This is a genomic window from Paenibacillus chitinolyticus NBRC 15660, from assembly GCF_000739915.1.
Taxonomy (GTDB): Bacteria; Bacillota; Bacilli; order Paenibacillales; family NBRC-103111; genus Paenibacillus_F; species Paenibacillus_F chitinolyticus.
In genome coordinates, this window is record NZ_BBJT01000006.1 from 1 (window position 1) to 57,671 (window position 57,671).

A 57,671-nucleotide genomic window follows, 5' to 3' on the forward strand; every position below is an offset into this window, starting at 1 on the left:
ATTACTCGAGACGCTTCAATCACTCGTTGTTCAGTTTTCAAAGGACAATCTCATAAGACCTTGTGGTCTTCGTCGTTAGCGTTTGTCTCAGCGACAACTTTTATACTATAACATAGTCACGCTCAGTTGTGCAAGCTTTTTTTTGAATTTCTTTTTTCGCGGCGTGTTTCATTGTTGCCGGCAAGAAGTAACTTTACCAGCAACCGACGTCTTTTGCAACAACCATTTTGTGGAAGTGGAAAAGAGCCATGAATCCAGACTCTTTTCTCTTCCTCTGTTGGCAATTGTCTAAGATGATCCCCCCCTTTACGAGACAGAACCAAAATGGAAGGAATGCCTGAAGGCTCTATCCGTGGAATAGCAGTTTCGACTGTGTGACGCAACATATCAACATATCTATGTTAAAACAAAGTATGAAGAGAGTCGGGAGTAAAAGCACGGATTTCAACCACCCGTCCTTCGTGTATTCTCCGGGCCCATGCGGGGTCGGCCAAAAGCGCTCTTCTAACGACAATCGATTCAACTTCATTGTTGTCCAGCCACTTCAGACGCTCATCAATATTTTGGATGCCTTCCCAATCATACCGTAACGGCCCGTTCGCTGCTTTGTTTTCTCCCAGAAGAATTGATAACCAGATTTCCTTGAGCCCTTGAATTCCATTCCCGTCAAAGTCAATTCGTTTCGCTTTCACGGCAATGTCGACAAATCTCCAATTACTCTGGCGATCTCATTATCCCCCCATTGGATCGGCTGCCACTTTTAAAGATTATTTAATTTTCGTTGCAGAAGGAGATCTGCGTGCACAACTAGAACTTATGCTACCGAGTAAACCCGGCTGTATATAGTTGGAAATTTTTCAGCAGGTAAAAGAAAATGATGTTTTAATTACTGGAGGGAATTATTTGAAGAAGAAAACTAGGTTTGTCATTTTCTCATTTAGTATGGTAGTTGCATTGGTTTTACTTTTGCCAACAAAAACTTTTGCAGAATCCTCTAAAGTAAAGATTGAGGATTCTGCCTTGAAAAAGTCATTAGAAATGAACTCAATAAAAATGAAGGCCCAATAACCGTTGGAGACATGGAAAGCCTCAAAAAAATAGGCCCTGCGGATTGGCAGGGGATTACGACGTTAAATGGCTTAGAATATGCCAAAAATTTGGTGGAAATCAAATTAGCACAGAATAAAATTGAAAACATCGATGCTTTAAGCGGATTAACCGATTTGAAAACGATTAACTTGTGGCAAAATCAAATCAGTGATATTCACGCTCTCAGTAATCTTCGCTCTATAGTTAATCTGAATCTTAGTCAAAACCATATTTCCGACATAAGCTCTCTTAGAAATCTTAACAGCTTAAAAGTACTTAACCTATCTGAAAATGAGATACAAAACATGATACCTTTAGAGAATCTTGAAAACTTATCCGCCTTTAACGCTTATAAGAATCAAATTCAGGATGTATCTCCCATGCGCAATTTTAAAAATTTAGCTTCTACTAATTTACAAGAAAATCAAATCTCGGATATTTCGCCTTTAAGCAATCTGTCCAAACTTGATTTCATTGGTCTTAAATACAACCGGGTTAAAGACATTAACCCTCTAAAAAGCTTAACGCATTTGACTGGCCTCGAATTGACCGGAAATCCGGTTCAAGATTTAAGTGTCATCAAACATTTTCCCAAGCTTACTTTGTTGAGTATCGGTTCACTTCATATTTCCAATATAGACTTTCTTGAAAATCACCCGGATCTCAAGTGGCTGCAGCTTGAAAACAATCAAATAACCGATATAAGCAGCCTTCAGAAACTTGGCAAGTTACAGGATCTTGATCTTTCGAATAATCGGATTTCAGATGTTTCTCCCTTATCTCATGCGAATAAACTGGAGTTATTAAAACTCAATCATAATCGGATTTCAGATATTAAACCTATTGTTCAATTACCAAATTTATGGTTGTTATCGCTTAATGGCAACTCCATATCCGATCCGGAATCTTTGGGGAGCTTACCCCAATTACGTTCACTATATTTAGGATCAAACGGAATAGCTTCGCTCCAGTTTCTAAAGAGCCTGCCTCGACTCAACTTGCTTTCTCTGGACGGAAACTTAATTAGTGATCTGCGTGGAATAGAAGCTCAGAATGGGATCTATGAACTTGATTTAAGCAATAACCGACTTACTGATCTTAGTCCGATTAAATCGCTGAAGATGTTAGATGTCTTGTTTTTGGATGGCAATGCTCTTTCGGATATATCCGCGCTATCTCAATTAACTCCAAGAAAGATTTCGTTGGTCAATAATCAAATCCTAGATATAAGTCCTCTGGATAATCAAACCGATATTTGGGAAATTTATTTCGCCAACAACCCGTTAAATGAAGAATCCGTCAGCAAACTCAAAGTCAGGGCATTAAATGGAGCGGCTGTGTCTTACGGTGAGCGGATTTTTGTAAAGATCAATAATGAAGTTCAAAATTTTTCAGAGGACGAATCTCCGCAAAACATATCTGGCTCTATCCATGTTCCAATGAGAAAAATATTCGAAGCACTGGGCGCTAATGTAACCTGGGACAGTAACTCGGAAACCGTGACGGCTCAAAAATTAGATATCTCTTTAAAATTAATAATAGGCTCGAATAAAGCCATAGTAAACGGCAAAGATATATTCCTGGAATCTGCCATAGGGCTCGTTAACGGATCTGTTTTTGTGCCTGCAAGAATGGTAAGTGAGACATTTGGAGCAAAAGTAAATTGGGACTCGCATACAAAAACAGTTGATATCAGACAAGATTCTGATTAAGGGACTAAATATAATAGAAAGAACAAGAAAAGATCTGACTAAATGAAAAAAAAAAAAAAAAACCGAGAGTGTGAGCAATAAACTCACGCTTTCGGTTTTTTTGTTCTTCTTTATTATTTAACGTTGATTGGTAGTGGTGCATTGGGTGCCACAAGTTGTTGCTCGCGCATTTCCTCCCAAAATGCTGCCGGGATCACGGTGTTCAATGCGGCTTTGTCCTCTGCAATTCGCTCAGGACGAGTAGCACTAGGAACAACGGCAGCAACTGCCGGGTTGGCCAGTGAAAATTGTAATGCAGCGGCCTTGATGCTGATTTGATGACGATCTGCAATATTTTTGATTTTCTCCACTTTAGCAATAATTTCTGGTGACGCTTTTTGATATTCGAAGTGGGTACCTCCAGCAAGAACACCTGAGCTATATGGACCACCGGCGACAATGTCCATGTTATGTTTTACTGCTGCAGGCATCACGCGTTGTAACGCACGTTCATGGTCTAACAATGAATAACGGCCAGCTAGCAAGGATACATCTGGCTTCGCCTCTTCCAAGTCCAGCATGAGTTCAATGGGTTCTACCCGGTTCACTCCGAGTCCCCATCCTTTAATGACTCCTTCTTCACGTAAACGTGTGAGCACACGGAATGCCCCAGTTCGGGCCGTTTCAAATTGCGAAAGCCACTCGTCGCCATAAAAGTCCTGTGCTACATCATGAATATAGACAATGTCCAGACGATCCGTTTTTAAACGTTTCAAGCTCTGTTCGATCGAGCGAAGGGTCGCATCCGCGCTGTAGTCGTTGATGATTTTATTTTTACAGCCGAATTCGAAAAGCCCCGTTTTTTCACCGAAATCACGTGCAGATGGGTCTTCTAGTTCATCCGAAATGATTCGACCTACTTTCGTACTTATAACGTAATCATTACGATTTTTAGTCGACAGTGCTTCACCAAGCCGAATCTCTGCCAAGCCAGCTCCATAGGATGGGGCTGTGTCAAAGTAACGAATGCCGCTTTCCCAAGCAGCATCTACCGTTGCCGCAGCTTCTTCTTCTGAGATCGTACGGTACATATTCCCTAACGGTGCAGTACCGAAACCTAGTTTTCCTTGCAGTATATTTTTCAATAGGATTCCCTCCTAAAATTTGTTATAAATCTATTTTGAATATTGATTAGTCAGTATGAATGGATATAGAAATCAACGACTGATTAAATCAACAAATGTTTTCACCGTCTGACAAAATTGATTATGATGCATCCATACAGATAAAAAAAGTACGCACTTTGAAGTAATATGGGAACTAAAAAGTACCCGCTAAATGCTTCACGGTCACTTTATGAAGATCCCTGGAAACAATCCGCAGAAAACAACACCTATAAAAACCGCAGCTCGTGCAGCTTCTATAAGTGTTGTTCTTGTCGTTTCTATTAAAAATCAAAATTGTCAGGGTCTGGACCTACACGGTGATTTTCATTCAATTCATCAATGAGCTTCATATCTTCGGCGGTTAGTTCAAAGTCAAAAATAGCAGCATTTTCTACAATACGATGCTCTTTGGTCGATTTTGGAATCGTAATAATGCCGTTCTGAACATCCCAGCGCAAAATCACTTGGGCTACGGATTTTTTATATTTCGCAGCAATGGCAGTCAAAACTTCATTGTCTAAGAGTTCGCCTTGCATTAATGGAGACCAAGCTTCCAATTGGATGCCATGTTTTTCACCAAATGCTTGAAGTTCTTTTTGAGTTAAACGCGGATGACATTCCACCTGGTTGATTACCGGTTTAATTTCTGCGTCCTTCAACAAGTTCTCAAGATGGTGAATTTGGAAATTACTTACGCCAATCGCTTTTACTCGCCCTTCTTTATATAGGGTTTCTAATGCACGCCATGCTTCTTTATATTTACCTTCAACAGGCCAATGAATGAGATATAGATCCAGATACTCCAACCCAAGTTTTTTTAGGCTTGTTTCATAAGCCGCGATTGTCGATTCATATCCTAGGTCAGCATTCCATACTTTTGAAGTGACAAATACCTCTTCTCTTGAGATACCTGCCTCTTGTAGTCCTTCACGGATGCCTTGGCCTACTCCTTCTTCATTACCATAAATCGCTGCTGTATCAATACTCCGGTAACCATGCTTGATGGCTACTTTAACGGCATTTATGAGCTCCGGACCCTCTTCTACTTTAAATACTCCGAGGCCGAAACCCGGCATTTTTACACCATTGTGTAGAGTCACTGTATCCTGCAAATTCTTTATCATTGAAAATTCCTCCTAAACCGAGTTGTCTACCCAAAATTTTGTCTAACCGTGCCGGCAAAAACTATTATGTAATAGGTCAAATCAAAATAAAAGTACGTACTTATATGTGCTATAGGTACTTAAAAGTACCCTTGTCTTTTCCAATCCGGCTTCCACTGAAAAACGTATAAGTGATGATTTTCACATGTAATCAGTTGTTTAAATGAAAGATGCTCCATGTATGTCCTGTATCCTTTTGAGGTTTACGACACCTCGTCCTCTTTTGTAGGCACTTTTGAGTACCTATATACCTTAAAAGTACGTACTTATCAGATCGATTTAACAGTCTTATACTAGCATTCATGACTGAAGAAGAGTTCAGCTTACTTCCATTCAGAATAAATTGTTGCATTCGGTAACTCCATTGGAGGGAAGCTTGCCAACAAAAATCCAATTCGTGCGTTATTCTGGATGTTTGTTATCCAAGCGGCAGTTCTAATCCTATTGTCATTTCTTGCACCATTTAAAGTGGCCGGTGTCATTGGTGTTATCTTAATGGGTCTGCTTGCCTTCATGAACGTACCCGGTTTGCAGTTATATATTGTTCAACTTGCCGAAAAATATGTACCTTCAGCTGTAGACGTTGCTTCTGCGCTTAATATTGCAGCATTCAACATCGGTATTGCATTGGGTTCGGTCATCGGCGGGATTGTCATCGGCTCCATGGGGCTGGTGCATACACCTTGGATTGGTGCGCTAATGGTAATTCTGGCAATCCTACTCACAGGCATTTCCGCCAAACTGGAAAAAAAATAATGGAAGGAGAGTTCACATGTTTGAGCATCATCAAACTTACCAAAGAACCTTCAAAGAAGGTGATTTAACGCTTGGCCTCCATATTCCATTAGAAAACTATGGGATGGAAACGCCGACGATGGCCCGTCAAATTGAGTTAGCTCAAGCTGCTGAGACCTACGGATTTACAACACTATGGCTCAGAGATGTGATATTGGAGGATCCCAATTTCGGGGATCCTGCTGTCGGTCAAATTTATGATAGTTTGATTTACGGAACACATTTGCTTAGCCAGACGAAACAAATCGCTCTTGGGACATCTGCGTTGGTACTCCCTCTTCGCCATCCCTTAAGACTGGCGAAAGAAGTTGCCACCATCGAAGCGCTTTTTCCCGAAAGGCTGATCATGGGGGTTTCTTCAGGAGACAGGCGGGCTGATTTCAAAGGACTTGGAGTCGACCATCCGAGTCGAGGCGTTCAGTTCCGAGAAGCACTATCCTATCTTGAAAAGGCACTTTACGAGTCTTTTCCTTCTATTAACTCGCGTTACGGGGATATCGAACAAGCGACTCTCGTACCGAATCTAAACCGCAGAATCCCTACAATGATTACCGGATTTGCCCAGCAAGATATGGATTGGATTGGCATGAACGGTGACGGATGGATGTATTACCCACAGGCACCCGGAAGACAGGTAGACGCTATCCATGCATGGCGAGAATCAGCTGCCCGCCAAAATCAATCCGCATTTCGGCCTTTCAGTATGCCTATGCATCTTGATTTGGCGGAGAACCCTGATGAACATGCAACCCCCATTCGGCTCGGTTTTCATATCGGACGCAATAAATTGATTGAGCTTCTTAATTTATATAAAAGTATTGGAGTGAATCATCTCTTTTTTGCTTTATTTGACAGCCTTCGACCAGCTGATGAGGTCATTCATGAACTGGGAGAATACGTATTGCCGCATTTCCCGCCCCATGAAATCCGTGTCTGAAAAGGAGGCATTCAATATGATTAAATATAATATTCCTGTAGAAGCTACTTTGGAGGTAATCGGTGGAAAATGGAAGGTCGTTATTTTGTGTTATTTGACTAAGGGAACAAGACGAACGGGGCAACTAAAGCGCTTGATGCCTGGGATCACACAAAAAATGCTCACACAACAATTAAGGGAACTCGAGAATGACGGCATCATTCGCAGAGTAATTTATAACCAAGTTCCACCTAGAGTCGAATACTCGCTAACGGAGTATGGACAGACCCTATCAGGTACTTTAGACGCATTGTGCAAATGGGGAGAGAGACACATCGATAATAATTATCCATGTAGAGATGAGGTGTTACTAAATACAGAAGAATTAGAAAGAAAATTCTCTGACAAGAAAATTTCTGAAGTCGGTCCAGCCGCTTCTTTGACTAATAGAGAGAAAATTTCATCCTAATACAGTTTATTGGGTTAAGTAAACGGGATGATAGCCATGAGTATCGAATTTTTTGATCAAAAATTGGAGATAACAAAACAGGAAGAGGAAACGTTGCAAGACTTCCTTTCAAAAAGTCGAGTCTATGAATACTATTACGGTTAATTATTCCTATTAAAATTTTGGAGGAATACGCGTGCAACTTCATTTGCAAGGAAAAATAGCACTTGTTACGGGGTCTACAGCAGGAATCGGAAAAGCGATCGCCACATCATTAGCGGCGGAAGGCGCCACCGTGCTTATTAATGGACGCAGTGAGGAAAAAGTAACGAACACGGTCCATGAAATTCAAGACCGGCATGCGGGCGCTAAACTAGAATCCGTAGTCGCGGATTTGGGTACAGAGCAAGGATGTCAACAGGTGATTGAGAAATTCGCAGACGTTGACATTTTGATTAATAACCTCGGCATATTCGAGGCTGCCGAATACTTCGATATTCCGGATGAAGATTGGTTTAGATTCTTCGAGGTCAACATTATGAGTGGTGTCAGGCTCTCCCGTCACTATCTAAACCGAATGATTGAGAAAAAAGAAGGTCGAGTCATCTTTATTGCCAGCGAGGCAGCCATCATGCCTTCACAAGAAATGGCTCATTATAGTGCAACCAAGACTATGCAGCTCTCGATTTCCCGGAGCTTAGCCGAACTGACCGAAGGAACGAATGTAACGGTCAATACCGTTATGCCGGGTTCCACTTTAACTGAAGGAGTGGAGTCTTGGTTAAATACTCTCTATCCTAATGAAAAGATGACAGCAGAAGAAGCTGAGAAACGATTTATGAGAGAGAATCGGCCAACATCGATCATCCAAAGGCTTATTCGGCCAGAAGAAATAGCCAACCTTGTTACTTTCTTAAGCAGCCCTCTTTCCTCGGCCATTAACGGATCTGCTTACCGGATTGACGGGGGACTGGTACGCAGCGTGTTTTAGGATTCGCTTTTAAAAATGGATGGAGGAAATTCCTCAATCCATTTTTGTCTTTGCTTTGATTGGAGCGAAGCATGCGCCACCACTCAATATCACTTTTCTAACGAGTTGGCTTTTTCCATCGTCTCATACACGTTTAATTTATAATTGATATAATCGAACGCTTGACTCAGTTCCGACTGCCGTTTGTGAAGTGCAAGTTTGTGCTGCTCCAGAATCGCTTTCTTTCACCAATGGTGGAATTACCTTGTTGGACAAGTCAATCGTGACAAACGAACTACGGCTCCTGCTTGAGCAGCACGGCTTAATCCGAATGGGCTCCGGATTGATCCACTTTGGCTGCGGCCTCCTCCAATTTCATACCGAGGCTCGCAAAGGCGGCAATCAGAATAATCGCTGCGGACAGGCCATAGACGGGAACAAGCGTAATCGACTTCATGAGCGGACCCGCCAGAGCGGACCCGGTCAGCGTCCCGGCCATGAGCAGTGGCGTAATCGTACCGTTCACACGCCCGATGTAGGCTTCCTCAACCAGTTTCATCATAATAGCTCCGAGCACGATTTGCATGAACGCCGTCATGACGCCGACCATGAAGCGCATGGAAGCCGTTAGATACACCCAGACGGATAGAGCCTCGACGATGATGGAGAACGAGAGGAACGCGATGCCTGCGAAGATGACGACACGCGGATTTATCTTCGGACCGAGGATCGCTGCCGCCGCACCCCCAACCAGCATTCCGGCGCCGGACAGTGCATAGAACCATTGGACGCTTTCCTTGTCGAGCTGAAGACGTTCGGTCACGATATAGATGTCCAACGGCTGGATCAAGCCAGACCCAAGCCCGATACAGGCAAACGTAAGCGCGATAACAATCAAATTCCGATGGCTGCGGATATAGCGGAACCCCTCCTTCACATCCTCGAGAATCGGCACGGCGCCCCGTTCGGGCGAGCGCGGCGAGGGAGGTAGGGAGAACTGGACGGCTGCCGCCGTAAGGAACAACCCGATCATCACGGCCAGCGAGTAGGCCAGGCCGAGCGACGAATAGATGAGCGTCCCTACGACCGGTCCTACAATAATGAACAAGGACATGATCCCCTGAGAAATACCGATTGCCGGCGCCAGCAGCTCCTCGGGCACATGCCGCTTGAACATGACGGCCGAGGAAGGCTGTGAGAATTGGCTGACGATGGCCGACACGACCGTCGCGGCGAATACGGCCTGCCAAGAACCCCCGAGCACGAACAATAGAATGGCTCCTATCGACAGTGCACTGAGCAGATCGCCGGCGATCATCGTCCGCTTCGGATTCCACCGGTCGGCGAAGGCGCCGCCGATGAAAGAGAACAGAAATATCGGCGCGTATTCCATCACGTTCAGCAGGGAAACGGCGACTGGATCGCTGCCGGTCTGCTCCATCACGTAGAACAGCAGGGAGATATTTCGGATCCAGATCGCCAACTGCTGCAGAAGGTCAGCGAACGTCACGATCCGGAATACCCGGTTGGCGAACAATGCTTTCATAACATATCCCCTTAAGGACGGTACTAAACCGACCGTCCGGTCTAATTGTTGGGCAAAAAAAATTAGTGCTTCTCTATCCCTTGAAGCAAGACGTCGATCGCATTCCGATATAAGCCAATAATCCGATCGGTGTCGTAGTTGTAATACGAAACACTTAGGCCTCCAAATAGCCCGAATAGGATAAAAGTTAGATCTTCAAGCGGTAACGGTCGAAACTCGCCGCTTTGCATTCCTTCCTCCAACAGCTGTTGAAAGATCGGGTAGTGCATTCGTGTCAGCTCCAGCAGCTTGTTCCGAATCTCGTGATCCCCGTTTTCGCTTCCTGAAAACTCTTCCGCAGCCCGCAGTAGCGGATTCCGAAAATCCTCGGCGTAATGCTCTGCAAGCCGGTACAACTTCTCGCGTGCCGTACCGAGCGGCTTCTCCATCTCGCGCCACTTGCCGATCCACTCAAGCATTGACAGCTCAAGGATGTACAAAAAAAGCACTTCCTTGTTCTTAAAGTGATGGTAAATGCTCCCTTTGCTCGATCCCGATAACTGCCGAATCTCGTCCATCGTGGTTGCCGCATAGCCCTTCAGCTCAAACAGCTCCTTCGCCTTGGCCGCAATGTTGCGCTTTGTCTGTTCACCATGGTCCGTAGATTTAGTCATACCCGTCACCCCCTTTTTCAAACCGACCGTCCGGTCTAATCAAAATATAAGGGATTTATTTTCGCTTGTCAAGACTAGTCCGCTTACGTTCATGTCATCCCACCCAAGTTGGTTTATATCAGGACGTCTAATACTCATTCAAGAGAATTGATGCTTTTTTAAAACTCACCTATCAAAAAATGGTCCAGGTCTTATTAACCTATGTTCTGGAGAGTAGGACCCATTTTAACCTCCAAAAAAAAGATGAGGATGTAAGATCCTCATCTTTTTTATATTTATACAAAAAATGTATAGAGCTTTTCAGTCTACAACTTTATTTTCTTCTGCTTTCAAAAATAAAAGGCTGGCCGAGCGGCTTCCGGTTGCATCGGAATAACGCTACCTTAGCCTGTCTCTTGCAGGGGCCGGTAGAGGCCAATGAACAATGAACGGGATATTCAATTGGGACTTGGGCAGCATTTCTTGTCTGAATGATATACGTCATGTCCGATTGGCCTCCTTTCTGAATAATATAGTTCCTTTATAACGGGCTTCAGGCAATACTTGTCAACCCTAACCTTCATTGTTTCCGAGCGGAATCCAAAACAGCGATACGGTTGGATTTTTGTCATTTTTGCTGTACTGGTTGACTGTAATTTTCCATTTGTATCCTTGCGGCACAGGCAGCGTAATGCTGTTCGGACTATACCAATTGACCGTTGTCCATGCGGAGTTGTATGCGGTCGCCACGCCACCTGTTGCAGACACTTCATATGGAATCCCCCCTGCTATTGAGGCCTGCAAAGTAACGATGCAAGTCGAAATCGTCGAGGAAACATCCCCGGCCGGAGGGGTGATGGTCGCTATTGCATAGCCGTCTGTATGAGCGATATAAGCGACATTATCACTCGACAGAGACATAGGAACGCCGAATATATTGCTGCCGCCCCTCAAGCCGAGCAGGCCTGAAACGATAACGGACTGAAAGGCCGCCGTATTGGTCGCCGATAGTGTTCCGTTTATAGACGTATCACCGAGTAGGGCATTCCCGTTGCATTGGATACCCCCCTCTACGTTCAAGGGGCCGTTCAGATGCGCGGGACCCGTCATAGTCAAATTGCCGTTCACGTCTATTTGGCCTTCCAAGCTGGCTCCCCCGCTGCCGGTAAACTTGCCTTGAGCGAACATTTCCCCTGTCGATTCCACTAATGCACCCGATACTGTACCGGCTGCCGTAACGGAATGAGGGGTTGAATCTTCATTCGAAATGACAACGGTAACGCTATCGTAAATATACTGCGTTTCGGCTCGGAGATCGGTTTGGCTGGCAGCCAAAATGAAGGTCGTCGTCTTCGCGAGTCCCGAAGACAGCTTGAAGGAATTATCCGTACCGGTATACAGCGGACCGGAGCCGGCAGCCTCAAAAATTTGGAATTCGGTTCCGTTGCTTTCCCAGCTTAGCTGGATCGGCTGACCGTTCGTAAAAACGCCCGCCGGGGAGGCTCCTCCGTCAGCTGCGCTTGCCGTGAAGTTGCGCGCAAACAACAGAGCCGCGCCAACCGAAACCCCAAATGTCATCGACCGCAAAATGTAGGGCTGGCTCGAATCGTTTGTCGACATTTCGGTCAGGCCGAGACTTCCGATCCATCCCGGCTGCTGCGTCAATTGCTGTATCCCTACGGTCAGATTGACCGGACTGGTAAACAAATAGAACTCCGGCGATTTGCACATAAATTTAACTTGCACATAGCTGAGACGGGGATTAAGCCCGACCCGATCTCCCGGAACCTCCTTCCCCACATGCGTCTGCCAATTACTGCTGTCGGCGGAAGCGACGAATTGATCCGTCTGGCTGACGATGCCGGATGGAATATAAATATCTATTTCTTTGCAATAAACGCTCGCTGCGGCGGGAGATACCGTCACCGTAATCGTGCCGTAAGAATTGTAGGTCGGCGTGCTCGCCGACAGCGGCGCCGGGTCGGTCATAATCGTATAGGTCAGCAATACCGGAGCGTCCGTGACTGCCCCATATTCATTTTCGTTCATGCTTCTCTTCCTCCTTTTTCAATTGAACGACCATCTGTCCTTCTCTCAAGGAGCGATCGCTGCCGTCTATAACCGCTCTCCCATCCGTATCAGTCACTGCAAGCCTCTGTATCGTTACCTCGTCCGCCGCCGCAAGCTCCATCCAGGTCCACGAACTCCCCCGTTCTACCGGAACCGGAATCTTGACGGCGCTGGCGGGCATTGACGGAGCCGATATGGGCTGAGGATTGGGCCCCACCGCCGTCAGCATCGGCCCTACCGGTAATCGGACGGAAAGCCGGTCTAAAGCCGTATCGAAGAAACGCCGGTCCAATTTGACCGGCTGGGCGGGAAGAATGCCGGTAAAAGCGTGGACGGCCGACATCGGATCGACGAGCATGAGCAGGTCTGCGCTTGTCTTGCCGTCGAAACGAAGCGGGATATACTGCCCTTGCCCGATTGCAATCAAATACCCGTCCGCCTCGGCAGGCGGCTGCACGCAATAGAACGAATCAAACGATCCGTTCAAAAAGTAACCGACGAGTCCATCTTCGCGAAGGGCCGAATCGCCCAGCCTCACCTCGAACGGCTGGACGACGAAATCCGGTACCGGCGGATAGAACGTAGCCGCCCAGCTAGTATCGCCAAGAGGCTGATCCGCCAAAGAAAGCTGCATGCCTGCGCGGACAAGGGCAAGCGGCTTGCCGGACAAAATGCCCAAACTTTCGTCCAAGCCGACCGAGGCGGGATCGACCGTCCAGAGCGTATTGTCGATCGCTTCCAGAAAATCTTCAAAGGCGGCTGCGCTCTGCGCAAGCAACCCCTGCAGCATCGCGGCCAGCTGCGGAGAAGCCTCCGTCAGTTCGGCAAGCGACTGATAGCCGCCATCCGGAGCAAATGCCAAACTCAGAATCGGCGCACCATGCGCACCAATTTTTTGGCTGACTGCGCCGATCGCATCCCCATTCGCGCCATAAATAGCTACCGATCCGTCCAAATGGTTCGCAATCAGCCAGCCGGCAACCGGATTGGCACCAGAATCCAGATCGGTCGGCTGGTCTGGATTGTTCGCATCGACCATGCGGAAATCAAGACGCGACGGCTGAAGCAGCCGAGGCGGCAATTGGAGAAAACGCTGCGGATTGGCCTGCACGACCGGAGTGTCTGGCTTCAGACCTTCTGCCACAACAGGCGCGAACAGCGACGAGCTCGTCAGGCCGGAATCGCCCACGACTTCTAGCACCTGACCGAAAGCGTCGTACAACGCTAAATAAGAAAAACAGAACTGTCCTTGCCGGACGGCCTGAAACGGTGTCGTGCCGCCTGTATCCAGAATAAGCGGCAGACTGTCGAATTGATTGCCGGTCAGCTCGGCGAGCGTGTGTGTCGTGCCGTCGTCGAACGTAAAGGCAACATCGGCAGCCGGCGCTTGATTCGTTCGCGAATCGCGCAGCGACAGCTGATCCCCGAAGCCGCTAAGGCGCTGGGAGATGAAATCCCACTGTTCCGCTTCCCCGATCAAATCGGCAAGCTGCCCTAGCGACGCATCGGCGGGATCGCCGCTCGCGGCGGCCGCTTGCATTAGCCGGTTCTTGAACAAGAACGCCGTTTGAGGCGTAAGCAGACAATCCCCGCCTATCGCCTGGGGAGTCAGCTTCTGGCTTCCTCCTGTATAAGCGTAATCCGTCCCTTGAAAGGTCCAGTTGCTGCCGCCGGAAGGAAGCGGATACCATTGCGCGACCCATTTCAGCATGAACGGATTCCATGGCTGCGACCATTGTTCCGGCAGCAGCGCTGGAAGCCCTCCTTCAAAATCGGATGGGTTGTGCTCGGCCAGCCTTTCTCTTGTAAACGCCGGATAGGTGACGGAAATGGATGCCGCATTGTCGGGATCGCACAAAAGCCACTCGGTAAACAAGGCCCCTGCTGCTGCCGACACCGCCGCGGCAAAATCAGCCGAACTATAAGCGCCTTGCAGCATCTCCGCCAAATTTCCAGCCGAAGCCGGAAAAGCCGGCAATCCGGCAATTGACGAGGCCGGAATAACGGTCCCGCCATTCTGAAGCCCGGCAATCGTTTGTGCAGTCATTCGGCACGGGAGTTGGCTGCCGGCCTGCGGAATCTCCGCCGTATTGCCGGCTCCCGAAATCAGAACGACGGGATCTTGCGCTTGCCAAAATCTCGGCTCTGCCGCAGCTTTAAGCCCGCGATTTTGCGCCAGCAGGCCCTGCGCTCTCAATTGCTGCTCAAAAACGGCGATACCGGCCTGAAACGCGTCATCAGGCGTAGTGGCAGCATCCGCATATACCGGTTGAGGCACCTTTGGAGCAAGTGTGCCGCTAAGAAGATTCGCCAAATCCAGCACTTTTTTCGGCACGCTGTATATATTGGCCGGCCCGGGCGGCTGATCCGGATTGTACGAAGGATCGTTTTCCGCTGCGAGCGCCATCGCAAATTGGTCCTGAGTAACGCCGGAAGGCTGCGCAAAACCGGGATAAGTAGCAAAACGCCCCTCCTTCCACCATGTCGCGTACAGCTCCCACTGTGCATCGTGCAATTGAAGACGAGCCGCGTCGAAAGCGGCTTGATCCGCATTCAGCCCGGTCAGCCAGCTCTCGTCGTGCACGCCTTCGCCCGTTCCGGAATCCGACGCGGCAATATCAACGATTGTCCAACGGTAACCCCCGGCTTTTGAGCCGAACCACTCCTGCCGAATCCGGTAATCAAGCCCGGCCCAATCTCCGCTGTCGGCCAAGTGCAGCAAGTTATACTGGAACGCTTCAAGCAGTGCGGCTGCATTCGGCTGCTCCGCTAATATTTGCGCCGCCTCCGCATTGCCCTCTGCGGACAGCGACTGAAGCTGCTGCCCGATCATAGCGGCAAAAGCGTCGATGGACGTATTTCCCACCGCAACGCTGATCGACCCGCCTGCGGCCGTAAAGCGGTCTTTTACCGTCTGCATCGTGCCTTGAGGCTGCCAATCCACCCCGTATACCATGCCATGGCAGACCGTTCCCGTCGGAAGCGGATCGCCCTCGGCTCTATCAAGCGACCAGCCATAGTCGGACAACAGCGCCGACAGAAGCTGCTCCGCTTCATCCCCCGTTTGCCCATTCAAACAAGAAGCGACCGGGTCCGAGGCTGAATTGGAATACCATCCGGCTACCAAGTAGCTGAGCGTACTGTCAGGCTCCGTGACGTCTGCAAGCGCATCGTAAAATGAAAAAACTTGGCGGCAATGGCTTTGATAAGCGTTAAACAGATGGTTGCCCGGAGCAACGGCTGTCACGAACAATTGCTCAATTCCCTGCTCCTTCCAGTCCGCCAATTGAAAGGACCTTCCAAGCATGCCCGTTATAAAAGGTCCCGCACCGCTCAAAGCGCTGCCTGCCTGCTGACGCAGCGGATCGGCGCTACCCTCCCATGCGGACACAATGTCGGGATCGAACAGCCAGACACTGGAATCGGCCGTTCCGGGGGCGTCGCTTTCCACAACGAAAGCGGATGCCGTTCTTGCGGCCAGCGGGCCGCTTAGCCGTACGATAAGCCAGCGGTTCGGAGTTAGCGGATACTCCACCTGTTGCGAATCGGGCTGCTGGCACCCGTGCGTCCAAGCATCCGGCAGCTTCCAATGCAAATAAACACCCGTGCTGGAGCTTCCGAATCCGCCCGTCACGTCGGTTGGTCCCGGCTCCGCGCTGTCAAATTGAGCAATATTGCCGTATGTCTCCTCCCATCGGCGGAACGGCTGATTTTGCAGCACATATGCGTTCGCCGACAAGGCGCTTACTTCCATTGGCACAAGCACAATCGGATCGGCCATTAATCGTTCCCTCCTTGGTTACGGCCTGTCTCCCGCTCCTGCTTGCCGTTTTCCGGCAAGGCGAAAGCCGAGCTATCAGGCACAAATATTTGCCGCTCCGGCGCCTTAACCAGCTGCAGCGCCAGATCGGACGGGCTTATAGCAAGCGCCCCTTCCGCCAGCTTCTGAGATATCAGCCCGGCGACGGACTGGACAAGTCCATTCGAATCGTCCGGATTCATATTCAAATACTCCCCGTTCCGCAAATAATCCCCGGACAACGGCAAATGGATGCCAAGTTCGCTGCCGAACGGATATTGCGCGTTAGTAGTTGAAAGGCTGCGCAAATCAAGGGAGCCGGCATCGTCTATACCGAAGCGTAAACCTTCCTGAGGCTCACTGAACGCCAGACTGGACGGCACCCCCCAGAACAATGCGAGCATTATGCCGGAAGAAAGCCGGGAGAGACGAAGAAGCTTTAACGGATTGCCCTGGGCATCGAATGCGCGCACCGACATTCCGGGCCAGCCCGATACTAGGGCGGATCGGAGTAGAAAGCCCGCTACACGCGTCTCCCCGTCTGGACCCGGATCGGCTCCGTCCCCCTGAAGCCCGATCCCGTAGCTTTCCAAATTGCTCTTAACAGCCGCTACGATTGCTTCTTTGTCAAGCTGATAAGCGAGCGTATCTAGACGGGATTGCATCGCAACGGACATCATCCCGTCAAGCATCGCATCCATCCAATTCATATCCATATAAAAGAAGCGAATGGATTCCGGCGGCAGCATCGATTCTATAGGAACCAAATGACCGAACGGCACATTCTCCAGCAGCACTTTGCGGGCAATCCAAGCCGCTGCCGCTTGCAGCGGCTCCGATGCGCCGTCACGCGCCATTTGACGAATATCCTCCTGCTGCATGAACCGGCGCAATGAGGCTGTCCGGTCCGAAGACGGAGATTCCGCCCGCTTGCGGACAGCGCCGGATGCCGCCGGAGCGGATGCTTGCTCAGATTCCGCGGATTCCGCAGAATGCTTCCTTCCTATCAGCCGTCCAAGATCTTTTGCAAGCGTGTCCAGCCACGAATGCTTGACAGCTCCGGGATGTGCAAGCTTTTGCAAATCGCCGGCTTCCGTTAGCCCGTGAGCCTCCGCATGCGCATACAGCTTTTGCGTAAGTCCCGTGCTCTGCTGCCGGTACTGGAGGAGCGTGCGTCCGAAGCTTTCGTCGGCAAGCGCCATAAATCGGCCGATCTCCCAAGCGGAAGCAAGCGAGCAATCGAACAGGCCGTTGCCTGCATCATAGATCAAAGCGGCGTCCGACGACAGAAACGGTGTGCTTTTGGCAAGCGTTGCCGGCACCGCCGGAGCCAATGGCCCCCGATACCATGCAAAAGTATCCTCGCCGGTGCGGGTATGGTACGGCAGCGCCACGTAGCCGTTCATCAGCCGGTTTGCCGCTTCGGTATGGGCGGCATCGCCGGCCGTCACTTGACCGGCTTGCGGATGGCGCAGCCAGAGCAGATCCGGATTGTACTCTCCGCCGGACATGCCGCCCTGCGTAATTCCCGCCGCAAGCCCTCCAAAGTTTTCGCCGTCTGACGACAGGCAGCGGAACGACCAGGAAGTCATCGATAACAGCGCCACGGCTGGCTGTGCAATAGTGGCTTCCGCCGCCATCATGCTTTCCATCCCCTCGAACGACACGAGATGAACGGTATAATTCCCGCCGTCCTGATCGGACGCCACGAGTCGGTTCGCAACGACGACGCCATACCAGCCGTCATCCCCCGCTGAAGCCTTATCCCCGGCGTTGATCTCCCTCACATGCGCCAAGTAGGGAAGCTCGGCAGCGTAAGGCGTCATCGCCTGAAATTGCTCTTTGCTCATCTGGATATACCGGCAAGGAAGACTGTCCGGAACAGCCGGATCTTTTACAAGACCAGGGGGTATCAGAATATCTCCGCTTCCCTGCAAGGCCATAAAATCGCCTGCAGTCGTCCGGATGGCGCAGGTCGCGGCATCCGTCGCGTCGGGATCGCCCGGAAGCAATTCCCCCTCTTTGAAAACAAGCAAGCCGAGCCACGGCGTTCCGACCGCGCTCATGCTCCTCTCCCACGGAAGAATAGGCTCGTTCAGCACAATATGCGGCAACTCGCCACCGAAATCACCCGATGCGGTCGCGGGCGGCACGACGCTGTGGATTTCCGATGCGTCAAGCGCAAATTGCGGACCAGACACCGTGAACGACTGCACAGCCGTTAACTGCTGCTGCTCCGCTGCCGACAATCCCAGCCCTTCGATTTGGTGGCTTACCGTCACCATATAGGTGCCGGCTTCCAGCCCCGGTATCTTATTGTCGTAAAATCGAATATCTCCAATCGGCAAACTGTCAGCCATCTCGCCTGCTCCTTCCTGCGGCGGCAACCTGCAGCGGGGAATCGCAGTACAAGCTGTCCGCCTGCGAAGCGAGCCCTGCAAGCGAACCGTTGCTGCCCGTATAAATCTGCAATCCGCTTAACACTTCATAAATGCTGTTCCTATTTTGCATCGCAGTTCCCATAATGGCTGCTATTGAATCCGGCGTATCCTCGGCGAATACCGGAACATAGAGCGGCTCCGCCTCAACAGACAAAGCAAGCGGCATTTCACCCTGCGGCGATAAATCCTCAAAAGCGAGCAGTTCGCCGGATAGCGCCGAGCGGGAAGCTCCGAGCTCCGTCTGCGGAGGAGAAACCGCTAACCCGGAAGGCACATTCGCCACCGTATCGGCGTTCGGCACCTGCGGGTTAAGCACAAACTGTCCGGCCGCATCTTTAAGCGGCTCTCCCCATAGCGCCGACGGCAAGTTCGAGCCGTATGGCGCAAGCGTCCAGCCTGACAAGTCGATCTCGCTGCCGCCCTGTTCAATGACAATTTGATGTAAAGCCGACACGTCCGTCGTATTCATCGGCCGGACCTGAACGGAATATCCGTTCGGATAGGCAGGGTCCGGGATAGCCGCAAGGCTCGAACCGGCCGCATAATGGCTTGCCGGAAACGCAGTTTGCGTAGTAAAGCTAAATGTTCCGGCCCGTACGAGCCAGCCAAGGTCCGAATCGTCCAGCTTCGAGCCGCTTCCGTTCGTTCCGGCAGCCGGGCTCTGCGCAAGCCCTCCCGCCGCTTTTATGGTCACAACGCTGTCGAGCGCCGGAAGAAGCGGCTTGAACTGCTCCCAAGCAAGCGGGTCGTTCTGAGCGGCATTGGCATCCGCTCCGAAATCGATCGTAAATGAGATAATCCACCAGTGAACACGGGCTTTCCCCCCGGTCGGCGGCCCCCACAGCTCCAGCGACGCTCCAAGCTCCGCACTGATCGTTTTGCTCGTAAACAACAGATTAATCCGGTAAAACGCTCCTATGCTTACGCTAATATCCGCTTGAAAGCTGAATGGATTGAATGTAATCAGCATATCGGCATTGGCGGTGAACCATGCCTTCAGATTGCCGTCATGATACAGCGCTTTGAGCGCTCCCCCCGTCATAATCGCCCCCGGCGTTATGGCAAAATAAGCATCCCCCTCGATTTGAAACTGATCGCTGAGCGCCCAATTGATACCAAGCCGCGGGACTGACGGGTAATAGGATGGCGGCTGAAACGCCGGATGATAGCCTCCTAATGTCGCTACAAATTGCCCGGCGTTCGGTCCGTCATACCATAAGTAAAAGGCAAAGCCCCCTGTCAAATGACAGCTCGGATCCAGCACGAACGAATCCGGGGTCAGCAAGGCAGTAAGGCCGAAAAATCCGCTCGACGGCTTCCATATCGCTTGCAGCTCAAGTTCCGCCTGAGCGTACACCGTATCGCCGGATTTTGGAAGACGCAACATGGATGTTCCGAGCAGCGCAAATTCCAGATCGCTACCGAATTTCCCCAGCAAAAGCGCTTGGCTCTGAATAAGCCCAAAGGATTGAAAAGAGATGCCGGCGGCGAGCCAGGAGTCGCCGCTACTTGGAACGATCCAAGCTTGCCGCTTACCCGGCGCGTAATCCGCAGTTCCGTCAAGCTCAGCCAACAGCCCAAGGAGCGGCGGCGGCGTCCCTCCCCCTGCCAGAGCCATCAAAGGAAAATCCGCCACCTGCTCCGGCGCAGGCATCGTCATGGAGCTGTTATATCCAAAACCGGCAGACAAGCCCGTCACAAACAGCGCCGGCGGTCCGCCAAGCGGCGCGCTGGCCGTGGCAAATACAAACATGGAAGGCTGTCCGTCCGTCAGTTGGGCATAGGAGCCGATCCCCTCTATAGAGAAACGTTCCGTTTCTATTACGACGCCGCCTTCATAGGAAAAAGCGGTGCCGTCCGGCGCAGGCGATACCTCGGAAAAAGCACCGCCGATCTCCAGCGGTCCTTCCTTCAAATCAAATCCGAGCCCGAGAAGCGAGAATTGCGGCTCGAACGCCGATAACGGAGAACCAAAGCCCATTCCGCTTAGCGTAATGGTCAGCCCGAACGCCGACAGCGAACCGTCAAGCAAAAACCAGAGCAGGCCATTCTGATAGCTGACTCCAATCCGGTTCAAAGCAACCGGACCGAACGAGCGCTGGATGCTTAACCATTGCGCGGATGCCGATGTCGTTGAATCGGATACGCTGCCCACTGCGCCATAACTTCTCATCGCGGGCGTGCGGGTGGCGGAGGTTGATCCCATAGCCAGCATGAACGTCTGTGTTTGCCCGCCCCATTGCAGTTCGGTTCCGACGGTCATACCGGAGCCAAAGCCGGCGGACGGCAGCGGATAAACTCCTTGCGGGAGCAGTGCGTTCACCGCTCCGGCTTCTGCGGCCGCGAACGGCTGGGACGCATATAGAAACTGAAGATCGTTCACCTTGAACGCATCCGTTCCGCTCATATCGCTGCCGATAAGCGGCAAATCGCTCAAGCTGAAGGAAGCAGACAAATCAAGGCCCAGCGCATATTTTGATCCGCTAGCATCCTTGTAGTAGATAAACTTCACGTCCTTCAGTTCCACTTCCAAATCTTGCGGAACGACAGAAGCCGCTTCAGGCGAAAGAGCATAAACAAGCTCATAAATAGAAATAGATGAAGGCAAATCGCCGCTGGCGCTGAAGGTAGCGGTGAAAATGTCCGACTGCATATTGTCGGTATCAAAGATCAAAGCGAACGTTAGCGAGCCGATCGTTATCGTTCCGCCGAATGTCGAGTGATAGCCGTTCCCGGTCGCATCCGGCTCCATGTCGATCGTGACGGCGACAGATACCGGAGCGGTATCGATTGTAAAGGTTCCCTCGCAGCTGAACGAGAAACTGCCCTGCGCAGCTCCGGCCGTCTTCGCATAAGTAAACGCAACATTTTGCAGCTCGAGACTGGATACCGGATTCGGGAATGTAAGTCCATACCGATTTCCGAAATCTTCTATGAGCGTCCCGATAGGGATTGGCGTATCCATACCCGTCTGCCCTTGAATTTCCCAGCCGTTCCCTGCAGTCAGCGACAGGACCGCGTCTACCCCGGCAATCGTCATCGATCCCGTCATACTGAATGTAGTGGCCGGCTCCGCCTGGCTGCTGTAGTCTAGTTCAAATATCAGGTCGCTCAGAACGAAAGCCTGCTGCCCGCTGCCGGTCGGTATTTCTTCCAAAGAAGCGCCCACATAAAACGTGCCGTCCGTTGATCCTCCCATATGGAACTCGGTCAGCATGACGCTCGGAGCTCCCGAGGGCAGTCCGAACTTCTCCGCGATCGCGGTCAAATTCAGCTGTTCCCCCTGTGCCAGATCGACGCTGACCGACAGAACCTGCGACATGATCGTAGGCACCAGATCGGCGGCAACATCCAGCTCTATGCCTCCGATATCCAATCCTCCGGTCATGCGGTATGCTGCCGACGGGCTGCCGAACGGATCGTTGACTGTGACCGACACCGCAATATTTTCGATTTCAATATAGTCCTCGATAATATCAAGAGAAGTATCTGTAAAGGCCGATATCGTCACTTTCGCGTATTCCAGCTTTTTTGACCCGAGACCGACTCCTAAATACAAACCGCTTATGCAAATGCTGTTCATAGCTTTTTTGAACGGATCCGGCAAATAGGAAGTAATGCTTGTCCCGCCAAAATAATCGGCAAGCTCCGCTTGTCCGGGAAGCGCCAGTTGTCCGGTCAGTCCGATTTCTACCGTCCCCCCCGATTCGGATGGCAGCACGGCGCTCAGCGTCTGCTGCTTCCCTCCCCAGCTTAACTGGGCGGAAAAACGCAAACCGGGCGTTGCGTCCTGATCGGCGGGATCGAACGATAGCGAGGCGGCAAGCGGTATTTGCAAATTGTTGAAAATACCCGGGAAGCCGTTCGTGGAGGTGGATATTTCTAAACCTATATCCAGACTAGTGCCAAGCCCCGCCGCCGGCACAATGGCGCCAAAGCCGACGGGAGCCGGACCGACTATCCACGAAGCTGGAGCGAACAGCCCCTGCGTCTCATCGAACACCGCAAAGAAGGACACGCCCGCAGACAAGCTGCGATTAAGGCTTGGTTCCACAACCGTGCCCGAAGCAAGCAGCAGACGGGGCAATCGGGACGCATCGTCCGTTTTGACCGCAAGCTCCTCCCAAAATGTTCCTTGCAAGCCCGGGAAGGAATTAGCCAAATTCCAATTCGATGAAGCGAAAGCGGATACAACAAAAACCGGGCTTGTCTCCGCGTTATAAATGGCGCATTGAATAGACGAAAACTGTTGGGCCGGAAACAGGATCAGCGGTGTCGTTCCCGTAAGCTTCAAGCCGGACGCCGCAAAGATAATCGTCCCCGCCTGTTCGGACGGAGACTGTGCGACACCGCTGAACTGCCACGCTCCGCTTCCGGACGATTGCGCCAAAGGAGCCGTCCATGCGCCCAGCGCCGTCATATTCAGATTCAACTGCTGCGTTCCGGCGTCGTACATGCCGAGCAAAGTATCAAGCAAGCTCATTCGAAATCGACTCCTTCCGCCGACATGACGTAGTGCGGATCCGCCTCGTACTTCAGCTCCATGCAGATCGGCATATGGTCGCTGATGGCGTAATAATAAGCATATTGCGCCTCCCGCAATGAGGTGGGCCTTACGTTCAGCTTCGGAATCTGCTGCAAATTCAGGCTAGTCGATTTACCGGCATGACGGTTATACCAATTATTGTAGATAGCCGCCGTCAGCGAGCTCAAATCCCGCTGATACGTGCTTGGCGTCGTTGAACGGGTTTCATTAACCGGATTGTTGTCCGTATCCATCGTTCCGGTCCATATTTCCTTCGGAGTGGTAAGATCAACCAGATTGCACACAAAAGGATCGGATGGATCCGTCTGAGCGGAACGGACAAAAAATTTATCATACGGACTGGTCAATATGGACTGCATCACCGTGCTGTCGGCGATCGCATCCGGGGCCACCAGCGCCGAGGTCATACTGGTCAGATTGTCCTGCAGCCGGAAACTATAGTTTTGTACCGTCGTCAGCGCCGGTTGAGTTGTCGAATGGGAAGCGAAATCAGGTCCGGACAAACGCTGGAAAGGCGCGGCAAAAATGTACTGGCCGCTGTCGTTCAGTACGTAACGAAGCCTTCCCAGATCCCAATTATAGTATTGCAGTGCCCAGGTTCTTTTCGCCCATGCCTCGGTGACGTTGAAATCGCCCATTACGACGCCTACATCCGCCTGGATAACCGGGTCGATTAAACTAATCTGATTGCTGGCCGTGATCGGCGACGAATCGCTCGGGCCGGGCGCATGGAAAAGAACAAATGTAATGACCGTGTTTGTATCCGCCGTCGTTACCCGCAAGATGAACGGCGGCCGCGACCTCGGATACGGAAAGGTCTCCGGAGCATAAGCCGTGAGAATGGCCGACAAATCCAGCTTTTGTTGAGCGGTCAAATTAAGCGTCGGATTTTTTTTTGTGCAATCCAAATTTTGCGGATCGGCTACCAGCTTGCTATAAGCGCTATAAGGCACCATAAATGAGTCGTTCATCCATCCGTTTTTAGCCAGGCTTTGAGTCACCTGGAACTTCTCGTCTTCATCGGTAATATTGTTGGTTGCGAAAAACGTATCGAACGCGTTCTCGCCGAGCACGTTCCACAGCTTCCACTCCACGGAGCTGAACAAGCCCAACTTCCACACAAATACATACTGCTCGTTCGGCGCGCTCGGCGTCATCTCGCTCGCTTGCCCGCTCCACACGACGCCGGTCGCCTTTTGCTGCTCCTGCTGGTTCAATTCATTGACAATGGCGGTGCATACTTCATTGCCGATCCAGCCGACGATTTCCATTATGCCTGCGACATCGATCTCCATAAGCCGGATGACCCGCGCGACATATTTGATAAAAAAATCATCATTCATTTTATCCGCATTAAACTTCTCAATGTTCCATGACAACAGCTTCAATGAATGCGACACGCCCGGTCTCCCCGCTCTCCGTAAGGCTGGCCCAAATGATTCCAAAGACCGCTAATTGATCATATAAAATTTTCCAGGAATTGAATACCATTTTTTATCGAAAATAATTGAAATTTGTATGAAAATAGCGATAGTTGTCGCTTTATTCTATTCTCTTTGATCTATTAATAAGTCTTGAACCGAACGAACTTTTAGCTGGGCGAAAAGCAAAAAAAGAGACTGCAAAAAAAAGCAGTCTCGGACTATCGAGAAAATCCTTCTCATCATATACCATTCATCCACACGCGAAAATTTAACCGATAGGTATGATAAATCAAACTTATTTAACGTATTACCTCTAACGCAGAATGATGTATACGAAAAATCACACACCTTCCAGTATTGCTTTATTAGTTGCTCTTAGTACTGCACTGCTGTGATTTTTCATTTAAAATGAGAATTTCAATGCAAGGCCCTCGTATATATACGGGATCTTTGTTTCATAATATATCAACTCGCATAACTCAATACTTCCATCTCTAGCTCAATCCAGTTTACGTTGAATACGTGTTCAACTGCTCTTCTAATCTAGAATCTGCATACAAACAGGGCGGCGCCGTTGTTACAAGGCCATATTCTTCATGTAATTGCTCTACAGCGGAAATAGCTAACAAGTGAATCGTATCATCCGGGCTAAATTCTTGTTTGAGAAAATCTAGCAATCGTTGTTGTTGCGTGTGGTCCATTGTCATTCTCCTTTTCATTTTGAAGTGATGATGCAGGCAAAACAAAGAAAGCAACCTCCGTCCATATTGGATAGGGGTTGCTTTTGGGTGAAACCGTGGTCTCCTTTTTATATCATGTTTATTATATATGCTTGTTTTTGGTAGTAGTTCGTCTTTCTTAAAGTAGCTTCTATTACTACTTCTAAATAAAATTAGGGAGGTACAGCATGTCGAGTAAACTAGCTACCTCCAATCATTTCCGTAAAACAGCCAAAGTCTCAAAATTTATGGTACGCGGATAGGCGCTGGCACCGGCTACAAGCATACGAGACTTGTGCTTAACTGCTAATTTACGAACCTCATCGTAATCAAGCCTTGCAACACTCTCTAACGGGTCAAATGGCGAAATGAAAGGCACCCTCATGACAAGGGTGCCCAGTGTTAAAATCGAAACGTATCGTCTGTGATCGGAGTGACCTTCGCTACTGCGTACGTGGAGCCTTTCTGTGAGAAGAAGTCATATGTCGAGCCCTCATTGCGAATTCCGTTCATGACGATCGGGTTCACTTCCTCGTCCGGGAACATGACTTCAAAGCCGATATTCATGAGCGCTTTGTTCGCATTATAGCGGACGTAGCTTTTGACATCAGGGCTAAGTCCAGTTTCCGCGTACAAGTCGTTCGTATAGCTTACTTCGTTGTGGTAAAGATCGAGCAGGAACTCGTAGGCCCAGACCGTCAGCTGTTCCTTCTGTTCCGCCGTGAACTGCTTGAAACGCTGCTGGGCGAAAAACCCGATTGCAACGCCGTGAATGGACTCGTCCCGAAGAATGAGCGAAATAACTTCCGCGCTGTTCCGCAGGGTGCCTTGTCCACCCAAGTACAGCGGGAAGAAGAACCCGGAGTAGAACAAGAAGGATTCGAGCATGACCGACGCAAACATCGCCTTCCATAAGGTTACCTCGTCGCCTTCTTTGATCGAAAGATATACGTCGCTGATTCGCTTCGCCTTATATTGCAAATACTCGTTGCGCTTGACCCAGTCGAAGATTGCGTCGATCTCGCTATTCGTGCACAAGGTCGTGAAAATGTACGAGTAAGATTTCGCATGAATGGCTTCGAACGAAGCGAACACCGTGTACAAGGCTTTCTCTTGCAAATTTGGCTCAAATCGTGCGATTTCGTTCATTCCGATATTCGTCTGAATGGTGTCGAGCAGCGTTAAGCCTCCGAGCACCTTCTTATAGGTATCTTGATGCGCGAAGTCCTGCCATTGCTTGATGTCTTTGCTGACCGCGATTTCTTCCGGGAACCAGATCTGCTTCCATTGCTGGTCCCAGAAAACTTTGGTCAGCTCATGCTGGCTGCGATTCCAGTTAACGGCTTCGAATGCTTTTAAATCGAACATGAGACACACTCCTCAATTGTTTGCAGGCGCTGACGCACGTAGTACACCGTCTTGATTCCTTTCATCCAGGCGTAGATGTACAATCGGGCCAACTGCTCGGTCGTCCATTGATCGGTCACGTATAAGGTCATCGATATACCTTGGTCAATGTGACGTTGAGCAGCTGCGTATAGGTCTATCATTCGATACTGATCGATTTCATAAGCTTCCTTATATAAGGAGATGTTGTCATTGTTCAGGAACGGCATAGGATAGATGGTGCGGCTGTCGGCGTAATCGCGGATCTCTACCTTCTCCGTGCATGGCGCAATCGAAGCCGTACTACTCCGGATATAAGAGATGCTTCCGGTTGGCGCGATCGCGAGGCGATAGGCATTGAACAAACCGTGTTCCATGACCTGCTCCTTCAAAGAGCGCCACATCTCCTGCGTAATCACCGGAACGTTGCCAAGCGCCTTTCTCACTTGCTCCGGCAGCTCGGTAACCTCTTTGGACACGTATTGTTCGAAATAACTACCGTTCGCGTAGTCGCTCTGTTCGAAACCGTGGAACGTTGCTTTCTTCTCCTGGGAAATCCGCATGGACGCAAGTAAACTGTAGTAGTTGACAGCTTCCATAAATGCGTCAATAAACTGAACGGACTCCTTCGAGCCATACAAAATTCCTTGAGACACCAAATGGCCATGCAGGTTCATGAGGCCAAGACCGATCGAATGCATGAGGCGATTCGCTTTCGCAACCGACGGAACATTCTTGATTTCCGTCATCATGGATACGTCCGTCAATAGACGCATCGACGTATCTATCAATTGTTCGAAATCGTCCTCTTGCACCGCCTTATGAATGTCAAGAGAACCCAGGTTGCAGGATACGTCTAAGCCGTATTCGTTCTCTTTGTCGTGGTCATTAATGATGCTCGTCGATTGAACCTGCAGGATTTCCGTACACAAGTTAGACATTTTTACCCGGCCTAGATTGCGCAGCGGATGCTTCTCGTTTACTTGATCGTCGAACACCTCGAACGGATACCCCGATTCGAACTGCGCTTTCTTGACCTCCGTGTACAATTTGCGGGCATTGATCCGCTTGATTTTGCGAACGTTCGGATTGTCTAACAACTCATAGTACATTTCGCTGATGCTGATTTCGGACATCCTTTTGCCGTATTCTTTGTAAATGTCGTACGGGCTGAAAAGCACGACGTCCTTGTCCCGCTTCATCAGCTCGAAAAAGATACTCGGAACGATAATGCCCGTGGACAACGTCGCGAGACGGATTTTATCATCGGCGTTCGGCTTCTTTGCAGAAATAAAGTTCTCAATATCGGCGTGGAAAATGTTCAAGTAAATAACGCCGGAGCCGTTGCGTTGACCCAATTGGTTCGAATAGGAGAAAGAATTCTCAAGTAGCTTCGCGACCGGCATGACGCCGCTCGCGCGGTTCAATATCCCTTTGATCGGATCGCCGAGAGGTCTGAGGTCAGTTACGTTTACGCCGACACCTCCGCCTAAACGGGACAGCTCCAGGCAATAACCTATATTCTCGGAAATGCTGTTCATCGAATCGTCCATCGTCAGCTTAAAGCAGCTGACAAGCTCCCCGCGCGCTTTTTTGCCGCTGTTGAGCGCGGTTGGCGTTGCCGGCTGATACGCCGACATCATGACCTCTACCGCGCGCTCCGCCAGATGTTCGTCCCCTTGCGCCAAGTACAATGCGGTAATAACGATGCGATCCTCGTACTTCTCGAGAATTTCCTCGCCATTCCTGCTTTTCATGGCATAGCTTTCATAAAATTTGCTCGCACTCATAAACGAAGGAAATCGAAATTCGTAAGCGTACGCCTTTTCGTAGAGCCGCTCGATGAAAGACATGTCGTACTGCTCCAAAAATTCGGATTCATAGTAACCCTCATCGACGAGATAACGTATTTTTTCTCTCGTATCGATGAAGTAACGCAGCTTGGCGTTGACATGCTCCAAAAAGTAGCGGCGCGTTGCCTCTTTGTCCTTGGCGAGATCCAGCTTTCCCGTCCGGCTGTATTGATTCAGCACCTCGTTGTTCAATTTCAAATAGGATTTCATCCGATGTGCTCCTTTCGGAAACATTGCTCATAATAGTCGTGAATGACCTCATAGTCTTCCGGGAAGCCGCGCAAGTCGATCTTGCGCACGAGCGGTACTTTCAGTTGCCGCGCGATCGCATCACCGGCTCCGCCGAATACGTTATGGCCGAAATTGCTGTTACCGCTCACGATGACGCCGCGGCAAAGCTTGCCGTTCCTCTCGAGAAACAACTTCACCTTGGCTGGGATCTCTCCCAGCCCATCCGTATATGTAAAAAGCAAAAAAGACTCCGCAAGCATAAGGTCTTCTTCGATTTCGATCGCAGGCAACCGAAGCCGCGAAACAATGTATCGAACATTGCCTGTACGGCTCGCAAAAGCAATCATACGTTCACCTGCTCCATAAGTTTGACCATTTCGTTCGTATCGAAAATAAACTCACCGCCAGCTTCCATAACCGGCAAGCTCATGACTCCCGCTTCTAATAGTCTTTCACGCGCCGCTTCGTCATGATCGATGTTGACGATCTCAACCGCGATACCAGAACGCGCAATTTCAGATTTGATCCACATGCATTTCGGACATACCGTTTTCGTATAGAGCTTCATACCGTTTCTCCTCCGGTTTCGTTTTGGTCTTATAAAAAAGCAGCCTCAGGGATAAGCGCACGACAACCGACATCATTCGACTCTCGTTTTAAGTATCCAGTCTTATGCCACCGGCGTACTGCACCATAGAATCTATATTATATTAACGATGTAATAGAGATATATTTATCTTAGCACTCATACATCAATAATACAATATACAGTATGTTATCGGAAAATTCAGCCCTTTCTCATCAATATATTGATTTGACAAGCTTTTCGTTTGGGCCATAGAAAAAAACTATGCCTTGGTATAGTTTTTTTGTGTTTCTCGATAACAGCTTCCGCACTCTATACTAAAGCCAACATTCACGCAAGGAGCTGTTACAATTGAAAACATCCATTATCGGTTATCCACGAGTCGGCGCGCTCAGAGAGCTTAAATTCGCATCCGAAAAATACTTCAAAGGCGTACTTCCCGTTGAAGAACTGCAACAAACGGCGGCTCAGCTTAGAACGGCAAACTGGAAGCTTCAGCAGGAGAACGGCGTCGATTTCATTCCGTCCAACGATTTTTCCTTCTACGACGGACTGCTCGACACGGCTTGCTTGCTTGGGATCGTTCCGCAAAGGTACCAAGCGCTCGGCCTAAGCCAGTTGGAGACGTATTTCGCAATGGCGAGAGGCTATCAAGGCAACGAAGGCGACGTTAAAGCGCTGGCGATGAAAAAATGGTTCAACACGAACTATCACTATATGGTGCCCGAAATCGACGATACGACAAGCATCCGTTTGGCCGGATCGAAGCTGTTCGACGAATTTACGGAAGCAAAACAGCTGGGTATCGCAACCAAGCCTGTACTGATCGGAGCATTCACCCTGCTCAAGCTCGCGAGATTCACCGGCTCTAAGAAAGCGAAGGATTTCGTGCCTGCGGTTGTCGAAGCTTATACGGCTGTCCTGAACCAATTGAACACTCTCGGCGCAGCATGGCTTCAACTGGATGAGCCTGCATTGGTAACGGATTTGACTGCGGAAGATATCGCGCTGTTCACGGAGCTTTATAACGGCATCCTGTCCGCCAAAGGCAGCGTAAAAGTTGTCGCGCAAACGTATTTTGGAGACGTTCGCGACTGCTATCAGGTGCTTCAAGCGCTGCCGTTCGACGGGATCGGCATCGACTTCGTCGAGGGCAAGCAGTCTTTGGACCTCGTGCGCAAGCATGGCTTCGCAAGCGACAAGGTGCTGTTCGCCGGCGTAATCAACGGCAAGAACATCTGGAAAAACCAATATAAGCAGACGATTGCCCTCGCTCATGAGATCGGCAAGCATGCAAGCCAAGTCGTGCTCGGCACTTCATGCTCGCTGCTTCATGTCCCTTACACGATTAAGCACGAAACGAAGCTGACGGCGGCGAATAAGCAATATTTCGCGTTCGCGGAAGAAAAGCTGCGTGAGCTTGCAGAACTCAAGTCGATCCTGGAGCAAGCGAGCCCTGAAGCCTCCGCTTTTTATACGGAGAATGAGAAGCTGTTCAGCGCATCGCGCCTCACGAACGACAACTCGGTACAGAAGAGAGTGGCGGAGTTGACGGACGCCGACTTCACGAGACTGCCTGCCTTCGCCGAGCGGGAAACGATTCAGAAAGCGAAATTCAATCTACCGCCGTTACCTACGACGACGATTGGTTCGTTCCCTCAGACGGCTGACGTCCGCGCGAACCGCTCAGCCTTCAAGAAAGGCAACATCACTGAGCAACAGTATAAGCAATTCAACTTTGACCGAATCGCGGAGTGCATCGCACAGCAGGAAGAAATCGGGATTGACGTCATTGTTCATGGCGAATACGAGCGCAACGACATGGTCGAATATTTTGGTGAATGCTTGGATGGCTTTATCTTCACTGAGAACGCTTGGGTGCAGTCTTACGGAACACGCTGCGTAAAACCACCGGTCGTATGGGGCGATATTAGCCGCAGCAAGCCGATTACTGTAGAATACTCGGCGTTCGCGAAAAGCCGTACCAACAAGCCGGTCAAAGGCATGCTGACAGGTCCGGTAACGATCCTGAACTGGTCGTTCCCTCGTGAAGATATCAGCCTGAAGGAAAGCGCTCTTCAGATAGGTCTTGCGATTCGTGACGAAGTACTCGATCTCGAAGCCAACGGCATCGAGATTATCCAGATCGACGAAGCCGCATTAAGAGAGAAGCTTCCGTTGCGTCATTCCGACTGGCAAAGCGAGTACTTGAGCTGGGCGATTCCTGCCTTCAGACTCGTACATAGCGGCGTCAAAGCCGAAACACAAATTCATACCCACATGTGCTACAGCCAGTTCAACGATATCATTCGCGATATCGATGCGATGGACGCCGACGTCATTACGTTCGAAGCGTCGCGCTCAGATTTGGCCATCATCGACGCAATCAACGAGTGCGGCTTCCGTACTGAAGTCGGCCCAGGCGTATACGACATCCATTCGCCTCGGATTCCAAGCGTTGAAGAGCTTAAACAAGGACTCGATCGCATGCTGGACAAGATCGAGGTTTCCAAGCTATGGGTTAACCCGGACTGCGGACTTAAAACTCGCGGTGTCACTGAAACGTGGGCCAGCTTGAAGAACCTTGTCCAAGCAGCCAAAGATGTAAGAGCAACATTGTAATAACATACAAGAGGATGGGCTCAAGCGAGCTCATCCTCTTGGTTTATGATCGGATAGCCGAAATCCGTAATGACCGTTTTGAGCTTCAGAACGTAGGCAGCGGCCAGCTGGCTCAAGCTCGCCTTCTGATTCACGATGTAACCTACCTGTATGCTCTCGTCCGTACGAAGCCTTACGGATTTGATTTGCTCCCCGTTAAGATCCTTATTCAGTACGCCCGAGCTAATGGTATAGCCATTGAGCCCGATCAGCAGGTTGAATAGCGTGGCGCGGTCACTGACCAGAATTTTCTTCTTGTACGTTCGTGTGCTGAGTATTTCCTCCGCGAAGTAAAAGGAATTATATTCGCCTTGTTCAAAGGCCAAACAAGGGAAGTCATCCAAATCTTCAATGTCCAGCAGCGACTTAGAGGCAAGTGGATGCTCCTCACTGATGAATACGTGCGCTTCTGCTTGGAACAGCGGATGAAATCGCAGCTCGTTGTCCTTTAATATCTTCTGAATCACCTTTCGATTGAATTCGCTCATATAGATGATTCCGAGCTCACTTTTCATATTCCGTACGTCTTCGATAATCTCGTGGGTGCGTGTTTCGCGTAGCGTGCACTCGTATTCGTCCACGTTAAGCTCCTTCAGCAGTCCGACGAAAGCCTGCACAGAGAAGGCGTAATGCTGTGTTGAGATCGAGAACAGCTTCTTCGAAGGCTTACGATTCATGTACCGCTGCTCGAGAAGCTCGGCTTGCTCCACGACTTGCCTAGCGTAGGATAAAAACTCCGCTCCGTCGCTTGATAGCACGATTCCCTTGGACGATCGAAGGAAAATTTCAATACCGGCTTCCATCTCGATTTCTTTCACCGCGTTGGACAAGCTCGGCTGCGAAATAAACAGCCTCTTTGCCGCTTCGCTTATGGAGCCGCAACTTACGATGGTCAGAATATATTTCAATTGCTGCAAGGTCATTGGAATCCCCCTTCACTTCAGAATAATGCTCCGTTTCACTCGTTCGAGCGATTGTCCAACCCACAACTCCACTCGCTACGTGTCCTACAAGGATGTGAACGGATGCCCCTTGATCCATTCAGCAACAATGAGATAAACACTGTCTTTCATATATGGGCTAAACGCGGGATCTTCCATAATTTCAATCTGTTTTGGAATTGTCTCAAGCAGCATAACCTCATCGGTTTCAAACCCATTCGGCAACTCCCTAAGAACGCTCACCTTGGAGATATAGATATTTTTCACAAATACAAGATGCCCCTGCTCATAGATTAAATATTGTCCTATCCTTTCAATCGACTCGAGCTCCCCACCGGCCTCTTCATACATCTCCCTGATAACCGTTTGTATAATTGACTCGCCTTCTTCTCTATTTCCCCCAGGTAATTCCCATCCGCGACAATGATGTCTAACAAGAACCAATTTCCCTTTGTAAAAGGCGAAAATCAGCACACAGTTAGCTTCTTCAATTAGACTCGTCCTCGTTAATATTATATTTTGATTTGGCAAGGCACCAGGAAACTCATAATTCACACTTACCACCAACTTATCTTTTGTTAAAAACGGCTACTCAGCATTTATCTCCAATTCGTCATACCGATAAGTCAACACTTTAGATTTCGTTCTCATTTCATCATACTCATCCTCTGTAGTTGAATCCCAAATGACTCCTCCTCCAACTCCATAAACAGCCTGCTGAGTATGAGTATCTAAAAGGACCGTGCGGATGGCCACGTTAAATGTGATGCCTTCACCAGGTACAGCAAGCCCAATAGAACCGCAATAGATATGGCGAGGCTCCTTTTCTAAAGAAGAAATGATCTTCATCGTAGAAATTTTAGGCGCTCCGGTTATAGAACCACATGGGAACATAGCCTGAAATACATCGAACAGTGTAACTCCAGGCTTTGTACTTGCTTCAATGGTCGAGGTCATTTGGTACAGAGTTGGATATTCTTCGATTTCAAATAAATTTGGAACTCTAATGCTGCCTGTATTGGCAATCCGACCTAAATCATTCCGTAAGAGATCCACAATCATCACGTTCTCTGTGCGATTTTTCTCAGATTCGAACAATGTTTGTTGGTGACCCGGTTTAGATAGCGTACCTTTCATTGGCTTTGTGCGAATAGTATCTCCGTCCCAGTGAAAGAAAAGTTCCGGTGAAATTGATACGATACGATAGCGACCTACATTCAAATATGCGGAGTAATTCGTTAGGGGATCTCGCAAATCTTCATAGAAGGCCAATTCATCACCACTAAACTCTGCTTTCAAACGCGTGGAATAGTTAACTTGATAGGTCTCCCCCCTGGCAATAGCGGCATGAATATGTTCAATATTGTTTCTATACTCATTTCGGGTCGTGTCTGTCCTCCAGTCTGAAACGGAGTATCCACCCTTCTGCCCTATATCGTCATCATGTATAGGTTTCTCATAGATTCCAAACCATACTAAAGGAAACTCTTCATCAGGCTCACAAACGCTGAAATGTTTATCGAAAGCGGGGGGCACACTCGTACGAAACATAACCTGCCACATAGTACTGTCCATTGATGGCCTCCTGTACCTTCTCAAAAATCTCGCGGACATTCTCCAATTTGCTGGTTTGCCAAACCTGCAGAGGCTTCTCAAACTTTAATCTTGCCTGATTAAAATCGATAATAACGGTTGGTTCGCGTTTCACACCCTATCCTCCAATTCTCTTGCTAAATAGAAAACTTTTAGTAGTGCCTCATTCAATATTCCCCGTAGTAAATAAAAAAGTATTTAATCCTAAGATCAAATACTTTCCCCAGGTGAACGGCGATATGAATATGTGCTCCCTCGTGGTTGGCCACGTTTCGCCAGGTACACATATCTGATATTTCAAATGGAAAAGAACCGGTACATAGCACCGGATCCCCTTATGAAGGTATTACTAATATTGAAGGCCTGGGTAAAGCGGAAATTGAGCAGACACATCTTTAACCATGTCTCGTACTTTTTCATGAATAGCTTCATCTGACGGATTTTTAAGTGTCAAGGCAATGATTTTAGCAATGACTTGCATGGCCCCCTCATCCATCCCCCGGGAGGTAACTGCTGCGGTCCCAATCCGAATACCACTCGTTATCATTGGCTTTGCAGGATCGAACGGAATAGCGTTTTTATTCACAGTAACTCCAACCTCGTCCAACAAATGCTCTGCATCTTTGCCCGTAATATCTAGACTACGAAGATCGATTAGCATCAGGTGGTTATCCGTTCCTCCGGAGACAAGATTGACTCCTTCTGCCAACAGCGCCTCGGACAAAGCTTTCGCATTCTTCACGACCTGCTCAGCATACACTTTGAAGTCGGGTTGGAGTGCTTCGCCAAATGAAACCGCTTTTGCTGCAATCACATGCATTAGCGGGCCTCCCTGTGTTCCAGGAAATACCGCCTTATCGATAGCGGCTGCCCAGGGCTTACGGCATAAGATCATGCCGCCGCGAGGTCCGCGAAGTGTCTTATGTGTGGTTGTGGTAACAAAATGCGCATGGGGTACCGGGCTTGGATGCTGATCCGCTGCAACAAGCCCTGCAATATGTGCCATATCAACAAAGAACAATGCTCCCACATCGTTTGCAATAGACGCCAAGGACTCAAAATCAATGGTACGCGGATAAGCACTGGCACCAGCTACGATCATCCGAGGCTTATGCTTGAAGGCTAATTTTCGAACCTCATCATAATCAAGCCTTGCATCACTCTCTCTAACTCCATAGGAAACAAAGTTGTATAAAATGCCAGATGCATTCACAGGACTTCCATGAGTCAAGTGACCGCCATGCGCAAGACTCATGCCTAGAACGGTATCCCCAGCTTTCAACGCAGCCAAATACACAGCCATGTTGGCTTGTGCGCCTGAATGGGGTTGAACATTCACATGCTCAGCACCAAACAATTCTTTGGCACGTTCACGGGCAATATCCTCAACGATATCGACGTATTCACAGCCACCATAGTATCGTTTACCTGGATAGCCTTCTGCATACTTATTTGTCAAAACGGTACCCATTGCTTGCAGTACAGCTTCACTTACAAAGTTCTCCGATGCAATCAATTCGATCTTGTTACGCTGACGGCCTACTTCTAAATTCATAGCCTCAACAATTTTAGGATCTTGTTTACGTAACTGCTCCATTTTCCAATCCTCCATTATACCGATATAGAACCACTAAGATTTTTAAATTATAAAATTGATTCATTTAAATCTCTTTCTTCAAACTAAGATTATTTTCTTTCAGATAATTTATAGCATCTTTGTTCACTGCTCGTAAATCTACACCTTGTTTATCTGCTGCATATGAACATCCACAATAACATTGACGGAAAACATCATATTCGTTACACATTTCAATTGAACGTTGATATCCATCTTGCGCTACCTCAGCTGAACGATCCAATCTCATGTCAAAACAAGCTGAACAACGAAGTCCACCTTCTGCCTCTTCTGCCAAACCTTCTTCTTTTACCATTTTAAAAAATACATTCGAACGATAGTCATCATCAATAAATCCTACTGTGTGCCCTGTACGATTATTGAATTTTTCTACAAAAACCTTTTGTTCATTAGAGCGTCGCATATATTCACTTTTAGGATGGATATTCGAATTTGAGAAGAAGATTGTAACATCTGCATGTTCTGCAAGAAATTCCAGTGAAGAAGTGCTGCAAGGAGCACAACATGAATGCAGTAACACTTTTGGTCTTTCGTTCTTCGCTTCCCAATCTTTAATCATTTTTATTTGGCATCCTTACCCTTTTAATAAAGAGTAAAACTTTATTTGAATATTCCCCCTTTAGTTCTCATGGCAGTAGGATGAATCATTGCATATTCTGCACCTCGATACCCAATTTTGGTAATATTTCCTTTCCGTTCTTTCAGATGTACTGGTTTAACATATTCTATCTCAGTTTGTAGACGTACATATGCCTCGATTAAATCCTTTTTATCGCTTAAATATTGTTTTACTTCTTCAAAATTCTTATCGAGGAAATTTTTTCCTGATGTATCTGCATTTAAAAGGCTCCTAAAGTAATTTTCTCTTTTTTTGATTTCTTCAAGATTAAACAATCCTTAACCCTCCCACTGTAAGGTAATATTTTCTCCTGTTTTCTCACTGAATCCCAATATTTCAACTTTGACATCTTGAGGGGCGGTAGTGGAGAATGTAGCCTATACATCGATTTTTTATCAGAGCGTAAGCGGGGACAGAGCTTAGTCAGCCCCTGCTATTAGATGAAATTCAAGATCTTTTGCACACCCGCAAGACTTTTCTCGCTGACTAATCTAACGAAGCAATTTGCTCAATACTTTCAACCATCGCTCTTGTGTGTCCGAGGAAGTATATTCCAGATGATGTAGCAGGCTATGGTATGCTTCGGCATTCAGGTTTTCAGTGACCTTAATCATTGTTTGCTCATCTTTTACATGAGACAAAAAATGTATCAACTCGTGCCGCATCAACGGAACCCTCCCCATAAACGGCATAATTGTAGATGTCTTAGCGTGTTGCATCTGCTAAAAACAATAAAAGGCGTCTTCCCCGTGAAAAAACATAGGGAAAGACGCCTTCATAATCGTACATTATGACGGTTCATCTAACACCTCCCTATCTCCCGTAGGTACAGCAGTGCTGTCAGAACAGGCAGGTCTCCTGGCTCCGGAATCCTCACTCGGCAGCGGCCTTCCCGATCAATGTAGATCAGTGGCTGGTTGAGCTGCCTGCTCCTCCGTTACAGTGGCGGGACCGCGTCGGTGTTGCACCGAACTTCCCTTTTAAGTCAGAACGACAAGCACGCTCGCCGATCAGACACCTGTTCTCGATTATGCAATTTATACAAAATTAATTATTCCTACAGCTTACTAACAATGAACGGCAAAAACAAGAGCAACAGATATAGTCCATAATTTAATAAACTATTTCTGAAAGAGAGAAAAATTTACATTTATTTCCCGCTAGACGAGTAATTTTCATAATTCCCCTACATCGTAAACTACCTATACAAGTAAGATAACATATTTAAATGAATATTACATAATACCAATAATTTATACCTGAATATAGATTTAAGCTATAACCATTAAGTTCATGTCCCTGTGCCTGATGAGCATGCGTCTTTAGAAAGTAGTTCTGAAAACCTCTCTATCTCTTCAACATTCATAAACAGGATGTCGAATTTCCTAAAACTAGAAGCTTTTTTATGATTTACAGATTGTTTACGAAACCAATTTATATCGCACAAATTTACACTAGCAACTCTAAAGAGGTATCCATAAAGACTTTCATCAAAAAATGGTTCAGGTCTTATTAACATATGTTTTGGAGAGTAGGACACATTTTAACCTCCAAAAAAAGATGAGGAAGTAACCTCCTCATCTTTTTTAGATTTATACAAAAAACTGTATAGCGACTGTTTTATCACTAAATTTGAAAAGTTTTATCAACTTTAATGGTACGTTTCTCACTTCTAATGAAAAATCACAGTACTAAAGGACTTTACTTAACTTATTTAATTCTTACGAACAGCGGCTGTATCCACAGTTCGTGCAGTTCTTGCAGCCTTCGCTGTTCACGAGCGAAGCGGAGCCGCAGGACGGACACAAGTCGAGCGACGACAGCCCGGCAGGCGCGGCCCCTGCGGAAGGTGCGGCATGGCCCAGAGCATCCGGCGCTTCATGCACGACTTCTTTCGTGGCCGTCACGTATGCCTCCGCTCCCGCTTCGCCGGCCATCGCCTCTTCGTGCATTTCAAGCGCTTTGGCGACCGCATCGGCGATGGACTCGACGCGATTGGCGCCGAAGCCGATAGCACCCGAACCGCCGATGCCTTTGAGATGCTTGATCAGCAGGTTCACTTTGTTCCCGTGATCGCCGTAGCGCAGGAACAAGGAGCAGACGCGGCCGAGCGCTTCCGCCATGGCGAAGACGTCCGAGCCCGCTTTTCCCACGTTGAGGAAAATTTCGCTCGGCGAGCCGTTCATATCGTTGATCGTAATGTACGCCATACCGAACGGCGTATTGATTTTATAGGTAGCGCCGCGCAGAATTTGCGGACGGCGTTTATATTCTTTATCGAAGACGTTCCCGGAAATCGCATCTGCTTGGACAACCGGTTCCGCCGCAACCGCCACAGACGGTGCTTCTGTCGGAACTTCAGGCGCAGGTACGGCTGCTTCGGCTTTCTTTTCGTCCTTCTTGTCCTTGTCCGTTCCGGTGCTGAGTACCTGTACGTCACGGCTGCCGTCGCGATAGATGGTCACGCCTTTGCACCCCAGATCGAAGGCAAGCTCGTACAGCCGTTCGGTTTCTTCGACCGTGAAATCGGCCGGACAGTTCGCCGTCTTGGAGATGGAGCTGTCTACCCAGCGTTGGATAGCGGCTTGAACGCGGATATGATCCTCTGCCGACAAAGTCATGGATGTCACGAAATAATCCGGCAGGTCCTGATCCTTGTTGGCATCCTTCCATTCCTGCGCGATTGGCACAAACTGCTTGTCGTAACCGAGACGGCTTTGGCGGAAATATTCAAAAGCGAAATAAGGCTCGATACCGGTGGAAGTTCCCACCATCGTTCCCGTGCTTCCCGTCGGCGCCTGCGTAATGACCGTCACGTTGCGCATTCCGTTTTTGCGGACGGATTCCGTCACTTCCGGATAAACCTCGTGCATGTTTTTCATAAAGCCGCTCTGCAGAAATTTCTCGGTGTCGAAGTGCTTGAAAGAACCTTTCTCCCCGGCAATTTCAGAGGAAGCCAGGTAAGCTTCGCGAGCCATGAAACCATAGATCTTATCCAGGAATTCGAGAGATTCCGGGCTTCCGTAACGGATGCGAAGCTTGATCATCAGCTCGGCCAGCCCCATCGTTCCAAGTCCGACACGGCGTTCGCCCTGCTGGTTCTCGCGGTTTTCCTCGAAGTGGTATGGCGTCTTGTCGATGACGTTGTCCAGAAAACGCGTGGAATAACGGACGGTTTTGCCCAGCTCGTCCCAGGCGACATCGTCATTCTCCTCGTCATAAAACTTGGACAGGTTGACGGCGGACAAGTTGCAGACGCCCCAGGCCGGAAGCCCCTGCTCTCCGCAAGGATTCGTGCAGATGATCGGGTTGAAGTACCAGCTGTTGGACATCTGATTATAGTACTCCATAAACACGACGCCCGGTTCCGCGGAGCGCCATGCGGATTCGATGATCGTATGCCAAACTTCACGGGCTTTGACCGTGCGGTACACTTTTACGGCTTTTCCGAGTTTTTTCCACTCATTGAGATCGCCGTTCCAAACTTCGTCGTATTCGGGATCCGTGGTATCCGGGAACACGAGATCCCAGTCCAGATCCTCCTTCACCGCTTTCATAAAGCCGTTGCTTACGCAAACGGAAAGGTTCGCGTTCGTAATCTGGCCCATCGTAGATTTAACGGTGATAAAATCAAGCAGGTCCGGGTGCCAGTCGTTGATCATGAGCATCAGAGCGCCGCGACGGCTGCCGCCCTGCTCGATCAAGCCCGTCGTATAGCTGAAGAGGCCTCCCCATGACACGGAACCGCTGGAAGAGCCGTTAACGCCTTTAACGATCGCGCGACGCGGGCGAAGGGACGAAAGATTAATTCCGACCCCGCCCCCGCGGGACATAATTTCCGTCATCTCGGACAAAGTTGCCATAATACCGCCGCGGCTGTCATGCGGAGACGGGATGACATAGCAATTGAACAGCGTCAGTTCGTCGCTGGCATCCGCACCTGCGGCAATGCGGCCTCCCGGAACAAGCTTCCAGTCGTCCAGAATGTAACGGAATTTTTCCGTCCATTCCTTCTGTTTTTCCGGTGTCGCTTCCACGGAAGCCATGGCCTTGGCCAGGCGATCCCACAGCTCATCCGGCGTTTTTTCTATATTAAGAGTCAATCTGTCGATGTTCGACTCAATCGTTTCGCCGCTGCGCAGCTTAACCGTCACATTACGCCCATCTCGAGCGGTGATTTCCCCGACTTCCTTGGCCGGAAATTTCGGGTCGTCCTTGGTCAGGACAAGCACCACGTCTCCGACTTTCGTATTGTTCGTGTCCGCATCTTTTAACGCATAACGATCCAAAAAGATTTTCTCACTCAAACCTTCCAAACTTTTCCGCTGCATCGTCTTCAAAACGGCAACACCCTCCCAAATCAATGTACCTGCACCCGGGAACCCGCACCACTGCGCGAAATTCGCGGTATGTACGTAAGTACTATATATAGTGTCCTTAAAAGATTATACAACACTAGATATTGTGTTACGAATAAACTGCGAATGAATTCAACGGGATAATAAAATCCATGAGCTTGTTTTCTCTCTTTTTCTTCGCCTTGCTCTTTATTTCGTTTACGACACTTTCATAAAAAACGACAATTTTCGACATTTCAAGCCTGTAAAAGGATAAGAGCCGCGGTGACCGCATGTAATTTTTTGCAAAAAATCGCTGCAGCCGATCTCCGTGCATGCAGACCATCGGCCCATTTGTGTAAGACAATCTTTCCCCTATATACTATAAACAGATCCGCCTAAAAAAGAAACGGACGTTCGCCAGTTGGGTAATTTTTCGTATTATCCCCTACATACATTTACTTTCAATCGGCTGCGCCCGGACACGCTTGCCAATACAAGCGCTTATTTTGCCATCAGAAAGAAAGATCACTTAAAGGAGAATTTACCCGATGATGCTTTTCGGAAATCAACTTGTACCGGACGAAGAAGTCCGCATTTCTCCCCTCGACCGGGGCTATTATTTTGGAGACGGCGTCTACGAAGTGTTCCGTATTTACGACGGCCGGCTATTTGAAGTGCAGGGGCACATGGAACGTTTCAGCCGCAGTATGGCGGAAATCCGGATTAGCCTTCCTTATCCGCTCGAAGAGCTGGAGAATCTGCTAAACAGGCTTACGGAGACTGCCGGCATCCCCGACGGCCTCACTTACGTTCAGATCACCCGAGGCGCCGCTCCTCGTTCTCATCCCTTTCCGGCTGCGGCTGCGGCGGAGCCGGTCGTGACGGGCTGGTGCTCCCCGTTTTTGCGTCCGCTGAAAGATCTGGAAAACGGGATTTCCGCCATCGTCCGGGAGGATATCCGCTGGCACCGGTGCGACATCAAATCGCTGAACCTGCTCCCGAACGTGCTGCTGAAGCAGGAGGCTCTTGACGGCGGGGCGGGCGAAGTTATTTTCAGCCGCGGCGGCGTCATCACCGAAGCGAGCGCGTCCAACGTGATGATCGTCAAAAACGGGATCGTCAAGACTCATCCCGCCGATCATCATATCCTGCGGGGCGTCACCCGCTCGCTCGTTCTCCGGCTTGCCGAAGGTCTGGGCATCGCCGTGCGTGAAGAAGCTTTCCGGGCCGAGGAACTCGCCTCGGCCGATGAAGTCTTCATTACCAGCACAGGCTCCGAAGTTATGCCGGTCGTGCTGGTGGACAGCCGGCCCGTCGGAGACGGCAAGCCCGGTCCCGTTACCCGGCTGCTCCAGCAGGCCTTTGAGGCGTCGATTCCGGCTGGAAGCCGCTGACCCTGCGGTGCAGCAAAAAAGGCCTCCAAACCACACTCTAGAGTGGGTTTGGAGGCCTTTTTTTCTACCGCGGCTGCCATCCGCATCCTGCAGCGCCCGGTCCATCCGGTACGCGTCCGGCTTCCGTGGCTCGGCCCCGGCCCGCGCCGGATAACCCGGCGGTGCGAACGCCGGCATCCCCCGCTGCGCGCGTCGCGTCCCGTATCCCGCACCGCGCGAGGCTCCCGCCACGCGGTTCTTAGCCTCACATGACGGGGGCAGCCATACATCGCCGTATACGGGAGCAATCAAGCAGCGGCCGCCTTTCTTTCACTACCGGTGCAGGCTCATCCATACCGCCGCGTAATCGACAAGCGGACGCTGCGGCATCAAAGCCGCCTCGGCCGAGCCTACTTTTCCGCGGATGACCGGCGAATTCCGGACTTCGAAATCCGCGCCCGCCCGCTCGAAATCGTCCGAGTCGATTCCGACATCCGGAAACTCCACCCATTGACGGACGCCTTCTCCATCAAGAACAGGCGCTCCGTTCGTGACTTCCTTCTTCGACGCATACTCCGCCCGGTATTCCGCCAAATGGATGGACGTGTTGGAGCCGTGACCGACGCCCAGCAGCAGCACATGACCGTCCAGCTCGTACAGACGGGCAAGCGGAGAGCCTTCTCCAAGCCCGTAAGCCAGAGAGTGGCTGCCGGTCAGCTTCTGCGCCTGTGGTCCGATCGCCGCAAACGAAACCTGAGGATGGCTGCTGCGCATAACCCCCGGGTAAGTTCTGAACGCTTCCGGCAAGGCTCCCATAAAAAACGTCCGGGTCTCCTCCGCTTTATAAGCCGGCATCGTGCTTCGGATTACGTCCCACCACTCCTCCGGCACGGGCGGATTGTTCCAAGCCGATGGCTCCGACAAGTCCCCGCTGTGTGTGGGCATCATCAGCGTCCCCTGACTGCCCAAAGCGTCCCGGATAGCGGCTATGACCGCCTGTGTGCCCCCGCAAACCCATCCGAGTGAACTTAGAGAGGAATGAACCAAAAGAGTCATCCCCTCTTTCACACCGAGTCTTCTAAGATCTTCCGCAAGGCTTTCCGCCGTATGCGGCCGTTTCCCCGTCCGTTCTATAATCGTGTCGATCGCCATGATACGTCCACCTCATCCCGAAATTACCGCTATCGCTTCAAATTCCATTCGTCGGAACTGTATTTTTCCCGTGCCAGCTCTTCCGCAAGCTCCAGTTCGTACGGAGTCAATGCTCCGTTTTCAAGCTCAATACCCATGCCTTCGGCCACACCGGCGCGGAATGCGGTTTCCACGTCCCCGAGTGTCACGGGTGCGAGCCCGGCGCTTCGGAGCAAATCGTTAATCGCGACCGCTTTCTGCACAAAGCTCTGCTTCATCCGCTCCGCAATCCGTTCGTTGGAGAAAAGCAGCAGGCCGAACAACTGCTCGACATCGAGTTCCAGCAAAATAGATCCGTGCTGAAGCACGACATTCTTCTGCCTAACCTGCGCGCTTCCGGCGACTTTGCGGCCTTCCACGACAAGCTCGTACCAAGAAGGGGAATCGAAGCAGGCCGCCGAACCGAGCGATTCGTATTTCCGCTTCTCTTCTTCAGTTGCCAGATTCACCATCTCGGCCGCCAGCCCCAGCTTCCGGAATCCTAGCAGCAGCCCTTCGCTGAGAACCCGGTAAGCTTCCGTTACGCTCGTCGGGATTCCCGGATAGCGCTCCGAGACGATGATGCTGTATGTAAGCTCGGCATCGTGCAGAACCGCCCGGCCGCCCGTCGGACGGCGTACGAAGCCCAGGCCTTGGCCTGCGACTTTGTCCAGATCGATCTCCTTCTGCGCCTTCTGAAAATAACCGATGGAGAGAGCCGCCGGCCCCCAGCCGTAAAAACGGACCGTCGGAGGAACCCTGCCTTCGCTATGCGCGATGAGAATCGCTTCGTCGATCGCCATGTTTTCAGCCGCCGTCCGGTTGCCTGTATGCATATAACGCCATGTTGTCATGTTCTTCTTCCCTTCTTATCAAGAACGGCAGGTGCGGAAAGCCCGGCCCGCCCGTATCGGTTTTACGTGCACGTTCATTCCTTTATCATAGCACAGGAGCGCTTCCGATAACATTCGATAGAGCTTCCGGCTAGGATGTCTAGGGCGGCAAGAGCCGAAGGAAACCCGGCAATACGGCCGCGTTATGAAACCTCCTTCTTTGGATCATACTAATTACAAAGTTGCAGATTTCATACGCCGGACCGCTAATAACGGCAGCAGCAAGCGGATGACGGGCAGACGGGACGGGAGACGGCGCCCTGGATACGGCCCATTTTCGAGAAGGAGGCAGAGCCTAGATGAACAACCAGACAACGGAGCACATCCGCCCGATTCATGAAGGGCTGAGCATGCACACGGATCGGGAATGGTTTCTGGACTGGGAGTCGCGTGTCGTCCGCAACGGCCCCTGGGATAATTGGACCTTGTACCAGCTTGCTTACGAGGCGGAAAAATCGAGCCTGATCCACTCCTTCGACGAGCTATTATGCCTGAAGCATGTGAACGGGATCGAGCCCATGAGCCATCAGATCGATACGGCCAAGAAAGTGCTGTACGACATGCGCGGGCGGGCTATTCTCGCCGACGAAGTCGGACTCGGCAAAACGATCGAAGCCGGACTTATTTTAAAAGAATATATGATCCGCGGACTTGTACGCAAAGCGCTCATTCTGGTACCCGCCTCGCTTGTGCTGCAGTGGGTCCGGGAGCTGAATCAGAAATTCGGGATCGCGGCATCCGCCCAGAAAAAATCGTACATGTGGCAGACGTGCGACGTGATTGTCGCTTCCATGGACACCGCCAAGCGGGACCCGCACCGGGAGATCGTGCTCGGTCTGGATTACGACATGCTTATCGTGGACGAAGCCCATAAACTCAAAAACAAAAAAACAACGAATTACCAGTTCGTCGGTGAGCTGCGTAAAAAATATTGCCTGCTGCTGACCGCTACGCCCGTACAGAACGATCTTAAAGAACTGTACAATCTGATTAATCTTCTGAAGCCGGGTCAGCTCGGGGCGCAGACGAACTTTCAAGCCAACTTTGTCATGGCCAAAAGAATGCCGAAAAACGAAGGCGTTCTCCAGCAGGAGCTTTCCAAAATTATGATCCGCAACCGGCGCGGCGACGGAAATGTCGAGTTCAAAAAGCGAATCGTGAAAAATATCACGCTTACGCTTTCTCCCGAGGAACAGGCGCTTTACGACGGTGTCACGGATTTTATCCGCGGCCAGTATGAACAAAATCAAGGCCAACCGAGCAATACGCTGGCGCTGGTCACCCTTCAAAGAGAAGTCTGCAGCTCCCGGGACGCTGTTTTTATAACCTTGGTCAACATGTTCAAAAAAACGGAAGAAAACTCTCCGGTCCGGTCCAAAATATGGGAGTTGGTCGAACGCATCCGCAGCATTCAGGCCAATACGAAAGCCGAAACCGTCTTGAATCTGATCCGGGAGATCAATGACAAAGTCATTATTTTTACCGAATACCGTGCGTCCCAGGAGTATTTGTTGAACTATTTAAAAGAGAACAAAATTACGGCCGTTCCCTACCGCGGGGGGATGAACCGGGGCAAAAAAGATTGGATGATGGACCTCTTCCGTACCCGTGCCCAAGTGCTTGTCGCAACCGAAGCCGGCGGCGAAGGAATCAATCTCCAGTTCTGCCACCATATGATTAATTTCGATTTGCCTTGGAATCCCATGCGGGTGGAGCAGCGGATCGGACGGGTTCACCGGCTGGGCCAGACGGATGACGTAAGAATCTACAATCTCTCTACCCGCAATACGATCGAAGAGCATATTTTGAACCTGCTGCACGAAAAAATAAACATGTTCGAGCTGGTCATCGGCGAACTCGATTCGATTCTGGAGCGTCTGGAAAAAAAATCGGCCTCGCTGGAAAGCTCTCTATTCAAAATGATGATGGAATCTCGTTCCGATGAAGAAATGCGCCGTCAGATCGACCGGCTTGGGGATTCGCTTACCGGCATCCGGGAGGAGCTGGAGCCGGAAAACGAAAGGAAAGCCAAAATCGGCTCCATACTCAGCGCCATCGGGCAGAATGTCGGGGTGAACCATGAATACCGCCCAGGTTGAACGCTTTGTTATGCGGTTTCTGGAAGCGTACAACTGCCGCATTATCGAGAAAACGAAACACGCCGTCATCGTAAACCTCTCTCCGGAGGCGGATAAAGAACTCACCGGTCGCTCCTACTATTGGAGCTTCGTCGAGCGCACCGGAGTCGAACCCGAAACGATGACCTACCGTTTCGTTTTCGATCCGGAAGGGGACGCGGCAGCCTCGGCGGCGGCTCGTCCCGTACCGGCCGGGCCCCGGAACGGGACGCTCGGGGCCGCTGGGCCTCAGCCTGGTGCAGCGGAGCGCCAGGCGCAAGAGGCCGCCGGGACGGGCAATGGCCCCCAGGGCGGCCTTGCGGCAGGCACGGCTGGTTCGGCTGGCCCGGTGGCTGTCGCCGGCGCCGTTTCCGCGGCCCCGGGCGCTGCGGGCGGCGTAGGCCAGGCGGCCGGAGGCGGCACTGTTCCCGCGGGCAGCAGCGGGACACCGAGCCCGCAGGGCACGCTCGCGGCAGGCGCAGCGGGATCGGCGGCATCTGCCGGCTCCGTCCCGGGAGGCGCCGCTCCTGCGCCCGGAAGCGGCGGTAGTCCGCCCGAAGCGATCCGCTCCGCGGACAGCATCCTCGGGCGGTACTTCGGCACGGCTCCCGCTCCGCCGGTCGGCCGCGTCCCCCGCGACGAGGTTACCTTCGGCAGCCGCCGCCTGCAGCAGCTCTTCGCGACGGCCTTGAACAACGGCCGGTTTACCCGGCTGTTCGAGGCTCCGCCGCAAGCCCCCGGCAGTCCTCTGCCGGGACGCTCCGCTCCCCTCACCTACTGCAGCTGGATGAATGTGAACTACAAGGTGGAGTATGCCTGCGATATGAAACGCAGCGAAGTTCATTCCTTGGCCATTCAAATGACGACGGGAGAAATCCGCGAAGAGTTCCATCCTTCTATGCTGACGAGGAAGCTCGCACCGAAATTGCCGGCCAACATTCATCTGCTCGGCGATAATTTGACCCTGTCGAGGGCCGCCTCGATCCTGGAAGATTACCTGGAGCAGAAAATCCGCCGCACCGACCTCCGTTGGGCGGACCGTGCCAACCAGGTGCTGGCCGAGGAACATCAGCTCGTCCGCTTGTATTACGAAGGCATGCTCACGGCAGCCGAACCCGAAGCACGCGAAGAGCTGGAGATCCGCTATGCGGCCCGCCAAGCAGAGGTGGACTGGCAATACCGGCCGAGAGTCCACGTATCCGTCATCAATTGCGGATTATTTCATTTAAGGGCGGACGAAAGGTAAAGATGCGACGAAAGTCGCTAAAAGTTCCTATGGGCCAGCCTACACGTTTTAACAAACTTTTTACAAGGATTCCCTTACACTAGATTTATAGAATGAACGGCAGGCAGGTGAACAAATGAACCGCACAGCTTTATGGACGGCAGCGCTACTGGCGCTCGTTGTCTGGCTCGCTGCCGGGCCCCTTTCGTTCTCGCAGGCTGAATCCCTCCTCGCCCAAGATGCTCAAGATTCCCTTGCCGGCCCGGCAACACGCATGAAGCCGGAAACCGGACGAGCGTCTTTGGATAAGAGGTACACGATCCTGCCCGGAACAAGACCCGCTGAAGTTCTCGCGGATTTTACCGCAAATGAACCGTCAGATACTCCCGGAGCGCCCAATGCCGGTACCGTACTGAACGAACACATCGTACGTTGGATCGACAGTCTTGCCGGCCAGAAAGGCTTCGAGGGCTGGAAACGCGCCAAATGGACGGTCGCTCCTCTCGGGCCGGGTACGCACGGCTGGATCGTCCTGCTGACGGACAACGGCCGCGAGACAGGCTATCTGATCGTTTCCGCCGCCGAAAACGGCACCCTGCAGCTCATCGAATACGGAACAGGCGAACATCCCCTGTTCAGCACACGCACGCTGTACCGCACCTTGGTGCAGCACGCCATCATTCCTGCATCCATGTCCTATCAAGCTTGGCTGGACTCCGCGGAAACAAGGCTGCGCCGTCTTTATACGGATGCCTTCCATGCGGTTTGGACCGTTCCCGCCGGGAACAATCGTATCCTCGTCGATGCCAAAACCGGCGAAATCCGGACCTTCCAGAATTATTCGCCATCAAGTGATTCCAGTTTGCTCGGGCTGCATGGCGCAGCCTTTGAACATACACCCGGAACGCCGATTGAGGTCACGCCGTCCGATCCTTATGAAGAGATAGCCTGGCTGACCCGAAAAGCGCTCCCTATCCGTTCCTATGAAGAATTGACACCCTACCTTGCGGCCGGCAAGTCCCTGACTTTCGTCTGTGAATGTTTCGGGGGCAGACTTACGCTGCCGCTTCCCGTAACCGGCGCCCTGCGCTGGATCGGCGGTGCCGCTTTTATCGCCTTCGAGCAGGAAGGCAGACGCTTTGTTCTCCTGGACGAAGCGGTTTCGCTTGGACAGTTTTACCCGACTGACGGTATCTCCTCCTCTTCCCCATAGAAAAGCTTCCCCGGGTCCCGGAACGGTTTACCGTTTCCGCCGTGAACCTGAGGAAGCTTCTTTTTTGAACTTTTGCTTTGAACTTTTGCTTGAGCTCTCGCTTTTTCCGGCAGCATGAAGAATTCACCATCGTTTTCTTGGAAGCGGACAGAACATTCAGTCTTTGCTCCGGCGTCTTACGGCCTTTATGATCATGGAGACGGACAAGGGAATCATCCCGAACCAGTGGACCGACCAGCTTTCTCTGGTTTCTTTGTGCCTGACGCGCGCTTCCTTTCGCACTTGTCTTGGAGTTTCTATATAGTGAACCACTTGTTCCGTTATATATTTCACGAGTTCTTCTCCGCCTTTTGCCATTTCTCAGTCCTTCTCCTTTCCGCTGTAAGACCGCAATTTCTTTACCCTTAGTATCTCCCGGACCGCCCTTATGTAAAACTGAACATACGCGCACATTCCCGATCATGTCTCTTTCCAATCGCTCCCTCCCCTCCTATAATAAAAGTGGAGCGTAAAATCACAGTCCGGTTGGTAGTCCGGATGCATGCTTTAGATTTAAGCCTGATTAAATCTGTTAACATGTCGTAGCCTTCCCCCTCGGGATGTCCGGCGCTCTGTTTATTCAAACGGAGGGGAAAAACATGAAATTGACGGTTTTTTACGACGGGCAGTACTGGATCGGAATTGCAGAGGAAGAAAGAAACGGAAGGCTACTTGCAGCCAGACACATTTTCGGAACGGAGCCCCTCGACGGGGAAGTGCTGGACTTTGTTCGGCACGATCTGCTTCGCTTGCTTGAAAATGTCGGCAAAGGCGTTCGTGCCGCTCCCATGACCGAACGGAAACTAAATCCGAAGCGGCTCGCGAGGCTGGCTTCCAGAGAGCTAGCGCAAAAGGGCCCTTCCACGATGGCACAGGCAGCCATCCAAGCGGATCTCGAATACCGCAAGAAAGTGCGGAAAACGTTATCCCGGGAAGAACGCGAGGCAGACGCGGCCCGCAAGCGCGAGATTGCCCGTCAGAAAGCCAAAGACAAACACCGAGGCCGCTGAGAAGCGGCGCACAAAAAAACCGACTGACGCTTCGGGGCGTCAGCCGGTTTTTTGATTATCCTGTAAGTCGGGCTTCATCAATCGCGGCTGATGCCGACAATCGAAGCGATGAAGCGCAGAATATACAGGAACAGGTTAATAAAGTCGAGATACAAATTCATTGCGGCGAGCGGTACTTCTTCCGCTGCCACGCCTTCGCGGTATTGAGCGACATCATAGAGTACCCAGCCGCTGAAGATCAGAATACCGCCAACGGACAAGAGCAGATTCAGCGTCGAACCGAAGTTGACGAACAGAGAAAGCACGCCCATCAGTATGAGGCCGATCGTTGCCGCGAACAGGAAACCTCCCAGGAAACTGAAGTCCTTCTCGGAACGAGCCGCGTACCAGGCAAGTCCCCCGAATATAACGGCAGTAGCCAGAAATGCCCCGGACACGAGGTTAGCACCGATCATCGAACCGTACGCCATAATAACCGGGTACATGGTTACGCCCGAGATAGCCGTAAAGGCGTACAGGAACCCGTAGCCGATGTTTTTGCCGCGCATCCGGAATATAATGGCCGCCACGATCATCACGAGCTCAACGACGATAAACAGCGGGATAATCGACGGCGGTACAATCATGGCGCCCACCAGCATGCCCACGAACGAGATCAGCAGAGAAAGCGCAAATGTCCGCAAGATGTGAGAAAGCGATCCTTGGTGGGAATACGTCATCGTTCTTTCCAATTTACAACACACTCCTTTTTAAATACTACCCATTTTCCACATATTTATAAATGATTATACGAAAGAGGTCAGGCATTCGTTTCATTTTTAACGAAGGATTTTTTAATAAAAAACAAAAAATCCGCCTGCTCCGGATGACCGGCAGCCAGTGGCTTTCCAGTATGGCTATTGCGGTCGGGAGGACTCGATCCTTCACGGCTGTTGCACCACTAGAACCTGAAACGCGTACGCAACTGGAATCAAGCGGACAACAAGTTAAGGATAAGGAACATAAACCCGCGAAAAGCCTTGTAGAATCAAGGTTTCCCGCGGGTTTTCCGTCTTTTCCAAGCGCCGCAAGGTTTCCCGGAAAGTTATCAAAAAGCGGCCGATTTTTGACGTTAGCTAAAATGCAAATCCATTCCGTACTGTCTCAGTTTCAATTTTCTTGCTACAGCTTGAGAGGCAAAATTATTCCATGCGGTGCTATATAAAGCAATCCTCCCCTGATTTTGTATCTCGGCTGCCCAGGCTGTCGCTGCCTCCAGACCATAGGCTCTGCCGCGGAAATCCCGAGCGGTGTGTAAACTCGCTTCAGCAGCAATAGATGAGCTTCTAGCGTTGCTGCACAAGGACACGGCGGCTTGATCTTGAACAACTGCAAAAGCAGGTTGCCCATAGATAACATCATTGACAAAATCTGAAAAATACGGTTCTAAAAGTTCTATATTCATCTGCGTAATTTTTATCGCTTGTGTCGAACGACCTCTCATATCAGGGAATACATAGGCTGGCCCAAGATAGACATGATCGACGGGTCTCTCCTTACTTAAAATACGTATAATATCCGCCATATTCACTCTATTTGGAGCATCCGACCAAGGTGCTTTTTCGGCAAACTGTTCCAATTCGTTTTTAACGTCTTCATCCAGTGTTTCATGGTACCTTACAACATTACCTTGTTTGGTGATACCCATGAAAAATCGAGGTGCGCTCTTAATACTAGGTTCGTTTATAGCGGTCATGCGCCCAACCGCATTGTGCTTAAATAGGACGTTTACTTGAGTTTCCATAAGTTCATAGTCAGTCTGTAGAAATGGATTGTTCAATTTAATACCCCTTTTACGGGGAAACACGCTGGTTTGCGGGCTAGTAGGCGCTATCCCCTGCGAAATGTTTTGCCCGGATTAGTGTGTTCTTCATCAGACCACCCCCATTGAAATACATTCCCTGTGCCTACAAAATTTCCACGACAAAATAAACAGGAAATGATTTGAACAGTATAATTCGGATAATTTTACCTGTCAACTAAAGCCCCGTGCCTCCCCCTGGCTGTTTTGACATTAGACTACAAGATAGAAGTTACATGGCTTGACTAATTTTTTTCAGAATGCTAACCTAATTTTAGACTTGCAAGTCAGTTTTTTTGTGATTCGAAAATTTACAGTGAAAGGTAGATCCTATTTGAGTAAAGAGAGAATTATTAAAGCTGCCATTGAGGTATTTTCTGAGAATGAATATCACCGTGCAAGCATGGATGAAATCGCCCTACGTGCACAGGTGGCCAAAGGCACTTTATATTACAATTTCCCAGGAAAATCCCAGTTATTTAAAACGGTTGTCAAGCGTACTTTTGAGGACTTTATTCGGCGGATTAAGGCTGACCTACAATCTTCAATCCCGCTCAAGGATAAAATCCAGCAAACAATTCGCCACCACCTTGATTTGTTTCTGGAATCCCGCCATTTATCGCATATTGTATTCAATGATATTTCCAACGGGTTTGAGGAAGACGTCCTGGATGAATTAAAACTGCTCAGAGAGGAACATCTCAACTTCTTGGCAACTATTTTGGAAGAAGGAAAATGCGATGAAAATTATCTCCGTGATCTGGACTCGCACATAGCTGCGGTCGGCATGATCGGTACACTGGAGAGCACTTCGAAGTACTTTCTTAGCCATCAAAATAAATATTCCCGCGATGACTTGGAACGTCAAGTCTTTACGATGATTACCATGAGCCTGTTTAATTCGATCGAATAGCAAGTTCAGGTTTCTGCAAAATCCTCCGTTAAATAACACAAACAGGAGTTATACCTATTATGGTCATCAATAATAAATCGTCAAATCACTCTCCTTGGATCTTTTTCTTGCTGGTGTTCATTCTCGCAATTCCTTTCTGGTTGTTTGGGCTGTTAACTCAACAACTTCTGCAGAAAGAAATCCCCATAAACCTTCCCATAAGTGCGCTTATGTTTGTTTGTCCGATGATTGCGGCGTTGATCCTTGTCTATAGAAATAATGGGGCAAACGGCATAAAACAATTATTAAGTAAAGCTTTTAAAATAAAGATCAAGAGAAAGATCTGGTTTGCGCCCATCTTTTTCATGGAGCCTTTTATTATGTTTTTGGCGTATGGATCCATGAGATTAATGGTTGGGTCTATCCCTGAATTGGATTTTTCCCTATTAAAGATACTGGCCTTGTTCTTCGTGTTTTTAATCGCAGGAATATGTGAGGAGATCGGTTGGCAAGGGTACGCCTATGACACGCTTGAGAATCGGTGGAATGCAGTAGGTGCCAGTATCATGTTAGGGGTTGTGTGGCAAATATGGCATATCATCCCCCATCTTCAACTCCACCCTCCAGCATGGATATTGTGGCAATGCGCGGGTTCCGTTTTGCTGAGAGTCCTGATCGTATGGGTATACAAAAACACAGGAAAAAATGTACTTGCAGCAGCCATATTTCATACTATGAATAACGTTTGTTCGTTTTTGCTTCCCAATTACGATTCAAATATCGCCCCAATCTCTATGTTTATCGTCACAGCATTTGTAGTTTTAATCGTTACATTTTTATGGGGTTCTAAAACATTAGCTCAATATAGATTCATACATAATAGGTAACATAATGAATCAAAAAGGGGGAGTACTATCTGAGAGTTACACAAGGGGTGCTGTATGCTTGTTTAGTATGTACGGGGATTATGAGCGGCTTTATTGTGGCCTTTGCCATCGCTATAATGCCGGGGCTAAACGAAACGGGCGCTTTGTCAGCAGTTCACTCGATGAATGCGATCAACCACGCTATTGGCGGTAGTCCACTTTTTTTCATTCTCTTTGGGGGCACGGGGATGCTTCACATAGCAGGGCTGGTGATAGCATTGAAAAACCTCAAACTCCCTTTCGTTTGGCTTATTATTTGCGCGGCTGGAATCTATTTATGCGGAGTATTGTTCGTAACGCTGTGTTTGAATATTCCTTTGAACAAGGAAATGGCCGGACTAGATTTAACGATTTCAAGAAATGATCTTGTGGCAGGAGATATTTTAGCAAGGTGGGTATTTTGGAATCAAACGCGCGCAGTCTCAAGTCTCATGTCTGTACTCTTGTTAGCGATTTATTTACGTTCGATTTATTTCATGAATCATGGATTCCAGAGTTAATTGAAACTTAAACTAGGGGTAAAAACAAAAAAGCCACCTGCTCCGGTTGACCGGTAGCCAGTGACTTTCCTGTATTGCTGATGCGGTCGAGAGGACTCGAACCTCCACGGCTGTTACACCACTAGAACCTGAATCTAGCGCGTCTGCCAATTCCGCCACGACCGCGTGCTTTGTAAGAACGAGATTAAATATACCATGCGGCAAAACGTTTGTCAAACATATTTTTAATCTTTTTTTGAGGCGCGCCATCTTCATACATTTTGACCCAAAATCAGACAAAGGAAAGCCGTTACGGCTTTCCTTGTTTTATCTGGATGCGTTCTAATCTTTTATGAGTTCCGGGACCGGAATTCCTTTGTGAAGAAGTTTTTGACCATATGACGATCGAAAGAATAAACGTTCCAGTATCGTAACAATACCGCTTCCTGCCCAGTAAAGAACAAGCGCAGCCGGAGAGCGCCATATCACCGTCAACGAAACGGCCATGATGGCAAGCGGCATTCCCACCTTGAGCAGCGCGGGCTGCGACGCAGCCGGATCAGGAACGAGGCTGATCAGCATTCCCAGCCATCCTATAATGCCGTACAGCACAGGCAGCGCATGCGCCGGATCGGGAACGCCCAGCGACTGCATCCATGGAATTAGCATGGTGGTCATTTGAGCGCCGTGCAGAGAAAAATACGGATAAAGGCTCATAAAAATCGGCATCTGGATCAGTCCCGCCGCAAACGCGAGCCCAGGTTTGATGCCGTAGCGGGAATACAGCCGGAGCATTTCCTCGCCCAGCTTGCGTGACTGGTTCGCATACTGCTCCCGGAGCTGCCGGATAGCCGGCTGCATACGAATCTGTCTCACCTGCTGCCGGGCACTAAGCAGATTTACGCGGAATAGCAGGCTGCGCACAAGCAGGGCAAACAGCAGGATGGCCAGCCCCCAATCATTCGTAAAGGCGGCTAATGGGTTCAGAATACGGTCCAGCATAGAGATAAAGGGTTGTAAAAGTGACATAAAGAATTCCTCCCGTTTTTTGATAGCGGCAATACCGACAATAACGTGTATCGCGTTAATCGGGAGGAATCCGGTTCATCGGAATGATGATCGCTTCTGCCGGGAACTTTCCGCCGGATTCTGAAAATGCCGAACCCGATGTGCCGGATAAGAACCGGCGAACCGCTCTTGTCCGAAGTGAGCGGGGGTACGGGGAATTCCCCGGCTTTGAGAGGGGTTAGCGAAATCCATTCGCCCAGCCACCAGCACGTAAAACCGAGCGCCAGAAACAGAACCGGTATATCCAAACTCCACTCGATGGCAATTCCCCCTCTCCTTCATGATGTTACGGCTGGGGTGTTCAGCGGTTTCAGAAAACTTCGGACGGATTCACTATAGGACGTTACGCTTATTCCATGCTTATTCCAACGTTTTTTCTATCATGATCGTATAAAAAGAAACAGCGCCATCCTTTAGGAAGGAGGCGCTGCTTGCGGAGACGATATCCTACGCATCGGCGAACCGACGCACTGAGGACGGCTGATGTGTACTGCGAGGAATCTGCAGAGGACCACCGTCATGTGACGACCAGACATGTACCTCCGTGCGAAGCTCCCAGCGTGCGGTACTCGGCGTTACATGACGGCGGCGGTCAACCATATGTTGAGGACTATGTGCAGCCCCGTCACTCCCTTACGAGAGCGCCAGAGCTTTTTTGTAAGCCATGCCCGACTGCATGGCGGCTTCATACACGGACCGGCCGATCATATGGCCAAGGTAAGTGGCCGTTCCGGCGTAGCGGTGGAGCCGGCCTCTCTGCGTGGAGGCGATCAGCATGGCGTCCGTCGTCGTGCCCGTCGCCCCGCTTCCGTCTTCCAGCGCTACGCCGAGGTCCTGCAATGCCGCCGCCTTCGCCTCGGTGGCGGTAATGACGGCGTTGACCATGGCTTCATCGGTCAACTCGCCCTCCACGGCGACGATAATATTAATCGTGCCGGGAAAAAGCGCCGAAGCCGGAAGCCCGCGTCCGGCACGCGCCATGTTGGAATAGCCGACGGTGACCCAGGCGCTGACGGCTATTCCGGTGTCCGCCGCGGCAGCGGCAGCAGTAGCGTAAGCGGCAGCGGCAGCGGGCTCCGCCGCGTCGATGCCGTTCACGGGATTCGCCGAATCCCCGTCCGCTGCGGCGGAGAGGCATGCTTTCCCTCTCCCTCGGGTGTCCGGTCTTTCGTCAAATGTTTCTAAAAAGCTTTGCGCTTCCCGATCGGCTTGTGAGGAAACATCCAACTTACTGTCAGACGTATCGAAAAGGCTTCGTGCAGCTTCGTCATCGGCTCTTACCTTCGCGGAAGCAGGATCATCCATTCGAAGATGACTTTGGCCAAGGCCGCTCATATGTACGGAGGTCAGCAGGCAGGCCGTTTCCTCACTGTTCAGTCCTGCCGCCTCCAGAAACCCGTTCATTTCCGTCACCGGATCTCCGCAGGCATACGTTTTGTCTACCTTCCGGTTGATGATCGTCCGGTGATAACCGAAACCGCCGCCCCAGGGCGCGGAGCTTAACGTCCTCAGAGGCGATGGAGCTTCCAGCAGCAGATAGCTCCCTGCCGCGCCTTCGTTCACGGCTGCGCTAATTCCTGCGGCCGGGCGGCTTACCGTCTGAATAAGTGGTTCTTGAGTGTTCAACGGATCAGGCCTCCTCGCCCTCGTCAGTTTGCCGGGGCAGCGTATATTCAGCGGGACGGCTCTCCGTATACGGCTGATAAACGTACTTTCTGTCCAACTGCACCAGCTTCCGGCTGCGTTTACGAATAGCGACTGACGACTCGTTCCATGCCACCACGTAGCCTCTTATATCGTTGCGCGGATCCGCATCCCTGACGATTCTCAGCAGGGTGCCGTCAATCCGGTATCGGTCTAACTGCTCGTCGCTGATCATGACAAGCCCTCCTTTTGCTCCAAAACATTTCCTGGGCAATTGTATCTATTGTACCTTGAGCCCGCTTGCCTGCAAGGCAATACCGGCATCCCTACTAGCATACACAAAACACGGCGCCAAGCCAAGAGAGCCCGAAGGGCGCACGGAATACGCCTGATTCATTTTTTTCGGGCACCGGGTAATAAAATCTACGGACTGCGGGAGTTTTAGAAGCCGGCTAGTTGGGCAATCCTTTTAAGAGGAAAGGGTAAAACCTGCGGTCAGGCTTTATACGAAGGGAGCGAAG

At 50.2% G+C, this 57,671-nt stretch carries 42 protein-coding genes, 1 tRNA gene, 4 pseudogenes and 2 riboswitches; of the genes and pseudogenes, 15 read left to right on the forward strand and 32 right to left on the reverse strand.

Going from position 1 to position 57,671, the window contains the following annotated elements; genetic code table 11:
- Positions 1–401: 401 nt before the first annotated feature.
- Positions 402–692 (reverse strand): hypothetical protein, encoded by a 291-nt coding sequence (locus PCH01S_RS15405; protein ID WP_042230740.1) that lies wholly within the window; start codon positions 690–692, stop codon positions 402–404.
- A 154-nt stretch (positions 693–846) separates the two neighbouring features.
- On the opposite strand from PCH01S_RS15405, the gene PCH01S_RS30460 reads away from it, so the two are divergent.
- Positions 847–1,068: a hypothetical protein gene (locus PCH01S_RS30460; protein ID WP_129112471.1), complete on the forward strand. Its 222-nt coding sequence runs from the start codon at positions 847–849 to the stop codon at positions 1,066–1,068.
- Positions 1,069–1,079: 11 nt separating this feature from the next.
- The gene (locus PCH01S_RS15410) at positions 1,080–2,801 is read left to right on the forward strand and encodes a leucine-rich repeat domain-containing protein (RefSeq protein ID WP_053228723.1); all 1,722 of its coding nucleotides are present in this window, start codon (positions 1,080–1,082) and stop codon (positions 2,799–2,801) included.
- Positions 2,802–2,914: 113 nt separating this feature from the next.
- On the opposite strand, the gene PCH01S_RS15415 is transcribed toward PCH01S_RS15410, so the two are convergent.
- A complete protein-coding gene (locus tag PCH01S_RS15415; RefSeq protein WP_042230742.1) occupies positions 2,915–3,925 on the reverse strand; it encodes an aldo/keto reductase in 1,011 nt (336 codons plus the stop codon).
- A 302-nt stretch (positions 3,926–4,227) separates the two neighbouring features.
- On the reverse strand, positions 4,228–5,070 hold the full coding sequence (locus PCH01S_RS15420) for an aldo/keto reductase (RefSeq protein ID WP_042230745.1): 843 nt from the start codon (positions 5,068–5,070) through the stop codon (positions 4,228–4,230).
- Positions 5,071–5,454: 384 nt separating this feature from the next.
- On the opposite strand from PCH01S_RS15420, the pseudogene PCH01S_RS29830 reads away from it, so the two are divergent.
- From PCH01S_RS29830 to PCH01S_RS15440, 4 genes and pseudogenes are all read left to right on the forward strand, one after another.
- A pseudogene (locus tag PCH01S_RS29830) lies at positions 5,455–5,865 on the forward strand (MFS transporter); the annotation flags it as partial.
- Between the two features lie 16 nt (positions 5,866–5,881).
- Positions 5,882–6,841, forward strand: coding sequence for a TIGR03571 family LLM class oxidoreductase (locus PCH01S_RS15430; protein ID WP_042230746.1), 960 nt, complete (start codon positions 5,882–5,884; stop codon positions 6,839–6,841).
- 16 nt (positions 6,842–6,857) lie between these two features.
- Positions 6,858–7,166 (forward strand): annotated as a pseudogene (locus PCH01S_RS15435) (winged helix-turn-helix transcriptional regulator); the annotation flags it as partial.
- A gap of 298 nt (positions 7,167–7,464) precedes the next feature.
- Complete coding sequence (locus PCH01S_RS15440; protein ID WP_042230748.1) at positions 7,465–8,259, forward strand: SDR family NAD(P)-dependent oxidoreductase; 795 nt, start codon at positions 7,465–7,467, stop codon at positions 8,257–8,259.
- A gap of 301 nt (positions 8,260–8,560) precedes the next feature.
- On the opposite strand, the gene PCH01S_RS15445 is transcribed toward PCH01S_RS15440, so the two are convergent.
- The 13 genes and pseudogenes from PCH01S_RS15445 to PCH01S_RS15500 all read right to left on the reverse strand — a co-directional run bounded on the left by PCH01S_RS15445 (position 8,561) and on the right by PCH01S_RS15500 (position 29,453).
- Positions 8,561–9,784: an MFS transporter gene (locus PCH01S_RS15445; protein ID WP_042230750.1), complete on the reverse strand. Its 1,224-nt coding sequence runs from the start codon at positions 9,782–9,784 to the stop codon at positions 8,561–8,563.
- 62 nt (positions 9,785–9,846) lie between these two features.
- Positions 9,847–10,437, reverse strand: a complete 591-nt coding sequence (locus PCH01S_RS15450; RefSeq protein ID WP_042230752.1) for a TetR/AcrR family transcriptional regulator — start codon at positions 10,435–10,437, stop codon at positions 9,847–9,849.
- 552 nt (positions 10,438–10,989) lie between these two features.
- Positions 10,990–12,465 (reverse strand): hypothetical protein, encoded by a 1,476-nt coding sequence (locus tag PCH01S_RS15455; protein WP_042230754.1) that lies wholly within the window; start codon positions 12,463–12,465, stop codon positions 10,990–10,992.
- Entirely contained in the window at positions 12,452–16,267 is a 3,816-nt protein-coding gene (locus PCH01S_RS15460) for a hypothetical protein (protein WP_042230756.1), read from the reverse strand. The genes PCH01S_RS15455 and PCH01S_RS15460 overlap by 14 nt, the downstream gene beginning before the upstream one ends.
- A complete protein-coding gene (locus PCH01S_RS15465) occupies positions 16,267–18,645 on the reverse strand; it encodes a hypothetical protein (RefSeq protein WP_053228725.1) in 2,379 nt (792 codons plus the stop codon). The genes PCH01S_RS15460 and PCH01S_RS15465 overlap by 1 nt, the downstream gene beginning before the upstream one ends.
- The gene (locus PCH01S_RS15470) at positions 18,638–23,209 is read right to left on the reverse strand and encodes a DUF6603 domain-containing protein (RefSeq protein WP_042230758.1); all 4,572 of its coding nucleotides are present in this window, start codon (positions 23,207–23,209) and stop codon (positions 18,638–18,640) included. The genes PCH01S_RS15465 and PCH01S_RS15470 overlap by 8 nt, the downstream gene beginning before the upstream one ends.
- Complete coding sequence (locus PCH01S_RS15475) at positions 23,206–24,672, reverse strand: exonuclease/endonuclease/phosphatase family protein (protein WP_053228726.1); 1,467 nt, start codon at positions 24,670–24,672, stop codon at positions 23,206–23,208. Before PCH01S_RS15475 ends, PCH01S_RS15470 begins: the two co-directional genes overlap by 4 nt.
- Before the next feature lie 533 nt (positions 24,673–25,205).
- Positions 25,206–25,397, reverse strand: a complete 192-nt coding sequence (locus PCH01S_RS15480) for a hypothetical protein (RefSeq protein WP_042230760.1) — start codon at positions 25,395–25,397, stop codon at positions 25,206–25,208.
- A 247-nt stretch (positions 25,398–25,644) separates the two neighbouring features.
- A pseudogene (locus tag PCH01S_RS31385) lies at positions 25,645–25,752 on the reverse strand (hypothetical protein); the annotation flags it as partial.
- A 65-nt stretch (positions 25,753–25,817) separates the two neighbouring features.
- Complete coding sequence (nrdF, locus tag PCH01S_RS15485; RefSeq protein WP_042230762.1) at positions 25,818–26,783, reverse strand: class 1b ribonucleoside-diphosphate reductase subunit beta; 966 nt, start codon at positions 26,781–26,783, stop codon at positions 25,818–25,820.
- Positions 26,771–28,864: a class 1b ribonucleoside-diphosphate reductase subunit alpha gene (nrdE, locus tag PCH01S_RS15490; protein WP_084706616.1), complete on the reverse strand. Its 2,094-nt coding sequence runs from the start codon at positions 28,862–28,864 to the stop codon at positions 26,771–26,773. The genes nrdF and nrdE overlap by 13 nt, the downstream gene beginning before the upstream one ends.
- Complete coding sequence (gene nrdI / locus PCH01S_RS15495) at positions 28,861–29,232, reverse strand: class Ib ribonucleoside-diphosphate reductase assembly flavoprotein NrdI (protein ID WP_042230767.1); 372 nt, start codon at positions 29,230–29,232, stop codon at positions 28,861–28,863. The genes nrdE and nrdI overlap by 4 nt, the downstream gene beginning before the upstream one ends.
- Entirely contained in the window at positions 29,229–29,453 is a 225-nt protein-coding gene (locus PCH01S_RS15500; RefSeq protein WP_042230768.1) for a glutaredoxin family protein, read from the reverse strand. Before PCH01S_RS15500 ends, nrdI begins: the two co-directional genes overlap by 4 nt.
- 369 nt (positions 29,454–29,822) lie before the next feature.
- On the opposite strand from PCH01S_RS15500, the gene metE reads away from it, so the two are divergent.
- A complete protein-coding gene (gene metE, locus PCH01S_RS15505) occupies positions 29,823–32,093 on the forward strand; it encodes a 5-methyltetrahydropteroyltriglutamate--homocysteine S-methyltransferase (RefSeq protein ID WP_042230770.1) in 2,271 nt (756 codons plus the stop codon).
- 20 nt (positions 32,094–32,113) lie between these two features.
- Here the strand turns inward: metE and PCH01S_RS15510 are convergent, their stop codons facing one another.
- The 7 genes and pseudogenes from PCH01S_RS15510 to PCH01S_RS15535 all read right to left on the reverse strand — a co-directional run bounded on the left by PCH01S_RS15510 (position 32,114) and on the right by PCH01S_RS15535 (position 41,261).
- A complete protein-coding gene (locus PCH01S_RS15510; RefSeq protein WP_042230772.1) occupies positions 32,114–33,055 on the reverse strand; it encodes a LysR family transcriptional regulator in 942 nt (313 codons plus the stop codon).
- An 84-nt stretch (positions 33,056–33,139) separates the two neighbouring features.
- A complete protein-coding gene (locus PCH01S_RS15515) occupies positions 33,140–33,628 on the reverse strand; it encodes an NUDIX domain-containing protein (RefSeq protein WP_129112469.1) in 489 nt (162 codons plus the stop codon).
- A 33-nt stretch (positions 33,629–33,661) separates the two neighbouring features.
- On the reverse strand, positions 33,662–34,648 hold the full coding sequence (gene pabB, locus PCH01S_RS15520; RefSeq protein ID WP_053228728.1) for an aminodeoxychorismate synthase component I: 987 nt from the start codon (positions 34,646–34,648) through the stop codon (positions 33,662–33,664).
- A gap of 232 nt (positions 34,649–34,880) precedes the next feature.
- A riboswitch (ZMP/ZTP riboswitch) is annotated at positions 34,881–34,959 on the reverse strand.
- Positions 34,960–35,015: 56 nt separating this feature from the next.
- Positions 35,016–36,263, reverse strand: a complete 1,248-nt coding sequence (gene glyA, locus PCH01S_RS15525) for a serine hydroxymethyltransferase (protein WP_042230773.1) — start codon at positions 36,261–36,263, stop codon at positions 35,016–35,018.
- Positions 36,264–36,327: 64 nt separating this feature from the next.
- A pseudogene (locus PCH01S_RS29835) lies at positions 36,328–36,864 on the reverse strand (epoxyqueuosine reductase QueH); the annotation flags it as partial.
- Between the two features lie 38 nt (positions 36,865–36,902).
- Positions 36,903–37,196, reverse strand: coding sequence for a hypothetical protein (locus PCH01S_RS15530; protein WP_042230775.1), 294 nt, complete (start codon positions 37,194–37,196; stop codon positions 36,903–36,905).
- Between the two features lie 556 nt (positions 37,197–37,752).
- Positions 37,753–37,958: riboswitch (cobalamin riboswitch) on the reverse strand.
- A gap of 684 nt (positions 37,959–38,642) precedes the next feature.
- Positions 38,643–41,261: an adenosylcobalamin-dependent ribonucleoside-diphosphate reductase gene (locus tag PCH01S_RS15535; protein ID WP_042230777.1), complete on the reverse strand. Its 2,619-nt coding sequence runs from the start codon at positions 41,259–41,261 to the stop codon at positions 38,643–38,645.
- Positions 41,262–41,809: 548 nt separating this feature from the next.
- Here PCH01S_RS15535 and dat point away from each other — a divergent pair.
- Positions 41,810–42,655 carry a D-amino-acid transaminase gene (gene dat, locus PCH01S_RS15545; protein ID WP_042230782.1) on the forward strand — a complete coding sequence of 282 codons (846 nt, stop codon included), beginning with the start codon at positions 41,810–41,812 and terminating at the stop codon, positions 42,653–42,655.
- A gap of 312 nt (positions 42,656–42,967) precedes the next feature.
- On the opposite strand, the gene PCH01S_RS15550 is transcribed toward dat, so the two are convergent.
- Entirely contained in the window at positions 42,968–43,786 is an 819-nt protein-coding gene (locus PCH01S_RS15550) for an AAC(3) family N-acetyltransferase (protein ID WP_042230784.1), read from the reverse strand.
- A gap of 29 nt (positions 43,787–43,815) precedes the next feature.
- A complete protein-coding gene (locus PCH01S_RS15555) occupies positions 43,816–44,658 on the reverse strand; it encodes a lipoate--protein ligase family protein (RefSeq protein WP_042230786.1) in 843 nt (280 codons plus the stop codon).
- A 338-nt stretch (positions 44,659–44,996) separates the two neighbouring features.
- On the opposite strand from PCH01S_RS15555, the gene PCH01S_RS15560 reads away from it, so the two are divergent.
- From PCH01S_RS15560 to PCH01S_RS15570, 3 genes are all read left to right on the forward strand, one after another.
- Positions 44,997–46,796 carry a DEAD/DEAH box helicase gene (locus PCH01S_RS15560; RefSeq protein ID WP_042230788.1) on the forward strand — a complete coding sequence of 600 codons (1,800 nt, stop codon included), beginning with the start codon at positions 44,997–44,999 and terminating at the stop codon, positions 46,794–46,796.
- On the forward strand, positions 46,777–48,060 hold the full coding sequence (locus tag PCH01S_RS31610; RefSeq protein ID WP_042230790.1) for a YqhG family protein: 1,284 nt from the start codon (positions 46,777–46,779) through the stop codon (positions 48,058–48,060). The genes PCH01S_RS15560 and PCH01S_RS31610 overlap by 20 nt, the downstream gene beginning before the upstream one ends.
- A gap of 115 nt (positions 48,061–48,175) precedes the next feature.
- Positions 48,176–49,252 (forward strand): hypothetical protein, encoded by a 1,077-nt coding sequence (locus tag PCH01S_RS15570; protein WP_042230792.1) that lies wholly within the window; start codon positions 48,176–48,178, stop codon positions 49,250–49,252.
- A gap of 156 nt (positions 49,253–49,408) precedes the next feature.
- Here the strand turns inward: PCH01S_RS15570 and PCH01S_RS15575 are convergent, their stop codons facing one another.
- Positions 49,409–49,609, reverse strand: a complete 201-nt coding sequence (locus tag PCH01S_RS15575; RefSeq protein WP_042230793.1) for a YqzE family protein — start codon at positions 49,607–49,609, stop codon at positions 49,409–49,411.
- A gap of 281 nt (positions 49,610–49,890) precedes the next feature.
- Between PCH01S_RS15575 and PCH01S_RS15580 the strand changes: the two genes are divergently transcribed.
- Positions 49,891–50,301 (forward strand): YjdF family protein, encoded by a 411-nt coding sequence (locus PCH01S_RS15580; protein WP_042230795.1) that lies wholly within the window; start codon positions 49,891–49,893, stop codon positions 50,299–50,301.
- A 77-nt stretch (positions 50,302–50,378) separates the two neighbouring features.
- On the opposite strand, the gene PCH01S_RS15585 is transcribed toward PCH01S_RS15580, so the two are convergent.
- Positions 50,379–51,032, reverse strand: a complete 654-nt coding sequence (locus PCH01S_RS15585; RefSeq protein WP_053228729.1) for a Bax inhibitor-1/YccA family protein — start codon at positions 51,030–51,032, stop codon at positions 50,379–50,381.
- Between the two features lie 380 nt (positions 51,033–51,412).
- Positions 51,413–52,120 (reverse strand): GNAT family N-acetyltransferase, encoded by a 708-nt coding sequence (locus PCH01S_RS15590; RefSeq protein ID WP_053228730.1) that lies wholly within the window; start codon positions 52,118–52,120, stop codon positions 51,413–51,415.
- 355 nt (positions 52,121–52,475) lie between these two features.
- On the opposite strand from PCH01S_RS15590, the gene PCH01S_RS15595 reads away from it, so the two are divergent.
- The 3 genes from PCH01S_RS15595 to PCH01S_RS15605 all read left to right on the forward strand — a co-directional run bounded on the left by PCH01S_RS15595 (position 52,476) and on the right by PCH01S_RS15605 (position 54,459).
- Complete coding sequence (locus tag PCH01S_RS15595; RefSeq protein WP_042231177.1) at positions 52,476–53,054, forward strand: TetR/AcrR family transcriptional regulator; 579 nt, start codon at positions 52,476–52,478, stop codon at positions 53,052–53,054.
- A gap of 59 nt (positions 53,055–53,113) precedes the next feature.
- Positions 53,114–53,920, forward strand: coding sequence for a CPBP family intramembrane glutamic endopeptidase (locus tag PCH01S_RS15600; RefSeq protein ID WP_042230797.1), 807 nt, complete (start codon positions 53,114–53,116; stop codon positions 53,918–53,920).
- Between the two features lie 80 nt (positions 53,921–54,000).
- The gene (locus tag PCH01S_RS15605) at positions 54,001–54,459 is read left to right on the forward strand and encodes an anthrone oxygenase family protein (RefSeq protein WP_042230799.1); all 459 of its coding nucleotides are present in this window, start codon (positions 54,001–54,003) and stop codon (positions 54,457–54,459) included.
- A gap of 81 nt (positions 54,460–54,540) precedes the next feature.
- Here the strand turns inward: PCH01S_RS15605 and PCH01S_RS15610 are convergent.
- The 4 genes from PCH01S_RS15610 to PCH01S_RS15625 all read right to left on the reverse strand — a co-directional run bounded on the left by PCH01S_RS15610 (position 54,541) and on the right by PCH01S_RS15625 (position 57,385).
- A tRNA-Leu gene (locus tag PCH01S_RS15610) sits at positions 54,541–54,624 on the reverse strand.
- Between the two features lie 156 nt (positions 54,625–54,780).
- Positions 54,781–55,467, reverse strand: coding sequence for a YidC/Oxa1 family membrane protein insertase (locus PCH01S_RS15615; protein WP_042230801.1), 687 nt, complete (start codon positions 55,465–55,467; stop codon positions 54,781–54,783).
- A 672-nt stretch (positions 55,468–56,139) separates the two neighbouring features.
- Positions 56,140–57,132 carry an adenosylcobinamide amidohydrolase gene (locus PCH01S_RS15620; protein WP_042230803.1) on the reverse strand — a complete coding sequence of 331 codons (993 nt, stop codon included), beginning with the start codon at positions 57,130–57,132 and terminating at the stop codon, positions 56,140–56,142.
- A 4-nt stretch (positions 57,133–57,136) separates the two neighbouring features.
- On the reverse strand, positions 57,137–57,385 hold the full coding sequence (locus PCH01S_RS15625; protein ID WP_042230806.1) for a hypothetical protein: 249 nt from the start codon (positions 57,383–57,385) through the stop codon (positions 57,137–57,139).
- Positions 57,386–57,671: the final 286 nt, after the last annotated feature.

Bases quoted from the DNA above. Each gene is read 5' to 3' on its own strand.
- PCH01S_RS15410 (WP_053228723.1), top strand. From the start codon at position 1,080: ATGGAAAGCCTCAAAAAAATAGGCCCTGCGGATTGGCAGGGGATTACG.
- PCH01S_RS15420 (WP_042230745.1), bottom strand. From the start codon at position 5,070: ATGATAAAGAATTTGCAGGATACAGTGACTCTACACAATGGTGTAAAA.
- PCH01S_RS15430 (WP_042230746.1), top strand. From the start codon at position 5,882: ATGTTTGAGCATCATCAAACTTACCAAAGAACCTTCAAAGAAGGTGAT.
- PCH01S_RS15445 (WP_042230750.1), bottom strand. From the start codon at position 9,784: ATGAAAGCATTGTTCGCCAACCGGGTATTCCGGATCGTGACGTTCGCT.
- PCH01S_RS15450 (WP_042230752.1), bottom strand. From the start codon at position 10,437: ATGACTAAATCTACGGACCATGGTGAACAGACAAAGCGCAACATTGCG.
- PCH01S_RS15455 (WP_042230754.1), bottom strand. From the start codon at position 12,465: ATGAACGAAAATGAATATGGGGCAGTCACGGACGCTCCGGTATTGCTG.
- PCH01S_RS15460 (WP_042230756.1), bottom strand. From the start codon at position 16,267: ATGGCCGATCCGATTGTGCTTGTGCCAATGGAAGTAAGCGCCTTGTCG.
- PCH01S_RS15465 (WP_053228725.1), bottom strand. From the start codon at position 18,645: ATGGCTGACAGTTTGCCGATTGGAGATATTCGATTTTACGACAATAAG.
- PCH01S_RS15470 (WP_042230758.1), bottom strand. From the start codon at position 23,209: ATGAGCTTGCTTGATACTTTGCTCGGCATGTACGACGCCGGAACGCAG.
- PCH01S_RS15480 (WP_042230760.1), bottom strand. From the start codon at position 25,397: ATGGACCACACGCAACAACAACGATTGCTAGATTTTCTCAAACAAGAA.
- nrdF (WP_042230762.1), bottom strand. From the start codon at position 26,783: ATGTTCGATTTAAAAGCATTCGAAGCCGTTAACTGGAATCGCAGCCAG.
- nrdE (WP_084706616.1), bottom strand. From the start codon at position 28,864: ATGAAATCCTATTTGAAATTGAACAACGAGGTGCTGAATCAATACAGC.
- nrdI (WP_042230767.1), bottom strand. From the start codon at position 29,232: ATGATTGCTTTTGCGAGCCGTACAGGCAATGTTCGATACATTGTTTCG.
- PCH01S_RS15500 (WP_042230768.1), bottom strand. From the start codon at position 29,453: ATGAAGCTCTATACGAAAACGGTATGTCCGAAATGCATGTGGATCAAA.
- PCH01S_RS15510 (WP_042230772.1), bottom strand. From the start codon at position 33,055: ATGACCTTGCAGCAATTGAAATATATTCTGACCATCGTAAGTTGCGGC.
- pabB (WP_053228728.1), bottom strand. From the start codon at position 34,648: ATGGACAGTACTATGTGGCAGGTTATGTTTCGTACGAGTGTGCCCCCC.
- glyA (WP_042230773.1), bottom strand. From the start codon at position 36,263: ATGGAGCAGTTACGTAAACAAGATCCTAAAATTGTTGAGGCTATGAAT.
- dat (WP_042230782.1), top strand. From the start codon at position 41,810: ATGATGCTTTTCGGAAATCAACTTGTACCGGACGAAGAAGTCCGCATT.
- PCH01S_RS15550 (WP_042230784.1), bottom strand. From the start codon at position 43,786: ATGGCGATCGACACGATTATAGAACGGACGGGGAAACGGCCGCATACG.
- PCH01S_RS15555 (WP_042230786.1), bottom strand. From the start codon at position 44,658: ATGACAACATGGCGTTATATGCATACAGGCAACCGGACGGCGGCTGAA.
- PCH01S_RS15560 (WP_042230788.1), top strand. From the start codon at position 44,997: ATGAACAACCAGACAACGGAGCACATCCGCCCGATTCATGAAGGGCTG.
- PCH01S_RS31610 (WP_042230790.1), top strand. From the start codon at position 46,777: ATGAATACCGCCCAGGTTGAACGCTTTGTTATGCGGTTTCTGGAAGCG.
- PCH01S_RS15570 (WP_042230792.1), top strand. From the start codon at position 48,176: ATGAACCGCACAGCTTTATGGACGGCAGCGCTACTGGCGCTCGTTGTC.
- PCH01S_RS15575 (WP_042230793.1), bottom strand. From the start codon at position 49,609: ATGGCAAAAGGCGGAGAAGAACTCGTGAAATATATAACGGAACAAGTG.
- PCH01S_RS15580 (WP_042230795.1), top strand. From the start codon at position 49,891: ATGAAATTGACGGTTTTTTACGACGGGCAGTACTGGATCGGAATTGCA.
- PCH01S_RS15600 (WP_042230797.1), top strand. From the start codon at position 53,114: ATGGTCATCAATAATAAATCGTCAAATCACTCTCCTTGGATCTTTTTC.
- PCH01S_RS15605 (WP_042230799.1), top strand. From the start codon at position 54,001: ATGAGCGGCTTTATTGTGGCCTTTGCCATCGCTATAATGCCGGGGCTA.
- PCH01S_RS15615 (WP_042230801.1), bottom strand. From the start codon at position 55,467: ATGTCACTTTTACAACCCTTTATCTCTATGCTGGACCGTATTCTGAAC.
- PCH01S_RS15625 (WP_042230806.1), bottom strand. From the start codon at position 57,385: ATGATCAGCGACGAGCAGTTAGACCGATACCGGATTGACGGCACCCTG.